A 44,891-nucleotide genomic window follows, 5' to 3' on the forward strand; every position below is an offset into this window, starting at 1 on the left:
TCACTGACGGGTGTCCCACTCCGTCTATGTCACTGACGGGTGTCCCACTCCGTCTATGTCACTGACGGGTGTCCCACCAGGTGCGGGCGACTTCCGAGGCTGACGCCTTGCCGGTCCGGACCTGATCGATCATCGCAGCGAGGTCGGTGGTGGACAGTTCACCGGCAACGACGCTGAGCGCCTTGACAGCCGAATCTCCCAGTGCGCCCGTTCGGAAGAGTGGAACGACGTTCTGCGCAGCCAGAACGTGATTCGAATCAGCGAGCACTGTGACGGCATCGGACTGCGCCAGCGCTGACAGCGTCGTGGTTCCGAATACCTGTGCACCGGGTACGTCCGCCGGTGTTGCCTGTTCGACACCGGCGAAGACACACTCGGCGCCCTCGGCCAACTGTTCTACCGCCCCGTCCTCGACGAATCTCACAGAGACGAGCGACGTCGCCGCGGCACACGAAGGGGCAAAGGCTTCTATCGTCTTCGCTCCCAACGACTGTGCGAATGCGGTGTCGAGTGCAACGACCGCACGGTCTTCGGCCATCGCATAGTCGGACACCGAAAGACCCTCCGGCAGAGAGCGACTCAAGGCTTCGAAGACGTCGTCGGCCTTGCGGGCCGGGGATGACGGGTCGTAGTGATCGAGCAGCGCGCCGGTGAACTCGGGTACCAACGTGACTCGGGCTGCGTCCAGGGCCTCTAGTGATTGGTTTCTGCCACCACCCACCGATTCGACGCGAGCCGACAGACCGGAGGAGGAGAGCACCGTCGAATACACCTCGGCCAACACCGAACTCTCCACCGATGCGTCCGCGGCCACCACGATCTGGTCGCGAGACTCCACTTCGGCGCTCTCTACCACCGAATCACCGTTTGCGCATCCGCTGAGAATCTGCAGGACCATCAGTGCTGCAACAACAGTCGAATACTTCGTGCGTGTGCTCTTCACCGAAATCCTCACATCCAATCCCATGGATCGAAAACCGTGCCATGTCGGTACCTATCGTTACACTTGTCGGGCGATGCGCGGTAACCAGTCTTGACGCAGCCACTCGGTGGCGGCGCCGTCGAAGCCACTTGGGTGGCTTCTCCACAAGGGATGGTTACCGACGCCCGAAACACGGGACGCCCGAAAAACCGGAAGGACGCTCATGCGCACCTCACGCTTTCGTTCCAACCGTTGGCTCGTAGCCGCGGCAACTGTCGTCTCGCTCACTGCGCTCACAGCGTGCGGTAGCAGTGACGGTGACTCCAACAGCGATCCCAACGCGGTCGTCGTCGGCTCCGCCAACTTCACCGAATCCGAGACGATCGCCAACATCTACGCCGAAGCACTGCGTGTCAACGGGTTCGATGTCTCCACGTCGTTCAACGTCGGCAGCCGTGAGGCGTACATTCCGGCGCTCGAGGACGGGTCCATCAGCGTCATTCCGGATTACACGGGAAACCTCCTGCAGTACTTGGATCCCGACAGCACAGCCACCAGCTCCGCTGACGTCCTCGCTGCCCTTCCCGCAGCCCTCGGGTCGGAATTGGCGATTGCGACGCCCGCGTCCGCCGAGGACAAGGACGCCGTCGTCGTCACCAAGGAAACCGCGGACAAGTGGAATCTGAAGACGATCGCGGATCTGGCTCCGCACTCCGCCGAGGTCAAGTTCGGTGCTCCGGCCGAGTTCCAGGAACGCCCAGCCGGATTGCCCGGTTTGAAGTCCAACTACGGTCTCGACATCTCGTCTGCCAACTTCGTCCCGATCGCCGACGGCGGTGGACCGGCAACCGTGAAGGCGCTCTCGTCCGGCGACATCACCGCAGCAAACATCTTCACGACGTCGGCCTCCATCCCGGCAAACAACTTCGTGGTTCTCGAAGACCCGAAGAACAATTTCCCGGCCCAGAACGTGGTGCCGGTACTGCGTGCGTCGAAGTCTTCCGACAAGTTGAAGTCGGTCCTCGATGCGGTGTCCGCCAAGCTCACCACCGAAGAATTGTTGGCACTCAACGTCCAGGTGTCCGGCGACACCAAGACGGAGCCGGCAGCGGCGGCCAAGGCGTGGGTGACGGCGCAGGGCCTCGACAAGCCGGTCTCGTAGTCACGTGATCACCTTCGAGGGTGTCACCAAGCAGTATCCGGACGGCACTACCGCCGTCGACCGTCTCGATCTCACCATCGAGGCCGAGTCGTTCACGGTGTTCGTGGGGCCGTCCGGGTGCGGTAAGACGACGTCGATGCGCATGATCAACCGGATGATCACACCGACGTCGGGCAAGATCTTCGTCGATGGCCGGGACATCGCCCAGACCGACGCGGTGAAACTCCGTCTCGGTATCGGGTACGTCATCCAGAATGCCGGCCTGCTTCCGCACCGCACCGTGATCGACAACGTCGCAACGGTTCCGGTGCTGCGCGGCGAGTCCCGCCGCGCCGCACGGAAAGCCGCGTTGAGTGTGCTCGAACGAGTCGGTCTGGACATCTCACTTGCCACTCGCTATCCCGGGCAACTCTCGGGTGGCCAGCAGCAACGTGTGGGAGTTGCCCGTGCTTTGGCAGCCGATCCGCCGATCCTGTTGATGGACGAGCCCTTCAGCGCCGTCGATCCCGTGGTGCGTGAGGATTTGCAGACCGAAATGCTCCGTCTGCAAAGCGAACTGAAGAAGACGATCGTCTTCGTCACCCACGACATCGACGAAGCAGTCAAACTCGGTGATCACATTGCCGTCTTCGGTCCCGGTGGGCGTCTTCAGCAGGTGGCGGCGCCTCGCGACGTGTTGGCCGCTCCGGCAACGGATTTTGTCGCCGGATTTGTCGGACGCGATCGCGGCTATCGGGGATTGTCGTTCCGCGCTGCCGACGAGGTTCCTCTTCACCCGGTCCGTACGGCCGTCGAGAACGAATTGAAGGCTCTGCGTCTCGAATTGGGCGAATGGGTTCTCGTGGTCACGGACAGTGGAAGCCCCCAGGGATGGATCGACGTGACCGGCGTCGAAGGCCTGCGCTCGGGACGCACCCTTGCTCAGTCGACGTCGGCCGGTGGTTCGCTGTTCTCCCCCGGCGGCGATCTCCGCCAAGCACTCGACGCGGCAATCTCGTCGCCTTCCGGTATCGGCGTTGCCGTCGACGGCGAGGGTTCGGTCGTCGGCGGGATCCTCGGTTCCGAAGTCGTTGCGAAATTGGCAGATCAGCGTCGACGCGAGGACGAGGAACGCAACCGAGTCGCCTTCACCGAGGGATTCGGGGCGTAGCGGCATGCGCTGGCTCATCGACAATTTCTCGACGGTTGTGGACTACTCGAAGACCCATCTGTATCTGGCGCTGTTGCCCTTGCTGATCGGCCTCCTGATTGCCGTGCCGGTAGGAACAGCGATCCGCAACGTCCGGTGGCTGCGCCGAATCACGTTGACCCTGGCGAGCATCGCGTTCACGATTCCGTCGCTCGCGCTGTTCGTCACGATCCCCCAGTTGTTCGGTCTCAAGACCCTTGATCCGCTCAACGTCGTGATCGCACTCAGCGTGTACGCGACGGCACTGCTCATCCGAGCTGTACCCGAAGCACTCGACTCGGTGCCGGACAACGTCATCGACGCCTCTACCGCCGTCGGGTTCACGCCACTACGACGCGCCCTGACTGTCGAGTTGCCGTTGGCGCTGCCGGTGATGATCGCGAACATCAGAGTTATTGCCGTTACCAATATTTCGCTGGTTTCGGTCGGATCACTGATCGGAATCGGTGGGCTGGGAGTTCTGTTCAAACAGGGCTACGACCGTGACTACCCGGATCAGATCGTTGCCGGCATCATCGCGATCGTCGTGCTGGCGCTCGCACTCGATCTGATCCTGTATCTGATCGGCCGATTCCTGACCCCGTGGACCAGGACGTCGAGCTCGTCGAAGGTTCCTGCCGTCCTGTCAGCCGAGGGGGAACCCGTATGAGCATCTTCACCGGAGCCTGGGACTTCATCGTCGATCCCGACAACTGGAGTGGCGACACCGGAATCGGCACCCGCATTCTCCAGCACCTGTGGTACAGCGTTCTGGCCGTGGCACTTTCGGCCGTGATCGCGGTGCCTGTCGGATTGCTCATCGGCCATCTGCGCCGCGGTGAGATCGTGGTCGTCAGTCTGGTCAACGCGCTGCGGTCACTGCCCACACTCGGCCTGCTGACCTTCCTCGTTCTGCTCATGGGACTCGGAGTCATGCCGCCGATTCTCGCGCTGGTGATCCTCGGCATTCCTCCGCTCCTCGCCGGCACCTACGCCGGAATCGCCAGCGTCGACCGTGGCGTCGTCGAGGCCGCGCGAGCGATGGGTATGACCGAACTCCAGGTACTCTTCCGCGTCGAGATTCCCAATGCACTCCCGCTGATTCTCGGCGGACTGCGTAACGCGACGCTGCAGGTGATAGCCACAGCGACCGTTGCCGCCTACGTCAACCTCGGCGGCCTCGGCCGGTACATCTTCGACGGTCTCGCGCTCTACAAGTACGACCGCGTGGTCGTCGGCGCAATCCTGGTCGCGGTTGTGGCTCTTGTCGTCGACGGTTTACTGGCACTGGTGGTCTGGGCTTCCGTTCCCGGTACCGGCAGGCTGCGCCGAACACCCGACCTCGCTCGTCTGTAGCTCGGTACCCACGAAAAAGCCCCGATCGGAACCTTGTGTGCGGGTTCCGACCGGGGCTTTCGTAGTCCCTCTTAGCTGGTCACGCCCTCAGCATGCGCTGCGGCCGCGACGGCTTCCGCTACTGCGGGTGCCACGCGAGGGTCGAGTGGGCTGGGGACGATTTTGTCCGCTGCCAACTCGTCGCCGACCACCGACAGGATTGCCTCGGCGGCAGCGAGCTTCATGCCTTCGGTGATGCGACGGGCGCCGGCGTCGAGCGCGCCCTTGAACACCCCAGGGAAGGCGAGAACATTGTTGATCTGGTTCGGGAAATCACTGCGACCCGTAGCCACGATCGCCGCGTACTTCGACGCGGTTTCGGGGTGAATCTCCGGGTCCGGATTGGAGAGTGCGAACACGATCGACTCGGGAGCCATCGAAGCGATGAGCTCCTCGGGGATCTTGCCCGCCGAGACACCGAGGAAGACGTCCGCACCTTCGAGTGCCTCGATGGCACCACCGTGCAGGTCGCGCGGATTGGTGCGGGCCGCGAGTTCTGCCTTCACCTCGTTGAGGTCGCTGCGCTCACCCGAGATGATGCCCTTCGAGTCCAGCACGATGACGTCGGCGATTCCCGCAGCGAGCAGGATGTTCGCGCAGGCAACACCAGCAGCACCGGCGCCGGAGATGACGACCTTGAGTGCGGTGATGTCGCGGCTCTGGACCTTCACTGCGCCCTTGAGTGCCGCCAGGACCACGATCGCGGTTCCGTGCTGATCGTCGTGCATGACAGGGCAGTCGAGAGCTTCGATGACGCGCTTCTCGATCTCGAAGCAACGCGGCGCCGAGATGTCCTCGAGGTTGACCGCGCCGAAGCTCGGACGCAGACGGATGAGCGTCTCGACGATCTCGTCGGGATCCTTGGTGTCGAGAACCAGCGGAATGGAGTTCAGTCCGGCGAAGTTCTTGAACAGTGCCGACTTGCCCTCCATGACGGGCAGCGAGGCGCGCGGGCCGATGTCGCCGAGTCCGAGAACCGCGGTGCCGTCACTGACCACGACAACGAGTCGGTTGGTCCAGGTGTATCGGTCGGCGAGGGTTTCGTCTGCAGCGATGGCGCGGCTCACCTGAGCAACACCCGGCGTGTAGGCGATCGAGAGGGCGCGCTGCGTATCGAGCGGCGCGGTGGTCTCGACCGAGAGCTTGCCACCGACGTGAGCGGCAAAGATTTCTTCGTCGGTCAGCTCGACCTTGGGTACGTTGATGGCTTCAGTCACGAGGGACACGATGACACTCCTGATTAGTCCAGCCTCATTCGGGGCTGGGTTACTGGGAAGTAATCCTCCGGACCGGTGCAAAATTTACGTTCACAACGGTCAGAGATCATTTCTTCCGCGAACGACTACTGAGAAGAAGAGCATTCGGCGTGCGCGAGAAAGTGGGCCGCAATACATCCGAAGCGTCATGGTGTGGGGCGGGTGAGCCCTGGCGTATCCATGCAATCTAGGTTCCGGGAGAAATTCTGACGAAACCTGCACTTCGGGGCCGGGCTGTGGCGCCGCCTCGAAGTAACTCCAGTTTGCCACCAGAGTCGGATCACAATCAAATCCTCCAAGCGGTCGGATTCCTCACCACACTCGAAACCCAGCCGTCATCCCCACCCAGTCATCCCCACCCAGTCATCCCCGCCGTGTCATCCCCACCACTGCGTCACCAACAACAGCCCCGCCACCACGAGCACGACCACCGATCCGGCAACCGCCGCGATACCCCGCCTGCGGTCACACCAGATCTGCGCGGCGAGAGCAACCACCGAGGCCGCAATGTGCGCAGTGATCGATGTCGTTCCCGGCCCCGGGAATCCGCGGTTTCCGCCCAGATATGCCGAACCGATGATCACGAGTGTCAAGACCACGATCCCGGCCGCCACGGTGCCGCTCAGGGCACGTAGAGCGCGGACCAGTAGCCATTGACGATTGTCGGCGGGATACTGGCCGTAGTCGTCTTCGTACTGATAGTCCTGATAATCCTGATACTGGTATTCGTCCTCGTACCTGTCGTTCCGGTCGTGCCGGTCGTCGTATGTCATCTCTTACGCTCCCGCGACGAATCCGCGGACTGATTCCGCAATGAGTTGAACCGCGATAGCGGCGAGCAGAAGACCCGCGATGCGTGCCAGCAGGCTGATGCCGCCCTCGCCCAGTATCCGGATCAGTGCCGTCGAGAACCGCAGGACCACGAACAGCACGAGGTGGATGGACAAAATCGCCAACGCGATCGCCAGGTACGACCCCGATTCACCGTCGGCTTGGGCGACAAAGACGATGACGGCCGCAATCGCGCCGGGACCGGCCATCATCGGCGTCCCCAGGGGAACGAGCGCGACGTTGACGTCGTCGGCTCCCTGCGGCCGGTTGGAGGCCTTGCCGGTCAGCAGTTCGAGTGCGATGAGAAGCAGCAGCAGACCGCCTGCGCCCTGCAACGCTGGTATGCCGATGTGGAGGTAGTTGAGAATCGCCTGACCGCCGATGGCAAAGACCGAGATGACCGCAAGCGAGACGGCCGGGGCCTGCCATGCCGCCCGATTGCGATCTTCACGGCTCTTGCGGCCGACCAGTGACAAGAACACCGGGATGACTCCGGGTGGATCCATGATCACGAACAGCGTGATGAACACGGTGAGGTAAAGCGTCGTGTCGAGCATCAGCGCCCCAATACCTCCACGCCGGTGGCGGCAGAGACGAGTTTGTCGAACTCGGCCTCGTCCGTGAGCTCGTCTCCGAGTCCGATCGTCTTGTTCTCGCCGTGGTAGTCCGAGGATCCGGTGACTGCCAGTCCGAGGTCGCCGGCCAGGCGCCGCAAGACGTCGCGATCGTCGCTGCGATGGTCCGGGTGATCGACTTCGAGACCCCCGAGACCCAGCGCCGCCAGATCACGGATGTGGTCGAGTGCAAGCAGCCCGCCGCGCGAACGCGCCCGTCCGTGCGCAAGGACGGTCACTCCCCCGGCCGCTGCCACCAGCTCGACGGCGTACTCGAGCGGAGTGTCGTACTTGGGCACGTCGTATCGCCCGCGACTGGACAACAGGTCGGAGAAGGCTTCGCTGATACTCGACACCACGCCAGCTCGCATCAGGGCCGCTGCGACGTGCGGGCGTCCGACAGACGGACCGGCGTCGGCGAGGATCTGATCGGGATCGACGGGCAATCCGTCGCGCGCCATCATCGTCGTCATCACCCGGATGCGTTCGACGCGTTCGGCGCGCAGTCGCTCACGTTCTTTGGCGAATTCGGGGTGCGTCGGATCGAACAGATACGCCAGCAGATGAACAGCCACGGGCCAACCGCGCTCACCTCGACCTTCGCACGACATCTCCATCCCACGAACCAGGGCGACGCCGGCTGGTAAGGCATGCGCGGCCTCGGCCCAGCCTGAAGTCGTGTCGTGATCGGTGATGGCGACTACGTCGAGTCCGGCGTCGGCTGCGGCACGCATGAGGGCAGCCGGGGTATCGGTGCCGTCCGATGCGTTGGAGTGGGTGTGAAGGTCTATTCGCACTGTTCCAGTGTGTCAGCAATCGGCAACTTCATCGCGCTCCGGTGGGCGAGCCGGAAGCTGACGTACGATTACGCCGCAGCGGCAGCGCAATTCGATAAAGTCTCGCTGCAGTGCCGTTCCACTGCATCACTGGTTCCACTGCAATACAGACCGCGAAGGAGCGAGCGTGCCAACCATGCCGTCACTGCCGAATTGGTCGAACGGCAAATCGACGCAAGCTGATGCGCCCAAGATCCCCGTTCCTGCTGCACGCGCGATCGTCGACTGCGCGGTCTACGTGGACGGCGTGCGTTTGCCGGGCAAGTACACGCATCGCGCCGCGTTGGCCGAGGTTCGTAGTCGCGACAACGCCTTCGTGTGGGTAGGAATGCATGCACCCGACGAAGGTCAGATGCAAGACGTCGCAGCAACTTTCGGACTGCACGAGCTGATGGTCGAAGATGCCGTCCATGCACACGAGCGTCCGAAACTCGAACGCTACGACGACGTCATGTTCCTGGTGCTGCGCACGGTTGTCTACGTACCGCACGAGTCGGTGGCGACGGCGAGCGAGATCGTCGAAACCGGTGAGATCATGGTGTTTGTCGGTCCTGACTTCGTGGTGACCGTCCGCCACGGGGATCACTCCGAGCTGGCGAGCGTGCGCAAGTCACTCGAGCAGAACCCCGAGCGCCTCACCATGGGCCCGTTCGCGGTGTTGCACGCGATTACCGACCACGTCGTCGACACCTATCTCTCCGTCATTCAGCTGGTCGAACAGGACGTCGACAGCATGGAAGAGCTGGTATTCAATCCGCGAAACACCGTTGCCGTCGAGCATATCTACCTGCTCAAACGTGAAATCGTGGAACTACGACGCTCGGTCACTCCACTCGGATTGCCACTGCTCCAACTCACCCAACCCGCGGGCGGCCTCGTCCCGAAGGAGATCCGCCGGTACTTTCGTGACGTCCGAGATCACCACACGATCGTGTCCGAACGCATCTCGGAATACGACGAGGTGTTGAGTTCTCTGGTCGATGCAGCACTCGCGAAGATCGCGGTGCAACAGAACACCGACATGCGCAAGATCTCCGCGTGGGTCGCCATCGCCGCCGTGCCGACCGGCGTCGCAGGTATCTACGGGATGAACTTCGAGAACATGCCGGAACTCGGATACAAATACGGCTATCAGTCCATTCTGTTTCTCATCGCCTCGGTGTGCGTCGGCTTGTTCTTTCTCTTCCGTCGCAACAACTGGCTGTGAACAACTCCTTCTGACTCCCTGTACTTGCCACCGTCGCAGGCGGACAATGGATATGGGTACGCATTTTCATTCCGTTCCCGAAATCCATTTTGCGACAAGCAAATTCAGATCCAAGGAGAAGTGGAGGGACAACCATGCCTACAGTCGAGCAATCCGTAGAGATCGCGTTGCCACCCAAGGACGTCTGGGAGTACATCGCCGTCGCCGAGAACTGGCCCAAGTGGGAAAACTCGATGGTCGAATGCACACAGATCACCGAGGGCCCGATGGGCGTTGGAAGCCGCTGGCACGGCGTCTCGAGAATCTTGGGCAAGCGTCTCGAGTGGACATCCGAATTCACCGAGTACGACCCACCGAGATCGTCGAAATCGACGTCCGTCGAGAGTCCGGTCAGCTTCTCGCAGACCATGACCTGCGAAGAAGTCGGTGACGGCACTCGGGTCACCTACCGACTCGACAGCGAAAGCGGACTAGGAGGCGTATTCGGCAAGATGGCCGACCCGATCGTCACGAAAGCATTTTCACGGACGGTTCGGGTAAGTCTCGAGAACCTGGCAGACATACTCGTGCACGCCGAATGATCTGACGGACAAAGCGCCAGAGCAGCCGGAACCACAGGGGCAGCCGGAACCTTAGAGCGAGGCGGCGGAACGGTGCGGATCGCGGATGTCGATCCCCGCCTCGGTCCACGCTTCCCTCAGTGCCTCCGCGCCGCGCAGGCGCACCCAGGCGGCTTCGGTACCGGTCAGGGGGACCACACCGAGGAAGCGCACCGGATCGAACGGCTCCGGCAGCGTCAGATCGGCGATCCCGCTGTCACCGAGAAGCACCGCCGTGAACGCAGTGTCCTTCCACAGCGGCTCACCCAGGTCCAACAGTGCGTCTTCGAGCAGCACGACCCCTTCGACGGACGGCGCCGCAGCCAGCACCGCGAGCGTCCTGGCCACACCTGACGCAACACCCGTGCCACCGCGCAGGGTGAGCACCAACTCGGCGCGAGGACCGCGTGTGGGGTCTGCGACCAGTTCGTTGGGGTCACCCATCGGATGACGTGAGCACCCCAGCGTGGCGTAGCGAACCAGGCCGTCGGGCGACTCGAAACGCAGCACGTCCAGCGGTTCGACACCGAGGAACGTCACCGAGGCCGCGGTGGGGTCCGGCCCCTCGATACTGCTGACGAGATGGGCCCGGACGGAAGATACGACGCTGTCTGACACTCGTCCATCTAAACACCGTGCCCGCGAGGTTCGCAGCGCAGATACCTCGCGGTGGCGGTAGCGTCGTCGAAATGGTCTCCGTTCTCGCTGTCAGCGACGAGACCGTCGAATTCCTGTGGAGCAGTCAGGTTCGTTCACTCGGAGTCGACGTGATCGTCGGCGCCGGCGATCTGCCGTTTGCGTATCTGGAGTACCTGTCGGATCAACTGAATGCGCCCTGCGTGTTCGTTCCTGGGAACCACGACGCCGATCTTTCCGGATATTCGAACAAGAGATCGGGTTGGATGCGGGCCGGGATGCCGGCGCAGTGGCCAGGGCCGACCGGGGCGGTCAACGCCGACGGACGCATCGTGACCGTCTCCGGTCTGCGGATCGCCGGCCTCGGCGGTTCCATCCGATACAACTCGGGTCCCAATCAGTGGTCCGAGCGCCAGCAGAGCCGACGCGTCCGCTCACTCACCTGGCGAAACGCCTGGCAATCGCGGCTTCCCGGCGGTCGGGCGGGCGTCGATGTGCTGCTCACACACAGCCCCGCCCGCGGTGTCGGCGACGCCGAGGATCGGCCACATCGTGGGTTCGAATGCTTCACCCGCTTGATCCGCACCCTCGATCCGACAGTCATGATCCACGGACACATCCACCCGCACGGGCGAACACCTCTCGATCTGGAGGTAGGCCGGACTATCGTGCTCAATACCGTCGGCTTCACGCTGATGGAAATTTCCCCAGGTAAACCGCCGACGATCGTGAGGCGCCGACATGGCTCGTGACACCGGATTTCCCACAGCCGACGCGGAAAACGACTTCGCTCGTCAGCGTCGACGTGCCGACGTTGCACGTCTGGTCAGTTGGCTACGACGCGAACCGAACGACGTCAACGCGATCCTGCCGTTCGACGAAGTTGTCGCAGCTCTCGGTAAGGTCGGCGAGAAGTCTCTGGGCCTGCAGGTCGTCACCATCGAATCGATAGTCGGAAGTGTCGACCGCACAGGTGATTTCGACAGGTACTTCCGTCCGACGTCCACTCACTCGCGTGCTCGTTGGGAGCGACTTGCGGTGGCGCAACGACGCGGCGAATCGGTGCCACCTGTCCAGTTGTATCGCGTCGGCTCCATGCACTTCGTGATCGACGGACACCACCGAGTGTCCATTGCGTGTGCGATGCACCAGAAAACCATCGACGCGTACGTCACCGAAATCATCACGCGTATCTCACCGGAAGGCATCACTCAGCGCGCCGATCTGCTCATCAAGGACCATCGCCGACTCTTCCTCACCCGCGTTCCGCTACAGGGTTCACAACGCGAAGCCGTCCAGGTCACCGACCCGTGGGAGTACGCCGAACTCAGTGAGTGTGTGGAGGCCTGGGGTTTTCGCCTCATGCAGGAGAAGGGCGAGTTCCTCGGGCGAGACACCGTGGCCCGCCGCTGGTTCGGTGAGGAGTTTCTCCCCGTCGTGCGAATGCTGCGGGGCGCCGACATGTTGCCCGAGCACACCGACGCCGAAGCATACTTGTGGATCGCCCGGGAGCGGTACCGACTGGTGCGGCGTCACATGTGGAATGACGAGATCGTAGCCGAACTACGCGATCGGGCACCACGAAAGCACAAGCCCGCTACGTAGCTACAGCGAACCGCATCTCTCGGGTCGGGATCTTCGGGTGCATGAACTTCAGCAACGAACGCGCTTCTTTCTCGATGGACGCGAGCGCGGTCTTCGGTTGCTGCGCAAACAGAGTCGCGCTCAACTCGACCGTCTCCTTGGCCGGCGTCACCGTCGCGAATCCCACCACCTTTCCGCGCACCAGGATGGCGGGCTTGATGATGCCGTTGATGGTGAAGACACGAGTTCGGTACTGCTCGTCCATGATTCGCGAGCGGTCGGCGTGCGAGAGCAGGATGTTGTCGAACGGAGCAAGGATTCTGACCGGCGGTGTTCCGGAGGTCGGTCGTGGCGCGTCCGGTAGATCGAATACCTCGGTCCCATTCTCGTTGACAAAGGTGATCAAGCCGGGACGTAGCCTCTCGAAGACCTCGGCGAGTCTCGTAAGCCCTGACCACGCTTGCGCATCTTTCACACTCGCGGGCCCGAACGCAGCCAGATAGCGCAGCACCATCGCGTCGGGATCTGGAGTTGAACTCACTTCTGTGCCCAGCCAATTCTCCAAGGTCGTCAGTGCCGGTGCTCCGGATCGTCCCCACAGACCTCGCGGTGGGACCTGGACCATCGGCAGAAGTCCTCGAACGCCGTGCGCCAGACCCTCGGCCGCGTGGCCGGGAAAGCGCTCTGCCAGTATCGGTCTCAGCTGCATCTGCGTGAGCGGCCCGTCCGCTACCAATTCGCGTCCCGCCTGCGCCAGCGCGTCGAGATCCAACCCGGTGAGCGCCGCACGCTGAGTGCTGTTGGTGTGGAGATCGCGTTCCATGATCGTCTGAACCGTGGCCCGGAAGGGACCCGCATCGGCGGCCGAGAGAGCAAAGACCGTGCCCCGCATGGCAACCAGCCGCACCACCTGGCGCTTCTCGACAAGAGTGGAGAGGTCTTCTGCCGCGAAGTTCTTCAGCCGCGCCCACAGCGCCAGGTAGGGCGGATTCGGCGCCTGGGCCTGGAGTCCTGCCAAGTGCTCGATGGCATCCAACGCGCTGACCTCGGCCCGCCGAAGCAGGAACTGCCTCGCCAGAGTCGCAAGGTTGAGCTCACGATCGGTGATCAGCGTCATCGACAACTCCTCAGCGATCGTGGTCAGTGGCAGGGGCAGGGGCAGGGGCAGGGGCAGGGGCAGGGGCGATCTGGAACGGTATCTCGACTCGCGCGAGGGTTCCGGACTCTTCACCCGGTCCGACCGAGAACGAGCCACCCGCGGCAACAACCCGCAGTTCGTGCGAGAGCAACCCTATGTGGCCGGCCGCCCGCCGTTCGGCAATCCGATCGGCGCTGATCCCCCTGCCGTCGTCCGAGACCACCAGCACCGCACGGTAATCCAGTCGTGCGAGCTCGATCCGAACATTGTGCGCGCCGGCATGTTTGACGACGTTGCCCAACAGTTCTCGGGCGGCGCCGAACAGGACGTCGTCCGCGGACGTGCGCAGATCATCGTTCCAGCCCGAAGTGTCGACGTCGACCACCACTCCGCCGCGTCCCTGCGCCGATCGGGCGAGGTCCCCGATTGCGCTGGCAAGGCCCACGTGAACTAGGACAGTGGGATGCAACTCCGAGACGGAAGATCTCAGCAGCGCTGTCGCTTCACCGAGCGCTTTCGCGGCTCGCGCCAAGGCGACAGGCTCCGCGCTGTCTGCCAATTCGTCGAGATCCATCCGCGCCGCGAGTACGTACTGGAGCGCCCCGTCGTGCAGTTGCTCGGACAGTTCTGTGCGCTCACGCTGTTCGAGCCCCATGAGCTCGGCCAGAAGGCTCGTGCGATGCCCGACGAGTTGTCCGATGGTCAGCACTCGTGATCTCTGAATCCGAGTCAATCCGACGGCGCCGGCTCCCACTCCGACCAAGGCCATGGTGCTCAACAGAATCGATGGCCACGGCTCGGAGTTCGAAGTCATCGTTGCCCAACTGGAAGCAAAAAATACACCGATCGTGCAGGCAACAACGCCGACACATACATCGGTCCGCAGTTGTGTACACGCCAGGACCGGAATGACGAAGAGTCCGTTGCTCAAGATGTCGGCGGTCCAACTCTGCTCGGCGGCGAGACCGGTCAGCAATGTCAGAGTTGCGAGCACGGCGAGGTCGACGAACAAGCCGAGCCAGATCATCGTCACCGGGCCGGTGCCCCCCTTGCGGATCCACAGCGCCACGGCTGCCGACCAGAGGGCATACGCGCCCAGAATCGCGAAACACCATCCCGCGTCGTTCATCGGCGGGACGAAGATCAGTGTCAGGGCGATGAACAGCACCAGAGCGCCGCGCACCGTCAGCTGCAGGTACGCACCGCGGTAGGCGTGTTCGCGCAATATCCGTTCGAGGTCCGGGCTGCCGGGCAGGTGCTCGGTTCGTACCGAGGATCCGTTCATCTGTCCTCCTGTGCCGCCCATCCCAGTTCCCTGTGAATGAGCTTCGCACACGAGATTTCACAATCAACCCGCAATACCGTGAATGGCACAGCATTCACCGAACCTCGACACCACGCAGGAGTGCTCATGATCTCGACCCGAGCAAGCAAGCGCCGCATCGCCACTCGATTTGCCCTCGCCGGCGCCCTGGCAGCTGCACCGATCGCCGTGGTGGCCGGGACAGCACAAGCCGCCCCGGCCTCCACCCATCACGAGCAATTCGGCCGTTTGATCCCCCTGCCCGAGCCGGCCGACGTCGCACCCGGCCCCGAACAAGTACCGCTCCCTTGGGTCGCGACGTATTCGGTCACCTGGCCCGGATAGAGATTCACAGCAGCAGATTGGCTCCCGTACCGCCGTCGAACACTGCGATCTTGGCGGGATCGAACCACAGATCGATCGACCTGCCCTGAGCCACCGCGGACTCGGACGAGAGCCTGGCGACCAGTTGGCCGCCACCAGCGACGGCCGTTCCCGAATCTGCGGCGAGTTCCTCTAGTTCACGAGAATTGACGGCAGGACCACCGGCAAGGAAATACGCGTACTTGTCCGAACCCATCGACTCCAACACGTCGACGTCGACGGTGAAGGTCCCGCCGTGCGGCTTCTGCGCTGCATCGACCAGCGCCACGTCCTCGAAATGCTCCGGCCTGATTCCGACCACCACGTCCTTACCCGAGCCGCTGCCCGAGATCTTCGACTGCGCCGCCGCGGGCAGGCGAACATCGCCGATCGGCGTGCTGACTCCGTCGGCTGTCAACTGTCCGGGGAAGAAGTTCATGGACGGGGACCCGATGAATCCCGCCACGAACAGATTGTTCGGACGATCGTAAAGCTCCTGCGGCGCACCGATCTGTTGCACGATTCCGCCGCGCAGCACGACCACCCGATCGCCGAGTGTCATCGCCTCGGTCTGGTCATGGGTCACGTAAATCGTTGTCGTACCGAGCCGCTGCTGCAGACGGGCGATCTCCGTCCTCATCTGCACGCGCAGTTTGGCGTCCAGGTTCGATAGCGGCTCGTCCATGAGAAACGCCTTGGGGCTGCGCACGATGGCGCGTCCCATCGCGACACGCTGACGCTGACCACCTGACAGGTTCGCCGGTTTGCGATCGAGATGCTGGGTGAGGTCGAGCACCCGCGCCGCGTCGTCGACCTTGGCGTTGATCTCGTCCTTGGACATCTTCGCCAATGTCAACGGAAACGCGATGTTCTGGCGCACCGTCATATGCGGATACAGCGCATACGACTGGAACACCATCGCGATGTCGCGGTCCTTGGGGGCGCGTTCGTTGACACGCTCACCAGCAATCCTCAGCTCACCGGTCGAAATGTCTTCCAGCCCGGCAATCATGTTGAGGGTCGTGGATTTTCCACAACCGGACGGGCCCACAAGAATGATGAATTCTCCGTCGGCGATAGTGATGTCAACATCACTGACCGCCTTGGCTCCGTCCGGGTACAGCTTGGTCACCTTGTCCAGCACGATCTCGGCCACAGGCTTATCCCTTCACTGCGCCGGAAGTAAGCCCGGCCACGATACGACGTTGGAAGAACAGAACAAAGATGATGATCGGAATGGTGATGACCATGGCGGCCGCGGCGATGGACCCGGTGGGCTCCTCGAATTGTGAAGCGCCGGTGAAGTTCGCGATGGCCGCCGGGGCGGTGATGGAACGTTCGGTCGACGTCAGCGAAATCGCGAACAACAGGTCGTTCCAGCAGAAGATGAACACCAGGATCCCCGCGGTGACGATGCCGGGCGCGGCCAGTGGAGCCACCACCTTCCGGAACGCCTGACCCGGCGTCGCGCCGTCCATCTGCGCCGCCTTCTCGAGTTCCCAAGGAATCTCTTTGAAGAACGCCGAGAGCGTGTAGATCGCCAACGGCAACGCAAAGGTGATGTACGGCAAGATGAGTCCAGCCCAGGTGTCGAAGAGTCCGAGCCGTCGTTCGATGTCGAACAGCGGGCTCACCAACGAAATCTGCGGGAACATCGCGATCAGCAGCGCAACGCCCACCAGCAGCTTCTTGCCCGGGAAATCCAGGCGGGCAATGGCGTACGCCGCCATCGTTCCGATCACCACGGCGATGACCGTCGAGATGAGTCCGATGCCGATGGAGTTGATCAGTGCACTGGTGAAGGCGCTGGTGTCGAAGATTCCTCGGTAGTTGTCCAGGGTCCACTTCTCCGGAATGAACTTGCCGTCCTTGATGGTTCCGGCAGGTTTGAAGGACAGGCTGGCAATCCACAGGACGGGAACCAACGCGTACAGCAAGACCAGAAGGTTGACGACGGACCAGCTGATCTTGAGTCTGGGAGTCACGGTCATGTCAGCGTCCTTCCGTATCGGATCCGGGAGCCGAGGCACCGAAGAGTTTGATGAAGACGAACGCGATCAGAGCCACACACACGAAGATCAGCACACTGATCGCCGATCCGATGCCCAGGTTGAATGCCTTGAACAGGTTGTCGTACCCCAGGATCGACACCGAGCCGGTATCGTTCGCCCCCTTTGTCAGCACGTAGATGTTGTCGAAGATACGGAAGGCATCGAGTGTGCGGAACAGCAGCGCGACGAGGATGGCGGGTTTCATCAGCGGAAGGATGATGCGCACCAAGCGAGTCCACGCACCGGCGCCGTCGACCTGAGCCGCCTTGAGGAGGTCGTCCGGAACCAAAGCCAACCCGGCGAGCAGGAGCAGCGCCATGAACGGCGTCGTCTTCCACACCTCGGCAAGAACGATGATCGCGAGCGACGGGATCTGGTCGGTGAGTGGCGCACTGCCGTCGGGCAGGAGGTTGGCGAGGTAGCCGGTTCCGGGCGTCCACGCGTAGTACCAGCTGTACGCCGCAGCGACGGTGACGATGCCGTACGGGATGAGCACCACAGTGCGGACGAGGCCTTTACCCACGATCGTCCGGTGCATCACCAGCGCGATGGTCAGGCCTAGGACGAACTCGATGATGACCGAGATGACGGTGATCGACGTCGTCACGGCAAACGCCTGCCACCAGTAGCCGTCGGTAAGCACCGATACGTAATTGTCGAACCACACGAACTTTCGTTGATCCGGGAAGCGCAGGTCGTAGCGCTGCAAACTCAACCACACGGCGTAGACCACCGGATACGCGGTCACTGCGATCATGAGTATCGCGGCCGGCGCCACCAACCACAGGCCGAGTCGACGCTCCGCCGCCTTTCCGTCCGACATCTTCGACTTCTTGGAGTGCTTCGGCTCCGGCGAGGGGTCGGCGACTGCCGTTGCAGCTCCGGAGTTTTCGCTGTCGATCGTCACGGAATCAGCCCCTCCGAATTGACTGCCTTGCGTACCTGCTCGGCCAGATCGTTCACGGTCGATTCCGGATCGATGTTTCCCACAGGGTTGAGCGTGGCAGTGATGAGTGTCGAAATACTCTGATAGGCAGGAGAAACCGGCCGGACCGACGCGGTGTCCAGGCTCTCGCGAACCTCACGCCATGCCGGGTACGCCTCCTGGAACGCCGGGTCGTCGTACAGGCTCTCGAGCGTCGGCGGGACGCCACCGGCGACGGCGTTGTTGCGCTGATTCTCCTCGTTACGCAGGCATGTGAGCGCTTCGAAAGCGAGGTCCGGATGCTGACTGGTCTTGGCCACCGCGACGTTGAAGCCGCCGATCGTGACCTCCGCCGGTTTGCCCTCGATCACCGAAGGATAAGGAGCGGCAAGGAAATTCCGTTCACCGTTCACCGTCAGCACCGTATTTCCGGTGTTCTGGCTGGTGACATTGCCCTTGTCGTCGATATACGGAAGATCGCCCTTCTCGGCGTTCTCCATGATGCCGGGAAGCACGAACGGCCAATTGACTTGGAAGGCGGACTTACCGCTCTCCATGCCCAGGCGCGACGACGCTTCGTCCCCCTGCGAAATCGAGGGATCCGCCCCCTTCGCGGTGGCCACGCGCTTCATGACGGTCAGCGCCTGCTGGGCAGCATCACCGTCGGCGACCGTCACCGTGGTCCCGTCCGGCCCCACCACCGATCCGCCCGCACTGGCGAGAAGCGTGTTGAACCAGACCATCAATCCTTCGTACTGCTTGCCCTGCACGCCGATCCAGCTGGGTCGTCCATCCGCAGCCAGACCTTCGGAGATGTCGATCATCTGATCCCAGGTTTGGGGCGGCTGGCCGTCCGGCATCAAATCCTTTCGATACCAGAGCAATTGGGTGTTGGTGTTCAGCGGCGCCGCGTAGAGCTGGTCCTGCCATTTCGCCGACTCCAGCGGGCCCTCGAGAGTCCCGTCGCTCACCTCGGCCGCGACGTCAGCGGGTAGCGGCAATGCCCAACCGGCTTCGGCGAATTCGGCAGTCCACACCACGTCGAGCGTCATCAGATCGAGTGACTTGTCATTGCCGGTCAGACGCCGGGCCAACTGAAGTCGCTGGTCGTCAGCGCCCTTGGGCAGAGTTTTCTGCTCGACCCGGTATGCACCGTTCGAAGCCACCGAACAATTGGCGGCTGCCTCCGCATACTGCTCGGCGCCGTCGGCGGCGGTGTAGAAGGACAGCACCACGCCGTCGTCATTGTCTGATCCACACGCGCTGAGCAAGGGCGCCAACAACAACGTTGCCGCGCCGAGCAGGCCCACCCTGTATCTCTTGTTCTGCACAGCCGTCCTCCTCGGGCGGCGAGACGGCGCAGTCGTTACGGCTGGCCGACGCACCGCACATCGGCACTTTTGCCGGAGAAGGGACCTATTTCCTTGTCCGGCAAACGGTCACGGGAAAGTGAGTATTACCTCGCCCGCGTGTACATAAAGTAACCGAGATCACACAAGTTGGCAGCCCGAGCAAGAATGTCAGATGGCGAGCTTGGCAAGAAGGTCGCGTGCCGACTCCGCCGTCTTGGGCTCACACAGTACGTCGTAGCGTCCGGCGACCAACTGCATCGTGGAGGCGAAGTCCCGCTGCCCACGCGTCGCGGCGTACGGGATGGTCGTCGAGATGACGCCGAAGATGATGCCGCCCACGATGCCCGCGATCAGCGGGGCGAGGAATCCACCGGTGACGATTCCGAGCACCAGGCCGAAGAACACACCGAGCCAAGCACCGGAGACGATGCCGCCACCGATCACCTTGGCCCACGTCAACCGACCGAGGACTCGCTCGACCTGCATCAGGTTCACGCCGACGATCGTGACGTCCTGAACCGGAAATTCTTGATCGGAGAGGTAATCGACTGCGCGCTGCGCCTCGGCGTAGGTGGGGTACGACCCGATGGGCCATCCCGAAGGCGGTGTCGGCAACGCTCCACGGCGCGACCCATTCGACGATTGACCGAGCGGATTGGACATGGCTGGCTGCGCTCCTCTTTTCGGGCACGTCATCCACGCGGATGACGCAAAGTACATCTACCCCTATTGTGCCCTTTACAGACCTGATTCGTTCGGCTATGCGAGCGTCAGGCGTGTTCGGGTGGCGTGAATTCCGATGTGCGCGTCATCCCCGCGGCACGCCCCTTGGCCGAAATCACCAGTGCCATCTTGCGACTCGCCTCGTCGATCATCTCGTCGCCGAGCATGACGGCACCCCGCCCTCCCCCGGCGGCCGAGGTGTGGAATGCGTACGCGTCCAGGATGAGTTCCGCACGGTCGTAATCGGATTGGCGCGGACTGAACACCTCGTTGGCCGCCTCGATCTGTGTGGGATGCAGTACCCATTTACCGTCGAAGCCGAGCGCTGCCGTTCGCGCCGCCGAACGAGTGAAGGCCTCGACGTCGCGGATCTGCAGGTACGGCCCGTCGATCGCCTGGACTCCGTGTGCCCGTGCGGCCATCAAGATGGTCATCAGAATGTGGTGATAAGCATCACCGCGGTCGTAGCCGTCCGGTTGCTCGCCGACGACCAGAGTTCGCATGTTCAGGCTCGCCATGAAATCGGCCGGACCGAACACGAGCGCTTCGACACGAGGGCTCGCGGTGGCGATCGCGTCGATGTTGGTCAATCCGATCGCGTTCTCGATCTGCGGTTCGATTCCGATTCTGCCGACCTCGAGACCATTGGCTTTCTCCACCTGCGTCAACAACAAATCGAGCGCCTGCACGTGACTCGCGTCGGGAACCTTAGGCAGCAGAATGGCGTCGAGATGGGCTCCGGCGCGGCCCACTACCTCCACGACGTCGGCATACGTCCATTCAGTGGTCCAGTCGTTGACCCGGACGACCTTGACCTGTTTGCCCCACCCGTCCTCGGCCAACGCGTCGCCGATCGACTCGCGAGCAACCTGCTTCGCCAGCGGCGCCACTGCGTCTTCGAGGTCGAGGAAGATCTCGTCGGCAGGCAATCCCTTCGCCTTGTCGATCATCTTCCGACTGCTGCCGGGAACTGCCAATACCGATCGACGGGAACGGTTGCGTGAAGTCATGTGCGGACTGCCCTTCTCGATTTTCGGTGGCGCCGTTGCAGATTTTGACGCTGGACGAATTAGCCTTGCAATCATGGCAGCAGCAGGCAAGGTATTTGCAGCCAGGCTTGCCGGCCTGGTTGTACTCGGCCCGGACGGCGAATCGATAGGTCGTGTGCGCGACGTCGTCATCACGGTCCGCATCGGACGCCAGCAACCGCGAGTTCTCGGCCTGGTGATCGAAATGTTCACGCGCAAACGCATTTTCGTCCCCATGTTGCGAGTAACGGCTATCGAGCCGAGTGCGGTCACCCTGACCACGGGCAACGTCAGTCTGCGGCGCTTCAACCAGCGTCCGGGCGAGGTTCTCGCTCTGGCGCAGGTACTCGATTCGCATGTGCGCGTGGACGACCCGGAACTCGAAGAGCTTCACGGCGCCGACACAATAGTCGTCGACCTCGGGATCGAATCGACGCGAACCCGCGACTGGGTCGTCTCGAAGGTCGCAGTTCGCGGCCATCGAGGACGCCTCGGTCGACGCGCGGCGATTCACGTCGTCGACTGGCAGCACGTCGCCGGCCTCACCCAGAGCGACCTCTCGCTCCCCGGCCAGGGCGTCGCTCACCTTCTTCTGCAGTACGAAGGGATGCGACCCGCCGACGTGGCCAACGCCATGCGCGAACTGCCGGAGAAGCGCCGCCACGAACTGGCCGTGGCACTCGACGACGAACGCCTCGCCGACGTCGTCCAGGAACTGCCTGCGGACGATCAGACCGATTTGCTGATGCACCTGGAAGTCGAACGTGCCGCCGATCTACTCGAGGCAATGGATCCCGACGACGCCGCCGACCTGCTGGGCGAGCTGCCCGAGACCGAAGCCGAATCATTACTGCAGTTGATGGACCCGCAGGATTCCGAGCCTGTTCGACGCCTGCTCGAACATTCCCCGGATACCGCCGGCGGTCTGATGACGCCTGAACCGGTGGTACTGACGGCCTCGACGACCGTCGCCGAGGCTCTTGCCCGCGCCCGCAACTACGACGTCACCCCGGCCCTGTCGAGCATGGTCTTCGTCGTGCGTCCGCCGACCGCGACTCCGACCGGACGTTATCTCGGCTGCGTCCACTTGCAGAAACTTCTGCGCGAGCCTCCCGCCAGCCTGGTGGGAGGACTGCTCGACACCGACATGCCCCGGTTGGCCCCCGACGACTCGCTGGCGTCGGTCACCCGATATTTCGCGACCTACAACTTGGTGTGCGGGCCGGTCGTGGACGACGAGAACCACCTGATCGGGGCCGTGACGGTCGACGACGTGCTCGATCACCTCCTGCCGGAAGACTGGCGTGAGGATTACTCCGACGACGAGGAACTACTCCGATGAGCGAACGGGCGTCGAGCACGACCGCACGGCAACGACTGGAAACGCCTCGCGGAAGCCGCCGGTTCAATCTCGATTTCGACGTCGAAGCTGTCGGACGCGTCAGCGAACGCATCGCCCGCTTCCTCGGAACCGGGCGATATCTCGCAATCCAGACGATCATCGTGATCGTCTGGATCCTGATCAACGTCTTCGCGGTGGCTCTGCAGTGGGACCCGTACCCGTTCATCCTGCTCAACCTGGCCTTCTCCACCCAGGCCGCCTACGCGGCGCCGCTGATCCTCCTGGCACAGAACCGTCAGGAGAATCGCGACCGGGTCTCGCTCGAGGAGGATCGCTCGCGCGCCGAGCAAACCAAGGCGGATACCGAATTCCTTGCCCGTGAACTCGCAGCTCTGCGCATCGCCGTCGGCGAGGTTGCCACCCGTGATTACCTGCGACGGGAACTCGAAGAGATCAAGTCGATCCTTGCTGCCGACGGCGAGCCTTCCCCGAAGAAGAAGCACCGTGACTCGAATACTGCGAAACAAAGTCACAACTAGCTGAGCGTTCGCTGAGTTTTGCTGCACGCACCGTGACCGATATGTAACGTAAGTCACAGCAATATGGATATCACGGTGGGTACTCCGGAGCGGGAGTGCCAGCAAAGGGGAATCGTGCGAGTACGCGGAATGATTGCAGCATCCACACTGGTGGGGGGACTGCTCGTCGTAACAGGTCCAGCGGCCCTCACTGCCGGAAGTGCACCGACCGGAGGGTCACAGGTTCCCATCGCGCTGGCGGGCGCCGCCTCGATTGCGCAGCCGGACTCTGTCGACTTCCTCCCGACGCCCCGCACGGTCCGAACGCAAAGATCTGCCCCGCCCAGCGATACGGTCGCCGGCGCCCCGACAGCGCCTAACGCCGCGGCTGTCGTCCTCACTTCTCTGGGTATCCCCGAGATCGTCCTGAACGCGTACCGCTCCGCGGAGCTGGTGATGATGACCGAGGCGCCGGGATGCGGCATCCCTTGGCATCTTCTGGCCGGCATCGGCCGCATCGAATCCGGTCACGCCAACGGCGGCAAGACGACATCGGTGGGAACAACGGTGACCCCGATCCTCGGCCCCGTCCTCGACGGACGGCTGGCAGGCAACGAAGTCATTCGAGACACCGACAAGGGCGCGATCGACAGCGACCCCACTCACGACCGCGCCGTCGGACCGATGCAGTTCATTCCGGCCACCTGGGCCGGATATGCCAGCGACGGTAACGGGGACGGAATCAAGGACCCCAACAACGTCTTCGATGCGGCACTGTCGGCAGCGAAGTACCTCTGCAGCGGCGGACTCAACCTGCGCGATGTCGCCCAGGAGACCAAAGCTGTTCTGCGATACAACAACTCGGCCGCGTACGCGGCAAACGTGATCATGTGGTCGACGGCCTACAAGAACGGCGTCATTCCTTCCGGTCAGCTGCCGTACACCTCGGGCATCAACACCGGCAGCTCGGCGATCAACGCCGCCGCCTCTGCAGATTCCGCCGCTTCGGCCGTACTCGCCGCTGCTGCGGCTACCGATCCGGCGGCCGGCGACAAGGAATCAGCGTCGACGTCGGCAACCCCGACCACCACTCCCCTCTTCCCGGGCCTGCCGGACATGCCTGCGCTCTCACCCGAGATCCAGGCACTGATCCCGCCGGGCGTAGTGCCGAACAGCCCGACTCCCGGACCCGACGCCGCCCGGAACGCAGCTCCCGGTCCGATCATCCCGCTCCCCGTCCTGACCTCACGGGGTCTCGTCTGGCCGATTCTGACGGCCGAGGGATGGCGCTGGCCCGACGATATGTGCGTGATCCTTCCGGACCCCGCAGCCCTCGATGCCTTGCAGGACGGCATCCTTCTGCCGTGCACTGTCCCAGGCATGGCTGTGGCCGCCACGGCACCCTCAACCGCCGATGCCGCGCCCGCGGAATCCTCGCCGCCCGCCGCCTCCTCGCCGGAGCCTGCACCGGCACCGGCTCCCGCACCGGAGCCCGCTCCGGCCCCTGCGCCGGCATTCGTGCCGTTCTTCCCGGGCCTGCCCGGCATGCCCGCTCTGTAACCAAAAAATCACGAAAGAACAGTGCATATGCCCCAAACTGCCCTTCTAGATCACGGTTGAATAACGGAAACGCAACAAATCAGGTAGCCTCGACTCCGTCAGTTGAACGGAAAACCTCCTCACGGAGGTTCAGGAGGCATACACAGTGGGTCGGCACAGCAAGAAGACAGATTCGCACATCCGTCGAAATTCGGTCATCGCGCTCACCGGACTCATCCCTATCGGACTCGTCACCGCAGCCAACACGGCCGGCGCCGCTCCCAAGGTCCCGTTCTTCAACACCAGCTCCGCCGAGACGGTCGACGCTGCGCAGGCCACGCAGGAACCGCAGGCGCAGATCCTGCCCGCTGTCGAAGCTATCGCCGAGCCCGCTCCCGCCGCAGCGCCGGAGCCCGCGCCGTTGGCTCCCGTGCAAGCGACTCCCCCGCTCCCCGCCTCCATGGCCGAGGGCGCACTCGGAATCCCGAGCGTTAGCGTCGCCGCGTACCAGAACGCCGAGCGGATCCTCGCCGTCGAAAAGCCCAACTGCAACATGCACTGGACGCTCCTCGCCGGTATCGGTCGCGTCGAATCCGGTCACGCCAACGACGGTAAGGACGCCGACGCGAACGGCAACCTCTACAAGCCCGTGATCGGTCTGCCGCTCAACGGCAGCCTGCCCGGTCAGGCCGTCATCATGGACACCGACGGCGGCGCCCTCGACGGCGACACCGTCTACGACCGTGCAGTCGGCCCGATGCAGTTCATCCCGTCCACCTGGAACCAGTACGCCGGCGACGGCAACGGTGACGGAATCGCCGACCCGCAGAACCTCTTCGACTCCGCACTGACCACCGGCAAGTACCTGTGCGACGGCGGACTGAACATGCAGGACGTCACCCAGGTCGCGTCCGCGATCCACCGCTACAACAACTCCGCGGCCTACGTCGCCAACGTTCTGGCCTGGTCGCTCGGGTACTCGACCGGCATCGTCCCCGCCGCATCGGACCTGCCGCGCATCCACTGACCTACCTGGACTTACCATGGAGTCATGTCTGTACTGACCGAGTCCGACGTTCGCTCAGCGCTCGCGCGAGTTCTGGACCCAGAGATCCGCAAACCCATCACCGAACTGGGGATGGTCAAGGGGATCACTCTCTCCAGTGACAACAGCGTCGACATCGGCATCTATCTCACGACCGCCGGTTGCCCGATGCGCACCGAGATCACCGAACGCGTCACCAAGGCCGTCGCCGATGTCGCCGGAGTCGGCGCGATCCGCGTCGAACTCGACGTCATGGACGATGCTCAACGAACCGAGCTCCGCAAGTCGCTTCGCGGCGATTCCGCCGAGCCGGTCATCCCCTTCGCCCAGCCGGGTTCACTCACCCGCGTCTACGCCGTTGCCTCCGGCAAGGGTGGCGTCGGAAAGTCCAGTGTGACAGTCAATCTCGCGGCGGCCATGGCCGCGCGCGGACTGTCCGTGGGTGTGCTCGACGCGGATATCTACGGCCACTCGATCCCACGCATGCTCGGCACCGACGCCAAGCCGACTCAGGTCGAGCGCATGATCATGCCGCCCGTCGCCCACGACGTGAAGATGATCTCCATCGCGCAGTTCACCCAGGGCAACACTCCCGTCGTCTGGCGCGGACCGATGCTGCACCGGGCGCTCCAGCAATTCCTCGCCGACGTGTTCTGGGGCGATCTGGACGTGCTGCTGCTCGATCTGCCGCCCGGCACCGGTGACATCGCCATCTCAGTGGCTCAGCTCATCCCGAGCGCAGAGATCCTGGTCGTCACCACACCGCAGCAGGCTGCCGCAGAGGTCGCCGAGCGCGCGGGCGCCATCGCCCTGCAGACCCGTCAACGTGTGGCGGGCGTTGTCGAGAACATGTCGTGGCTCGAACTTCCCGACGGCACTCGTATGGACATCTTCGGTGAAGGCGGCGGGCAGACGGTCTCCGATCGCCTCACGAAGGCCGTCGGCGCCAAGGTTCCGCTTCTCGGACAGATCCCGCTGGATCCGTCCGTCCGTGAGGCAGGCGACGCCGGGACACCGATCGTCCTCAGCGCCCCCGACTCACCCGCCGCCATCGCACTCAAGGACATCGCCGACAAGTTGGCCGTCCGTCAGCGCGGGCTGGCCGGAATGTCGCTCGGTATCAACACGGTTCGCAACCTCTAGAACCCCTCATACGAAAGGGCGCCTGTCACCGATCGGTGGCAGGCGCCCTTTCGTCTGTCGAATCTAGGTTGCGTCGAAGTCCACGGGAGGACGTTCGCCGGCAGTGAGTGGCTTGTCCTTCGACAGCGTCTTCGGTTCCTGCACGCCACTCTGCGGCTTCTTGTCGAAGTTGCCCGTGAAGATGGAGTCGTCACCGTCGAGGAGGTGCTGGGTGATCACAGCGCGCGGCGTCATTCCGCGCAGCTTGTTCAGATCTGCGAGTGGTTTACGCAGATCCTCGAAGTCGGTGCCCAGTTCTTCCTTGAGCTGATTGGAAGCGCCCGAAGCATATTCGCGCACCTGCCTCAGGGATTTCGTGACCCAGGAGACCGCACCAGGAAGCCGCTCAGGTCCCAAGATGACCAGAGCCGCTACGAGGAGGATCATGAACTCGCCCCAACCGATGTTGCCAAACACAGGGTCAGCCTACTGTGTGCTTGCTCGGTGCGCGCACGTCCGGATCAACCTCACAGGAAGATCGCAGAGCCCGATCAGTCCGACACCGGCGTGACCGAAATGTCGACCTGCCGTCCGTCGCGGATCAACTGAACGTTGACAGGCTGATCGACGGTCGTCGCGTTGACCGCAACCACCAGTTCGTCAGCGCTTGTCACCGGCCGGTCACCGACCTTGACGATGACGTCACCCTCGACGATCCCCGCACGTTGAGCGGGGCTGCCGTCGCGGACGTTGGCCACGGCAGCGCCGCTGGTCGCGTCGTTGACTGCGGTGCGGGCATTCACGCCGATGTCGGGGTGATGGACCTTGCCGTCGCGGATGATGGTCTGCGCCACCTCGGTGACCGTGTCGATCGGGATCGCGAAGCCGAGCCCGACCGAACCACCGGACTCACTGAGCATTGCCGTGTTGATACCGATGACGCGGGCTTCGTCGTCGACGAGCGCACCACCGGAGTTGCCGTGATTGATCGCCGCGTCGGTCTGGACGGCGTCGATGACGGCGTTGGTGTCGGTGCCTTCACCCGACAACCGCAGAGGCCGATTCAGCGCACTGACGATTCCGCGAGTGACGGTTTTGCTCAACCCAAGTGGTGAGCCGACGGCGACAACGTCGTCGCCCACCTGAACATCCTCGGATTTTCCGAGCTGAGCGACCGTCAGATTGTTGGCCGACACCTTGAGCACCGCGAGGTCTGTCTTGACGTCACGGCCGACGATCTGGGCGTCGGTCTTGGTTCCGTCGGAGAAGATCACCTGGATCTTCGCGTCCTGCGCGGGTGGAACGGCAGAGGAGATCACGTGGTTGTTGGTGACGATGTAGCCCTTGTCCGAGATGACCACGCCGGATCCGGTACTTCCCTGGTCGCCGACGGCAACCTGAATCGACACCACGGAAGGCAGCACCGCGTCGGCGACCTTCGCCACCTGCGACTCCGGTTGTTCACCGCCGCCGGATTGGACGAGGGTGACGCGTGAGCTGGTGAGTGAACTGCGATCGGCAGTGATGACCGTGGCTAACAAGCCGCCGACGAGCGCGATGACGAGTGCCATCCCTGCGAGTGCGGCCAGCGCCGAGGGAGCGACCTTGCGACCGAACAACACCTCACGCACATCGAGCTTCTGGGCGGGCTGCAACTGCACCGGCGCCTCGGACTCTGCGGGATTGCCCAGAGAGACCGCGGATTCCGGATCACGCCACGGATCGCTCGGCGGCTCTTCTTCGGACGCGTTGTTCGCCGACGCCTCCGGATCGCGGCCGATCGACTCGGTGGCGTCTGCGGGTCGACCGAATGCTTCGGCCAGAACCGGGTCCGGAGCGCTGACCACGACGTCGGAGGACGGGGTCGATCGCGCGGCCACCGGAGTGAACGAGCCTTCGACTCCACTCGGCCGACCGAACACCTGGCGCGAGGCCGGATCGATCTGGGGTCGGTACACCGGGCGGGGGTCGAGTACCGGCGCATCTGCCGGTCTGTCCACCGAACCGTTTGCCGAAGAATCCGAACTCACTCCGGAGTGCCCCCTTTTTCCGTCAGTCACATCGTCCAGTATCACTGATCCGCGCCAGGAAGCAGGCGCGCGGCGTCATTTGCGCCAGCGACGGGACAACCTCTTGCTGATGGTGGAGAAGCCCGCGGGCTGATTACCGACAGAACTGTCGGCGTTCTCCGAATTGGGTCCGGTAGTCGGACTGTTGCACGAGGGAATCTGGCTGAGAAGTCCCACCAGGGACAACGGCATCGTCATCTCGCCGCTTCGACGCAGCGCACCACGCGCCTGCTGCTGAGCATCGACGGCTGCAGCGCACTCGGCGCAAATCGAGATATGATGGGAGGCCCTCAGGTAGGCCTGCATTCGGAGCTCTCCGTCGACGTAGGCAGCGATTGCCTCGCTGGCCAGATGTTCGGTCGAACCGAACTGGCGATGTGCCCGCGCCTCCGTCATTCGTCCCTCCAGGTGATTGACCACGTCCCGCTCTGCAGCTCGAACCCGACCGTCAGAAACCGACGAGTTCGGATTCGGCCGCGCGCTGCGCTGCCAGATGATCACGAATCGCCTGTCGCCCACGATGGATACGGCTACGAACCGTTCCGAGCTTCACCCCCAGTGTGGCACCGATTTCCTCGTACGACAGACCTTCGATGTCACAGAGCACAACAGCGGCACGAAATTCAGGTGCAAGTGAGTCCAGTGCGGCCTGCAGACCTGCGTCGAGGCGCGCGTCGTGGTAGATCTGCTCGGGGTCGGGACCGGGTGAGGGAACGCGGTCGTAGTCCTCGGGCAGCGCTTCCATACGGATGCGGTTGCGTCGGCGAACCATGTCGAGGAACAGGTTTGTGGTGATGCGGTGCAACCAGCCCTCGAACGTTCCGGGCTGATAATCGGAGAGCGAGCGGAACACCCGGATGAAGGTGTCCTGAGTCAAGTCCTCGGCGTCCTGGGCATCGCCTGACAGTCGGTAGGCCAGGCGGTACACCCGGTCACCGTGCTGACGCACGAGTTCGTCCCAAGACGGCATGGAGGACTTCTCACCAGTTGCATCGAACACAGCTGTGCCGATCAATTCGGAATCCACAGCCGATTCCGTCGTCAAAACTTCCGACTCTCGAGGGCGAGGCTCGTCGTTGACCTGGTAAATAAGTTGATCCTCCTGCTCGGGATCGCGTAGTTCGATCACCGCGTTGTCCGAATCACGTGATGCGCGATAATCGGGAGAACCAGCCGATGCTGTGATTTGTTCCCGATCACCGAGCTGCGAAAGACCAACTTGGTAAAAATCGATACCGCCGTGCGATCTTCGATCCGGCGATGTATACACCTTTTCTCATCGCGGTGTGCACGCCATATGAGGAGCCTGAGGGATTCCTGAGAATCCTGGTGACTGCGCGCCTTGCAGCGACAATCCGAACCGCCCGATAACCTCATGAGCGTGACCCACGCCGAACAGATACTCCGCCACGTCGAGGACGTAGTTTCCGAGGACGAGATTTTGACCGCGGCGCGAGATCGAGCGCTGGATCTCGGAGCCCATCCGGTGACGCCCGCTGTCGGCGCGACGCTCGCCATGTTCGCGAGAATGCTCGACGCGAAGACAGCCGTCGAGGTGGGCACCGGAGCCGGCGTGAGCAGCCTGTGGCTTTTGCACGGCATGCGCGACGACGGCGTCCTGACCACGATCGACAGCGAACCCGAACACCAGCGGGCGGCCAAGCTGACCTTCCGCGAAAGTGGAATCGCTCCGGCACGCACTCGCCTGATCAACGGACGCGCTCTCGACGTCCTTCCCCGTCTCGCCGACGGCGGCTACGACCTGGTGTTCGTCGACTGCGCCGCGATCGACCATCCGCACTACGTCCGCGAAGGTGTCCGCCTGCTGCGCTCCGGCGGTGTCATCGTTCTGCACAACGCCCTCGCCGACGGCCGTGTTGCCGACAGCTCCGCTCGCGATGCGACGACTGTTGCGGTCCGGGAAGCAGCGAAGGCCGTGACCGAGGACGAGCGACTCATTCGAGTGCTCCTCCCCCTCGGCGACGGCCTCCTCTGCGCGAGCAAGCTCTAGATCCAGACGCCTTTCCCGATGGCGACGACGCCACCCTGACTGATGGCGAACCGTTCGCGGTCACGTTCGAGGTCGACGCCGATGATTTCGCCGTCACCGACCACGACGTTCTTGTCGAGAATCGCGCGCCGTACGACGGCGCCCTTGCCGATGCGCACGCCCGGCATCAGCACGCTGCCCTCGACGGTCGCGCCGTCCTCGATCATCACGTTGGAGCTGAGTACCGAATTGCGGACCGTTGCCGCGGACAGGATCGACCCCGCACCGACCACCGATTCCTGGGCGAGTCCGCCCTTCACGAACTTGGCAGGTGCGAGGTTCTCGGTGGCGCCGCGGATGGGCCAGCGACGGTTGTAGAGATTGAAGATGGGATGCACGGACACGAGGTCCATGTGAGCGTCGTAGAAGGCGTCGAGGGTACCGACGTCTCGCCAGTAACCGCGGTCTCGATCGGTGGCGCCGGGAACGACGTTGTCCTTGAAGTCGTAGACCGACGCCTCACCCGCGGCGACCAAGGCGGGAATGATGTCGCCGCCCATGTCGTGGTCGGAGTCGGAGTTCTCCGAATCCGCGCGGATGGCGTCCACGAGCACCTTGGTGGTGAATACATAGTTACCCATGGACGCGAACGTCGAGTTGGGGTCGTCCGGTGTCCCGGGAGGATGGGCTGGCTTCTCGAGGAACTGGGTGATGCGTCCGGACTCGTCACTGTCGATGCAGCCGAAAGCAAAAGCCTCGCTTCGCGGTACGCGAATACCCGCGACCGTCACCCCTGCCCCGGATTCGATGTGGTGCTGCACCATCTGTTCCGGATCCATCCGGTACACGTGGTCGGCACCGAAAACAACGATGTACTCGGGGTCCTCGTCGTAAACGAGATTGAGCGACTGCAGGATTGCGTCGGCGCTGCCGGTGTACCAGCGCGGCCCGAGCCGCTGCTGGGCCGGGACCGGAGTAATGTACTCACCCGCGAAACCGGACAACCGCCACGTCTGCGAAATGTGGCGGTCGAGTGAATGTGACTTGTATTGCGTCAACACACAAATACGCAGATATCCCGCGTTGACAAGGTTGCTCAACACGAAGTCGATAAGTCGATATGCACCTCCGAAGGGCACTGCGGGCTTCGCTCTGTCCGCGGTCAGCGGATACAAGCGTTTGCCCTCGCCCCCGGCGAGCACGATTCCAAGCACATGCGGCTGGCTTCTCACACCGCTAACCTATCCGCACTGGTGAACTCCCGCTAGCGAAGCAGCCCGAGAGGTCCGATCGTGTCCCTCTCCGAACGGGCGGGGAAAGCGCGATCGGTAGCCGGATCGACCACGGGCGGTTAGGTTTAGCGCGTGCGAGTCGCGATGATGACCAAGGAATACCCGCCGGAGATCTACGGCGGCGCAGGAGTACACGTAACCGAGCTCGTCGCTCAGATGAAGCGGTTGTGCGAGGTCGACGTGCACTGCATGGGCGCCCCGCGCGAAGGCGCGTTCGTCCACTCTCCCGACCCCGCACTCGCCGGATCCAACCCCGCCTTGACTACGCTCTCCGCTGAACTGCGGATGGCGGACGCAGCGGCAGGCGTCGACATCGTCCACTCCCACACCTGGTACACCGGACTGGCCGGGCATCTCGCCTCGGCACTCTACGACGTACCGCACATCCTCACTGCCCACTCACTCGAGCCCAGACGCCCGTGGAAGGCCGAGCAGCTAGGTGGTGGCTATCGGATCTCGTCGTGGTCCGAACGCAACGCCGTCGAGCATGCAGACGCGATCATCGCCGTCAGTTCCGGAATGCGACTCGACGTCCTCGACGCGTATCCCGCTGTCGATCCGAGCCGCGTGCACGTGGTGCGCAACGGAATCGATACCGCGGTATGGCATCCCGGCGGATCTGCGACGCGAGCGCCGTCCGCGCTCGCGTCGATCGGCGTCGATCCAGCCGAACCCATCGTGGCCTTTGTCGGACGCATCACCAGGCAGAAGGGAGTTGGTCACCTCGTCGCGGCGGCACACCACTTCGACCCGGAGATTCAACTCGTGCTGTGTGCCGGCGCTCCCGATACACCGGAGATCGCCGCCGAGACGGAGAAGGCGGTGGCCGAACTGGCCAAGCATCGAGGCAACGTCTTCTGGGTGCGCGAAATGCTCCCGACCGAGCAGATTAGGGAAATACTCTCGGCAGCAACGGTATTCGTCTGCCCTTCGGTGTACGAGCCCCTCGGGATCGTCAATCTCGAGGCGATGGCATGCGAGACCGCCGTGGTCGCTTCCGATGTCGGCGGTATCCCCGAGGTGGTCGCCGACGGCGTCACCGGGCGACTCGTGCATTACAACGCCTACGAGCCGAACGCATTCGAGGAGTCACTCGCGGCCACCGTCAATGCCGTTGTCGCCGACCGAGAAGGCGCCGAAGCGATGGGTCGTGCGGGCAGAATCCGTGCGATCGACGAGTTCTCCTGGGCCGAAATCGCCAAACAGACGATCGAGGTCTACGCGGATGCCGTCACGAGACGCTGATCCAGGTCAGATTTTGCGGTAGGTCGAGATCGTCGCCGACGCGGTGACGGTGCTCGGCTGCGGCAGCTTCGCCACGGCGGCAGCAAGATCGGCGGGCGTCAGGTGTCTCGCCGACGGTCCCATACCCACCAGGTCGAGGATGTCCTGGTGTGACAACGGCATCGTGAACTCGACCTCGTCGCTGCTCACGCGGTCGAAGTAGCCGGCCATCGACGACTCGAGGCGTTCTACTTTGCGATCGTCGACCCGGACCATCGCAAGGATGTCGATCAGCTCGCGCAGATGCCTGTCGGTGGGCGTCAACACCACCAGAACGCCGTCATCGGCAAGAACACGATGAGACTGCGGACCGTTGCGCGGAGCGAACACACAGAGCACGTGAGACAACGCTCCGTCGCGAATCGGTAGTGGTTGCCAGACGTCTGCGACGATCGAGCCGATTCTTTCGTGGACCTTAGCAGCTCGCCGTGCCGCGAACTTGGACACGTCCAAGGCTATCGCGCGAGAATCGGGCAGCGAATCCACCACGTGAGCAAGGTATTGGCCTGTGCCTGCACCGATTTCGACGATCCGCGCAGGATCCAACCCAGCCGTAGTCGAGCAGGCCAGGGAGACGGCATCCATCAGTGGGTCGAAATGGCCAGCGCCGAGCAGTCGTGCACGCGCCGCGATCATCTCGGCACTGTCGCCGGTGAACTTCGTGGCTCCGCCGCTGATCAGGCTCACGTAACCCTGGCGAGCCACATCGAATCGATGTCCGCGGTCGCACTCGGCGGCGCCGTCCACCAACTCCAACTCGGCAGCGCACTGCGGGCAGGACAGAAGATCGATCACGGCGGAAAGCATTGATCCGTCCTTTCTACCTGCGGTGCGCACACACTTCAGGCCCCGTACCGAAACGGATACGGAGCCTGCGTGCAATCACGTGCTGTTGTTCGTACTGCTACAACCTGGACCCGACTAGCTGGTGACGTTCGTGAGTTCCACACCGAGCGCTGCAGCTTCATCCGGGGTCAGCTCGACGACGAGGCGTCCGCCACCCTCGAGTGGAACCCGCATGACGATTCCTCGTCCCTCTTTGGTTGCTTCGAGGGGACCGTCCCCGGTCCGGGGCTTCATGGCCGCCATCCTCTGCTCCCTCCAGATCTGCGCTGCATTGCTCTGCGCCTCGACTAACGGTGCGCCCCGCCAACAATCAGCGAGGCTCGTACCCTCCATTGTTCCCTATGGATGCGGGAACCGGGAATCTGAGTCACATTTAGGGGTGTTCAGTCGACCGTCACACCTGCGTCGGAACCCAACAATCAGCCACGTGATCATCGACCATTCCGGTGGCCTGCATGAGCGCATAAGCCGTGGTAGGACCCACAAACTTGAACCCACGGCGCTTAAGTTCCTTAGCCATGGCAGTCGACTCGGGAGTGACCGCCGGAACCTCTGCAATTGATGTCAGTCGTCTGGTGCGTCGAGGCGGCGAGAACGACCAGAGTAACGAATCGAGGTCCAGATCGGGTGAATTCACGAGCACTCGGGCGTTGGAAATCGTCGCTTCGATCTTCGCGCGATTGCGGACGATCGCGGCATCGGAGAGCAATCTCTCGACATCCGCAACTCCGTACGCTGCGACCTTGTCCGGATCGAACCCGTCGAAGGCTTCGCGGAACGCCTCGCGTTTGCGCAGAATCGTGATCCAAGAAAGCCCCGATTGGAATGCTTCGAGGGCGAGCCGCTCGAACAGTTCGTCGCGGCCGTGCAGCGGACGCCCCCACTCCTCGTCGTGATAGTCGCGGTACAGCGAGTCACCGGGCGTCTCGACCACCCAGCCGCACCGAACCAGTCCGTCTGCCATCAGCCCTGGGAATCCTTAGCTTCGGATTCGGTCTCAGGCGCCTCCTGCGATGCTTCGGCCTTGGCCGGAGCATCCGCCTTCACCAGAACCTCGGACTTCTCGTCACGGCCCAGTTGTGCACGCAGAGAATCGATTTCCATTCCGAGGCGATGCAGAGCCCAATCCACTTCGCTCGCCTTGTAACCCCTCAGCACCTGCTGAAAGCGCAGAGCGTCGACATCCGCTCCGGTGACGTCCTCAGCCGGGAGCACGGTCGCCGTCGTGCCCGGAGGCAGCGGCGGCAGCTCTTCCGAGCGCCCGAACACAGCGCTGGCGGCGAGAAAGAGCATCGCGCCGACCAGTGCCATGACAATCAGGTACAGGAGGATCGTCATCATGGACCGATACTCCCATACCCGTAGGTAAGCGGTCAGACCCCCGCGGTGCGCACTATCGAATTCATCGGCGGTCGATCGACCAGCGATACCTCCGTGGTCTCGGGCACGAAAGAATCGCCGTCGACCAAGAATTGGGTCAACCCGGCACCCGAATCCTCGATCCCGCACCGCCGGAGCATCGTTCCGATGATCTGCCGGCTCATCACGCCGAGGTCGGCGAGCGGCCGGTTGCGATGCTTGCGCACACCGAGATTGACCTGACCGATCGCCGCCAGCCCCAACGTGTCGTACGTGTCGAGCAGAAGGCCGATCTCGACGCCGTAGCCGGGGGCGAACGGAACAGCCGAGAGCAACTCACGGGTGCCGGCGTATTCACCGCCGAGCGGTTGCAGTACCGACGTGAGTTCGGGCCGCAGCGCAGCCAACATGGGCCGCGCAACCAATTCCGTGACTCGTCCGCCGCCGTTGGCGTCCTCCGTGCCGCTCACGCGCAGCGGACGGCGGTAGTAGCCCTTCACCAGATGGATGCCGTCAACGGTGAGCAGCGGCCCCAGCAGTTTGGGCACGAACGCCGGATCGGGATTGATGAGATCGGAGTCGACGAATGCGATCAGATCGCCGGTGGTCGCTGCCACCGAACGCCACAGCACCTCACCCTTGCCCGCCGTCGGCGGGATGGACGGGACTGCGCTCTCACGACTGATCACCCTCGCTCCGGCAGCGCGAGCACGCTCGGCGGTTCGGTCGGTCGAACCGGAATCGAGAACGATCAACTCGTCGACCAAGCCACCGAGCAACGGATGAATGGTGTCGACCACCGCGGCAACGGTGTCCTCTTCGTTGAGTGCGGGCAACACCACCGAGACGGTTCGGCCACCCTTCGCCCGTTCGAGTTCGGCGACCGTCCAACTCGGATGGTCCCAACTGTTGGCTTCTGCCCATACGCGGGTCGGGCCCGCACCGGTGATGCTCATGCCAGACCTCGAACCGTACGTACCGGGGCGCGGCGTCCTTGGATCGCGGCCACCATGTCGACTACTCGGCGGGTGGACGCCACCTCGTGAACACGGAACACCCGGGCGCCGCCCGCCGCGGCCATTGCTGTCGCTGCCAATGTTCCCTCCAACCTCTCGGAAAGCTCCACACCAAGAGTCTCCCCGATGAAGTCCTTATTGCTCAGCGCCATCAGCACTGGCCACCCGGTGTTTACAAGAACGTCCACTTTTCGCAACAACTCGAGCCCGTGGAAGGTGTTCTTGCCGAAGTCGTGGGTGGGATCGATCAGAATCGCGTCACGCGGAACACCGAGAGCCAGGGCGCGTTCTGCCGCCGACACCACCTCGGAGACCACATCTGCGACGACGTCGTCGTAGCGCACACGGTGCGGGCGGGTGCGCGGAACCGCGCCGCCCGTGTGCGAGCAGACGATGCCGGCGCCCGTCTCGGCGGCGACCACAACGAGTTCGGGATCCGCACCGGCCCACGTGTCGTTGATCAGGTCGGCGCCTTCGTCGCGTGCCAGCCGTGCGACGCCACTGCGCCAGGTGTCGACGCTGATGATCAACTCGGGGTACTTGGCCCTGATCGCGGCGACGAACGGAACCACTCGCCTGACTTCCTCGTCGGCGTCGACGAGGTCACCCGGTCCGGCTTTCACTCCCCCGATGTCCACCAGATCGGCGCCTTCGTCGACGGCACGATCGACGGCAGCCATCGCCGCCGAGTCCGAGAACGTCGCACCCTGGTCGTAGAAGGAATCGGGAGTGCGGTTGACGATCGCCATCACCAATGCGCGGTCGACCGCGACCGGACGCCCACACAGGGTGGGCGCCGGACCTGGCTGCGCGGTAGAACCGGAGAGTGAAGACATGCCACTCATACTGGCATGACGGAACTCGGTCTAGCCCTTGGGTACCGAGCCCGCCGCGACCTTTCCGACGTATTCGTCGTACGAGTCCACATAACCACCCTCGCGGCCCTCGAGAAGGTACAGAGTGTCGGCGCCGACGTCGTAACCCTCGTTGCGCAATTCCACCTTGCGCGACTTGAAAGTGCTGGTGTGTTCTAGTGAGTCGACGATGCGGATGAACAGCGGGACCGCGTAGTTGGGGAGCTTGCCGTAGAGGTGAGCCGCGACTTCGCTGCCCTCAAAACTCTGGCCGTCCCGTAGCTTCACCGCCGCCATGCCCGCGCGCCCGTCGGTGCCCGGAATCTCGACGCCGTAGACAACTGCTTCCTCGACGGCCGGGTGCGAACTCAGCGCGCCCTCGACCTCCGTGGTGGCGACGTTCTCACCCTTCCAGCGGAAGGTGTCACCGAGGCGGTCGACGAAGGCGACGTGGCCCCATCCCTGCTTGCGCACCAGGTCTCCGGTGTCGAACCAGGTGTCGTCGTCCTTGAATCCCCCGCGCACCAGTTTGCTGTTGCTCGCAGCTTCGTCTGTGTAACCGTCGAAAGGCGCCCGGTCCGTGATCTTGGACAGCAGGAGCCCGACCTGACCCGTGGAAACCTTGCGGAGTCGACCGTCGGCGGCGCGCAACGCTTTTCCGGTGTTCTCGTCGAACTCCACGACGGCGTGCGGCAACGGACAGATGCCTGCCGTCTTGTCCACGTTGAGTGCGTTGACGAACGCGATGTTGCATTCGCTGGCACCGTAGAACTCGGCGACGCGGGGAATGCCGAACCGCTGGGTGAATTCGGCCCAGATCTCCGGGCGCAGACCGTTACCCACCATGAGCCGAACAGCGTTGTCGCTGTCGGTCGGCTTGACCGGCTGATTGAGCAGATAGCGGCACAGTTCGCCGATGTACGTGAAGGCGGTCGCCTTGTTGACTGCGATATCGTCCCAGAACCGTGAGGCCGAGAACTGGCGTCCGATCGCGATGGTGGCACCGGACGCGAGCACCGAGGACAACGAGACCGTCAACGCGTTGTTGTGATATAGCGGCAAGCAGCAGTACAGAGTGTCCGAGCCGCGCAAGCGCACGCCCATCAACCCGAGTCCTGACATCGACTTCAACCAACGGAAGTGAGTCATCAAGCTCGCCTTGGGCATTCCGGTGGTGCCCGAGGTGAAGATGTAAAACGCCTTCTCTTTCGCCAGCACCTCGGCGGTAACCGCCGGGTTGGACGGATCAGCCGTCTTCGCCAGATCTTCGAGTTCGCTGACAAGAAGTTGAGCGGGCCCGGCAAATCCGGCAGGCAACGATTCGAGGGCTTCTTCGCACTCGTCGGCGACTACCAGGACGCGAGCGTCGAGCAGCGTAAGGCTGTGTGCCAGAACGTCGTCGCGCTGGTTGTAGTTCAGCATGCCCGCTGCCGCACCGAGTTTGACGGCAGCGAGTGCGATCAACAGGGCTTCGGGAGTGTTCTTGGCCAGCACTCCGACGACGTCTCCGCGGTCGACTCCTCGTCCGCGGAGGACGTCGGCGTAGCGGTTCACCAGTTCGTTGGCCTCGGCATAACTGGTCGCGTGCCCCTCGAACCGGATGAAGGGGCGCGACGGGTGCGCGTGCGCGGCCTTCTGGAAGATCAACCCGATCGATTCCTTGGCCGAAGGCTTGCGAGTGAGCCCGGCGGCCCCCCGCGCCAGGATCGGTACCTCGGTGATCATCGACGGCAGTTTTGCCGCCAGATCCAGCAGGCTTACGGTCGAACGGGCTTCCGAACTCATGGCTCCCCTAACACGTATCCGGCGCCCATTCGGCCGCTCAGTCTGCGGCCACCTTACTGCACGGTAATAAAGCTCGCCATGCCCCAGGTCAGGGTTTCACGCACGCGTCTGATCAGGATTTGACGCACGCGTCGAGCGCCGCCTCGACGTCCGTCCGCACCAACAGTGTGTCCAGCGCCTGACGCCCGACGAAGCCGGTCCCGTCGAGCTTGTTCAACCACTCGAGCAGGCCGGTGAAGTGCCCGACGGGATCGAGCATCACCACTGGTTTCTCGTGCATTCCGAGGTAGCCGGCGGTCCATGTCTCGAACAGCTCTTCCAGCGTCCCGATTCCGCCCGGCAGCGTGATGAACGCGTCGGCGTGATCTTCCATCAGCTTCTTGCGTTCGCGCATGGTGTCCGTGACGATCAGCTCGTCGGCATCGACGTCGGCAACTTCCTTGTGCACCAGGGCCTTCGGAATGACGCCGACGGTCCAAGCGCCCGCCGCGCGAGCGGACTCGGCGACAGCGCCCATCATCGAGACGTTGCCACCGCCCGAGACCAACTGCCATCCGCGGCGACCGATCGCGGTTCCCACCTCTGCCGCCAACGCCAGGAAAGACTCGTCCACCGGCCCCGACGCGCAGTAGACGCAGATCGAGTACTTCTTGTCGGAATCGGTCACCATTCTTCTTCTTTCCCCAGATCTGCGGCCTCGTCGACGCCCTTGTCTGCGTTGAGGACGATTCGTACTGCTTCTTCCACGCTGTCGGTGACGTGCAGCAGGTTCACGTCGCCTTCGGAAATCTTGCCGTCACGCTCGAGGGTGCCGCGAATCCAGTCGACGAGTCCGGACCAGTACTCGGTACCGAACAGGACGATCGGGAAGCGCGTGACTTTGTGGGTCTGCACCAGGGTGAGTGCTTCGAACAGCTCGTCGAGTGTTCCGAAGCCGCCTGGCAGGCAGATGAATGCCTGGGAATACTTCACGAACATCGTCTTGCGTGCGAAGAAGTACCGGAAGTTGATTCCGAGATCCACCCACTCGTTGAGCCCCTGTTCGAACGGCAACTCGATGCCGAGACCGATCGAATATCCGCCTGCTTCGCTGCAACCACGGTTGGCAGCTTCCATGACTCCCGGCCCACCACCGGTGATGACGGCGTACCCGGCTTCGGCCAAGGCCGTTCCCAGTTCACGGCCGGATTGGTACTCGGGATGATCGACCGTGGTGCGGGCCGAACCGAACACCGTGACCGCACGCGGGACCTCGGCGAGCGCTCCGAAACCTTCGACGAATTCGCTCTGGATACGCAACACACGCCACGGATCGGTGTGTACCCAATCCGTGGGTCCGCGCTTGTCGAGCAAACGCTGATCCGTCGTGGTCTTCTCGTCCTTGCGCTTGCGTCGAAGCTGAACGGGGCCGCGGTGCTTGATCGACGAGCTCTGCTTCTTCGAAGCCGAATTCTTCTCTGGTGCCATGCGGCAAGGCTAACGGTCAGGCCGACAGATACTTCCTCAGCACGGCCGCGACGTCGGTGATCTGCTGCACCGGAACGTGCTCGTCGCGCTTGTGCGCGAGGTTCGGATCACCCGGTCCGTAGTTCACGGCAGGAATGCCGAGCGCCGAGAACCTGGACACGTCGGTCCACCCGTACTTCGCACGGAACTGACCACCGGCCGCCTCGATCAGGGCGGCAGCGGACGGGTTCGCCAAGCCAGGCAACGCGCCGGGTGAGGAGTCCGTGACCTCGAATCCGAGGCCCAGACCGTCGAACACTTCGCGCACGTGTGCCTCAGCTTGCGCCTCGTTGCGATCGGGCGCGAATCGGAAGTTGACGTCCATCTCGGCTTCGTCCGGGACGACGTTTCCGGCGACACCGCCGGAAATCCGCACCGCCGACAAACCTTCGCGGTAGCCGCAACCGTCGATGTCGACCGAGCGCGGCTGGTAATTCGACAACCGCTCCAACGCTCCGCCGAACTTGTGAATGGCGTTGTCCCCCAGCCAGGACCTGGCCGAATGTGCGCGAATTCCCGAAGCCGTCAACCGAACCCGCATCGTTCCCTGGCACCCGGCCTCGATGAAACCGGCCGTCGGCTCACCGAGAATCGCGACGTCGGCCGTGAGCCACTCCGGGATCTCGCGTTCGATTCTTCCGAGTCCGTTGTACTTCGCGGCGATCTCTTCGCAGTCATAGAAGACGAGAGTCAGATCGTGGGCCAAGTTCTCGATGGTCGCGGCCAGGTGAAGAAACACCGCGTCGCCCGACTTCATATCGACGGTCCCACATCCGTGCAAGATGTCGCCTTCGCGTCGCGAAGGAACGTTGTCGGCGATCGGCACCGTGTCCAGATGTCCGGCGAGCATGACGCGGCTGGGCAAACCGAACGACGTACGCGCCAACACGGCGTTGCCGTTGCGGATGATCTCGAAGACCGAAGTCTGCTCACGCAGCGCATCCTCGACGGCCTGCGCAATGACGGATTCGTCGTGCGAGACGCTGGGGATGTCGACCAGGGCGGCCGTCAAGTCGATGGGGTCCGAAGCAAGATCGAGGATGCTCACACGCACCAGCCTAGGCCGGTGCACCCACCACCCAGTAATCTCTAGTCCCGTGAGCGCACAGGGAGCAACAGCAGTAGGTATCGCCAACGTGACCGCGGACGGAGCCGTCCTCGACACCTGGTTCCCGGCACCGGAGCTGGGAACATTCGACAAGACCGGTACCGAGAACGTCGAGGGAACAGACATTCCTTCCGATCTTGCACTGCTGGCAGGCACTGACGACGCTCGCGAGGTCTCGCAGGTCGTCGTTCGCACCACCATCGCCGATCTCTCCAAGGCACCGGTCGACGCCCATGACGTCTACCTGCGCCTCCACCTCCTCTCGCACCGTCTCGTCGCGCCCCACGGCGTCAACCTCGACGGCCAGTTCGGCCTGCTCAGCAACGTCGTGTGGACCAACTTCGGCCCGTGCGCCGTCGAGGGCTTCGAGCAGGTTCGCTCGCGTCTGCGAATCCGCGGAGTCGTCACCGTGTTCAGCGTCGACAAGTTCCCCCGCATGGTCGACTACGTCGTGCCGTCCGGAGTTCGCATCGGTGACGCCGACCGTGTCCGACTCGGCGCACACCTCGCCAGCGGAACGACCGTCATGCACGAGGGCTTCGTCAACTTCAACGCCGGCACCCTCGGCAACTCGATGGTCGAAGGCCGAATCTCCGCGGGCGTCGTCGTCGACGACGGATCCGATGTGGGCGGCGGCGCCTCGATCATGGGCACCCTCTCCGGCGGCGGCAAGGAAACCATCTCCCTCGGCAAGCGCTGCCTCCTCGGCGCCAACGCCGGCCTCGGCATTTCACTCGGCGACGACTGCGTCCTCGAAGCCGGCCTCTACGTCACCGCGGGCACGAAGGTCACCGGCCCGGACGGCACCGTCGTCAAGGCCAAGGAACTCAGCGGCAAGTCCAACCTTCTCTTCCGTCGTAACTCGGTCTCGGGTGCCGTCGAGGTCGTGCCGTGGAAGGGCACCGGCGTCGAACTGAACGCTGCTTTGCACGCCAACGACTGATGAGTAGCACCGACGTCTCCGACGGAACAACCACTGCTCTCGGCCACGGCCTCAAGGTCCGCCATCTGACGATGATGGGCCTGGGCTCGGCCATCGGCGCCGGCCTGTTCCTCGGAACCGGCGTCGGTATCGCCAAGGCCGGCCCGGCTGTCCTGATCTCCTACATCCTTGCGGGCGCCGTCGTGGTGTTCGTGATGCGCATGCTCGGTGAAATGGGCGCGGCGATTCCGGCCAGCGGTTCCTTCTCGCACTACGCGCGCTTGGGGATCGGCGAGTGGGCCGGCTTCGTGATGGGCTGGCTCTACTGGTTCATGCTCATCATGGTGCTGGGCGCCGAGATCACTGGAGCGTCGGCGATCGTGAACGACTGGGTGCCGTCGATCCCGCAATGGGTTGTCGCCCTCGTCTTCGTGGTGTTCTTCGCCGTCGTGAACCTGGCCAAGGTCAGCAACTTCGGCGAGTTCGAGTTCTGGTTCGCCGCAATCAAAGTCACCGTCATCATCGGCTTCCTGATCATCGGTGTCCTGCTGGTGTTCGGCCTCCTGCCTGATACCGACCCGGTCGGTACGAGCAATCTGTTCGGGCAGGGCGGCTTCATGCCCAACGGGTTGTCCGGCATTGCCGCAGGACTTCTCGTCGTGGCGTTCGCTTTCGGCGGGATCGAGATCGTCACCATCGCCGCAGCCGAATCCGAGAATCCGGAACGCTCCATCGCCGTCGCTGTCCGAAGCGTCGTGTGGCGCATCAGCGTCTTCTACATCGGCGCCATCTCGATCATGGTTCTGCTGCTGCCCTGGAACGACCCCGAACTCGAGAGCGGCCCGTTTGTGGCCGTCTTGAACAAGGCGAACATTCCGGGTGTTGCCGGGTTCATGGAACTCGTCGTAGTTGTGGCTTTGCTCTCCGCGTTCAACGCCAACATCTACGGCACCTCTCGTATGGCGTTCTCACTGTCGCGCCGCGGCGACGGGCCCGCTTTCATGGCGAAACTGTCGAGCACCGGAGTTCCGACGAATGCCGTTCTGCTGTCGGTGTTCTTCGGCTTCGTCAGCGTCCTGCTTAACTGGCTGCTCCCCGACGACCTGCTCGGCATCCTGCTCAACGCAGTCGGCGCCGCGCTGCTGGTCATCTGGATCTTCATCGTCGTCTCGCATCTGCGACTGCGTAAACAACTCGAAGCGTCGGGCAAGCTGACAGTTCGTATGTGGCTGTTCCCGTATCTGAGCTACGCGACACTCGCGATGCTCGGCGTGTTCGTCGTCCTCATGCTCTTCGACGCCGATGCACGTGCGCAGTTGATCTCGACCACCGTGTTGTTCCTCGTGATCGCGGCATTGGGTTTCCTGAACGCTCGCTGGCGTAAGCAGAATCAGCCCGCCTGATCTTCGCGCCTATGCATCTCGTCGGTTCACGACGAGGATGCTGAGACCGAAGACGACGAGCACGAAGAGGGCGAAGTAGATCAGGCTGCCCCAGGGTCCCCAGTGGAAGTCGACGCTACCGCCGGAACCGAGAAAGTTATTGGCGTTCATGAACGGCAGGAACGGCATGATCTTCTCGCCGATGCTGCCGAACAGGTTGAACAGATTCTCGATGAGCAAGGGCCACAACAGCAGTAGCGCGATCGCACCGGCAGACTGCCGCAGCAACGCTCCCACTCCTACAGCAAGAACTACGCAGAAGAACGCGTAGATCGGCGTTCCGTAGACGATCCGCCAGTTCTCGTCGCCGGACAGAGTGAGGAATCTTCCCGCGTCACCTGATGTCGCCTTCGTGAGAGCGAAGGCGCCGAACGACAGTACGAGAGTCAGTACAGCTCCGAACCCGCCGATGAGACCTGCTTTGGCGATCAGAACCGAGGCACGGTTCGGAACTGCCTGGAATGTCGTTCGGATTGTCCCGAAGCGATACTCGCTGGTGATCGCGAGGGCAGCCATGATCATCAGAACCAACACACCGAAGCCGGTGACTCCACTGAGCGCCCCCGACACGGTCGGCATCATTACACCGTCCGGTCTGTTGAGCGACGACTTGGCGCTCAGTCCGAAGACGGTGGCGAGCCCCAACCCGAGCACGATGATGATGACCGTGCACCACAGCGGGGACTTGGTCGTGGTGATCTTGATACGTTCAGCACTGAGAACAGCCATTACAGTGCACCTCCCATAGCCTGCTGTGTG

At 63.2% G+C, this 44,891-nt stretch carries 48 protein-coding genes; 18 read left to right on the plus strand and 30 right to left on the minus strand.

The window, feature by feature from the left end; genetic code table 11:
• Nucleotides 1-58 precede the first annotated feature (58 nt).
• Complete coding sequence (locus tag R4P65_RS28700) at nt 59-943, minus strand: ABC transporter substrate-binding protein (RefSeq protein WP_317829030.1); 885 nt, start codon at nt 941-943, stop codon at nt 59-61.
• Between the two features lie 202 nt (nt 944-1,145).
• Between R4P65_RS28700 and R4P65_RS28705 the strand changes: the two genes are divergently transcribed.
• From R4P65_RS28705 to R4P65_RS28720, 4 genes are read left to right on the plus strand one after another with little or no spacing between them, the layout of a single operon-like run.
• On the plus strand, nt 1,146-2,084 hold the full coding sequence (locus tag R4P65_RS28705) for an ABC transporter substrate-binding protein (RefSeq protein ID WP_317829031.1): 939 nt from the start codon (nt 1,146-1,148) through the stop codon (nt 2,082-2,084).
• A 4-nt stretch (nt 2,085-2,088) separates the two neighbouring features.
• Nucleotides 2,089-3,234: an ABC transporter ATP-binding protein gene (locus R4P65_RS28710; protein ID WP_317829032.1), complete on the plus strand. Its 1,146-nt coding sequence runs from the start codon at nt 2,089-2,091 to the stop codon at nt 3,232-3,234.
• Nucleotides 3,235-3,238: 4 nt separating this feature from the next.
• Complete coding sequence (locus tag R4P65_RS28715; protein WP_230817416.1) at nt 3,239-3,922, plus strand: ABC transporter permease; 684 nt, start codon at nt 3,239-3,241, stop codon at nt 3,920-3,922.
• Nucleotides 3,919-4,608 (plus strand): ABC transporter permease, encoded by a 690-nt coding sequence (locus R4P65_RS28720; RefSeq protein ID WP_230817415.1) that lies wholly within the window; start codon nt 3,919-3,921, stop codon nt 4,606-4,608. The genes R4P65_RS28715 and R4P65_RS28720 overlap by 4 nt, the downstream gene beginning before the upstream one ends.
• A gap of 71 nt (nt 4,609-4,679) precedes the next feature.
• Here the strand turns inward: R4P65_RS28720 and R4P65_RS28725 are convergent, their stop codons facing one another.
• The 4 genes from R4P65_RS28725 to R4P65_RS28740 form a co-directional block, all read right to left on the minus strand.
• Nucleotides 4,680-5,873, minus strand: coding sequence for an NADP-dependent malic enzyme (locus R4P65_RS28725; RefSeq protein ID WP_230817414.1), 1,194 nt, complete (start codon nt 5,871-5,873; stop codon nt 4,680-4,682).
• Nucleotides 5,874-6,280: 407 nt separating this feature from the next.
• A complete protein-coding gene (locus tag R4P65_RS28730; RefSeq protein WP_317829033.1) occupies nt 6,281-6,676 on the minus strand; it encodes a hypothetical protein in 396 nt (131 codons plus the stop codon).
• A gap of 3 nt (nt 6,677-6,679) precedes the next feature.
• Nucleotides 6,680-7,294 (minus strand): MarC family protein, encoded by a 615-nt coding sequence (locus tag R4P65_RS28735; protein WP_374228148.1) that lies wholly within the window; start codon nt 7,292-7,294, stop codon nt 6,680-6,682.
• Entirely contained in the window at nt 7,291-8,145 is an 855-nt protein-coding gene (locus R4P65_RS28740) for a PHP domain-containing protein (RefSeq protein ID WP_230817411.1), read from the minus strand. Before R4P65_RS28740 ends, R4P65_RS28735 begins: the two co-directional genes overlap by 4 nt.
• Before the next feature lie 175 nt (nt 8,146-8,320).
• Here R4P65_RS28740 and R4P65_RS28745 point away from each other — a divergent pair, with 175 nt between their 5' ends.
• Both R4P65_RS28745 and R4P65_RS28750 read left to right on the plus strand, forming a co-directional pair.
• Nucleotides 8,321-9,391: a magnesium and cobalt transport protein CorA gene (locus R4P65_RS28745; protein WP_317829051.1), complete on the plus strand. Its 1,071-nt coding sequence runs from the start codon at nt 8,321-8,323 to the stop codon at nt 9,389-9,391.
• A gap of 134 nt (nt 9,392-9,525) precedes the next feature.
• Nucleotides 9,526-9,972, plus strand: a complete 447-nt coding sequence (locus tag R4P65_RS28750; protein WP_317829034.1) for an SRPBCC family protein — start codon at nt 9,526-9,528, stop codon at nt 9,970-9,972.
• Nucleotides 9,973-10,023: 51 nt separating this feature from the next.
• On the opposite strand, the gene R4P65_RS28755 is transcribed toward R4P65_RS28750, so the two are convergent.
• Nucleotides 10,024-10,608 (minus strand): suppressor of fused domain protein, encoded by a 585-nt coding sequence (locus R4P65_RS28755; protein ID WP_230817409.1) that lies wholly within the window; start codon nt 10,606-10,608, stop codon nt 10,024-10,026.
• A gap of 71 nt (nt 10,609-10,679) precedes the next feature.
• Here R4P65_RS28755 and R4P65_RS28760 point away from each other — a divergent pair, with 71 nt between their 5' ends.
• Nucleotides 10,680-11,378: a metallophosphoesterase gene (locus R4P65_RS28760; protein ID WP_317829052.1), complete on the plus strand. Its 699-nt coding sequence runs from the start codon at nt 10,680-10,682 to the stop codon at nt 11,376-11,378.
• Nucleotides 11,368-12,231 carry a chromosome partitioning protein ParB gene (locus tag R4P65_RS28765; protein ID WP_317829035.1) on the plus strand — a complete coding sequence of 288 codons (864 nt, stop codon included), beginning with the start codon at nt 11,368-11,370 and terminating at the stop codon, nt 12,229-12,231. The genes R4P65_RS28760 and R4P65_RS28765 overlap by 11 nt, the downstream gene beginning before the upstream one ends.
• Here R4P65_RS28765 and R4P65_RS28770 read toward each other — a convergent pair.
• Nucleotides 12,224-13,327, minus strand: coding sequence for a winged helix DNA-binding domain-containing protein (locus tag R4P65_RS28770; RefSeq protein ID WP_317829036.1), 1,104 nt, complete (start codon nt 13,325-13,327; stop codon nt 12,224-12,226). The two genes, R4P65_RS28765 and R4P65_RS28770, sit on opposite strands and share 8 nt — an antisense overlap.
• Before the next feature lie 10 nt (nt 13,328-13,337).
• The gene (locus tag R4P65_RS28775) at nt 13,338-14,633 is read right to left on the minus strand and encodes a sensor histidine kinase (protein ID WP_317829037.1); all 1,296 of its coding nucleotides are present in this window, start codon (nt 14,631-14,633) and stop codon (nt 13,338-13,340) included.
• Between the two features lie 126 nt (nt 14,634-14,759).
• Between R4P65_RS28775 and R4P65_RS28780 the strand changes: the two genes are divergently transcribed.
• Nucleotides 14,760-14,996, plus strand: a complete 237-nt coding sequence (locus R4P65_RS28780) for a hypothetical protein (RefSeq protein WP_317829038.1) — start codon at nt 14,760-14,762, stop codon at nt 14,994-14,996.
• A 4-nt stretch (nt 14,997-15,000) separates the two neighbouring features.
• On the opposite strand, the gene R4P65_RS28785 is transcribed toward R4P65_RS28780, so the two are convergent.
• The 6 genes from R4P65_RS28785 to R4P65_RS28810 all read right to left on the minus strand — a co-directional run bounded on the left by R4P65_RS28785 (nt 15,001) and on the right by R4P65_RS28810 (nt 21,075).
• Nucleotides 15,001-16,170 carry a sn-glycerol-3-phosphate ABC transporter ATP-binding protein UgpC gene (locus R4P65_RS28785; RefSeq protein WP_317829039.1) on the minus strand — a complete coding sequence of 390 codons (1,170 nt, stop codon included), beginning with the start codon at nt 16,168-16,170 and terminating at the stop codon, nt 15,001-15,003.
• A 4-nt stretch (nt 16,171-16,174) separates the two neighbouring features.
• The gene (locus R4P65_RS28790) at nt 16,175-17,005 is read right to left on the minus strand and encodes a carbohydrate ABC transporter permease (RefSeq protein WP_019749348.1); all 831 of its coding nucleotides are present in this window, start codon (nt 17,003-17,005) and stop codon (nt 16,175-16,177) included.
• Nucleotide 17,006: 1 nt separating this feature from the next.
• Nucleotides 17,007-17,888 (minus strand): carbohydrate ABC transporter permease, encoded by an 882-nt coding sequence (locus tag R4P65_RS28795; protein ID WP_230817475.1) that lies wholly within the window; start codon nt 17,886-17,888, stop codon nt 17,007-17,009.
• Between the two features lie 80 nt (nt 17,889-17,968).
• Nucleotides 17,969-19,321, minus strand: coding sequence for an ABC transporter substrate-binding protein (locus tag R4P65_RS28800; RefSeq protein WP_317829040.1), 1,353 nt, complete (start codon nt 19,319-19,321; stop codon nt 17,969-17,971).
• A gap of 189 nt (nt 19,322-19,510) precedes the next feature.
• The gene (locus R4P65_RS28805; protein WP_003945065.1) at nt 19,511-20,005 is read right to left on the minus strand and encodes a general stress protein; all 495 of its coding nucleotides are present in this window, start codon (nt 20,003-20,005) and stop codon (nt 19,511-19,513) included.
• 107 nt (nt 20,006-20,112) lie between these two features.
• Entirely contained in the window at nt 20,113-21,075 is a 963-nt protein-coding gene (locus tag R4P65_RS28810) for a CoA ester lyase (protein ID WP_317829041.1), read from the minus strand.
• Nucleotides 21,076-21,148: 73 nt separating this feature from the next.
• On the opposite strand from R4P65_RS28810, the gene R4P65_RS28815 reads away from it, so the two are divergent.
• From R4P65_RS28815 to R4P65_RS28835, 5 genes are all read left to right on the plus strand, one after another.
• Nucleotides 21,149-22,435: a magnesium transporter MgtE N-terminal domain-containing protein gene (locus R4P65_RS28815; protein WP_230817403.1), complete on the plus strand. Its 1,287-nt coding sequence runs from the start codon at nt 21,149-21,151 to the stop codon at nt 22,433-22,435.
• On the plus strand, nt 22,432-22,974 hold the full coding sequence (locus tag R4P65_RS28820; protein ID WP_230817402.1) for a DUF1003 domain-containing protein: 543 nt from the start codon (nt 22,432-22,434) through the stop codon (nt 22,972-22,974). The genes R4P65_RS28815 and R4P65_RS28820 overlap by 4 nt, the downstream gene beginning before the upstream one ends.
• Nucleotides 22,975-23,049: 75 nt before the next feature.
• Nucleotides 23,050-24,513: a lytic transglycosylase domain-containing protein gene (locus R4P65_RS28825; RefSeq protein WP_317829042.1), complete on the plus strand. Its 1,464-nt coding sequence runs from the start codon at nt 23,050-23,052 to the stop codon at nt 24,511-24,513.
• A 145-nt stretch (nt 24,514-24,658) separates the two neighbouring features.
• Nucleotides 24,659-25,519, plus strand: coding sequence for a lytic transglycosylase domain-containing protein (locus tag R4P65_RS28830; protein WP_230817400.1), 861 nt, complete (start codon nt 24,659-24,661; stop codon nt 25,517-25,519).
• A gap of 24 nt (nt 25,520-25,543) precedes the next feature.
• On the plus strand, nt 25,544-26,680 hold the full coding sequence (locus tag R4P65_RS28835; RefSeq protein ID WP_230817399.1) for an Mrp/NBP35 family ATP-binding protein: 1,137 nt from the start codon (nt 25,544-25,546) through the stop codon (nt 26,678-26,680).
• A 63-nt stretch (nt 26,681-26,743) separates the two neighbouring features.
• Here R4P65_RS28835 and tatB read toward each other — a convergent pair whose 3' ends face one another.
• The 4 genes from tatB to sigE all read right to left on the minus strand — a co-directional run bounded on the left by tatB (nt 26,744) and on the right by sigE (nt 29,773).
• Complete coding sequence (gene tatB, locus R4P65_RS28840; RefSeq protein ID WP_003945177.1) at nt 26,744-27,136, minus strand: Sec-independent protein translocase protein TatB; 393 nt, start codon at nt 27,134-27,136, stop codon at nt 26,744-26,746.
• 74 nt (nt 27,137-27,210) lie between these two features.
• A complete protein-coding gene (locus tag R4P65_RS28845) occupies nt 27,211-28,689 on the minus strand; it encodes a S1C family serine protease (RefSeq protein WP_317829043.1) in 1,479 nt (492 codons plus the stop codon).
• 75 nt (nt 28,690-28,764) lie between these two features.
• Nucleotides 28,765-29,124: a hypothetical protein gene (locus R4P65_RS28850; RefSeq protein WP_003945180.1), complete on the minus strand. Its 360-nt coding sequence runs from the start codon at nt 29,122-29,124 to the stop codon at nt 28,765-28,767.
• Nucleotides 29,125-29,176: 52 nt separating this feature from the next.
• Complete coding sequence (sigE, locus tag R4P65_RS28855; RefSeq protein WP_029255812.1) at nt 29,177-29,773, minus strand: RNA polymerase sigma factor SigE; 597 nt, start codon at nt 29,771-29,773, stop codon at nt 29,177-29,179.
• 330 nt (nt 29,774-30,103) lie between these two features.
• Between sigE and R4P65_RS28860 the strand changes: the two genes are divergently transcribed.
• Nucleotides 30,104-30,739, plus strand: a complete 636-nt coding sequence (locus R4P65_RS28860; RefSeq protein WP_007736091.1) for an O-methyltransferase — start codon at nt 30,104-30,106, stop codon at nt 30,737-30,739.
• On the opposite strand, the gene glgC is transcribed toward R4P65_RS28860, so the two are convergent.
• Nucleotides 30,736-31,950 (minus strand): glucose-1-phosphate adenylyltransferase, encoded by a 1,215-nt coding sequence (glgC, locus tag R4P65_RS28865; RefSeq protein WP_230817397.1) that lies wholly within the window; start codon nt 31,948-31,950, stop codon nt 30,736-30,738. The genes R4P65_RS28860 and glgC overlap by 4 nt on opposite strands.
• Nucleotides 31,951-32,082: 132 nt before the next feature.
• Here glgC and glgA point away from each other — a divergent pair, with 132 nt between their 5' ends.
• Complete coding sequence (glgA, locus tag R4P65_RS28870; protein WP_317829044.1) at nt 32,083-33,255, plus strand: glycogen synthase; 1,173 nt, start codon at nt 32,083-32,085, stop codon at nt 33,253-33,255.
• 6 nt (nt 33,256-33,261) lie between these two features.
• Here the strand turns inward: glgA and R4P65_RS28875 are convergent, their stop codons facing one another.
• From R4P65_RS28875 to dapE, 10 genes are all read right to left on the minus strand, one after another.
• Nucleotides 33,262-34,101 (minus strand): putative RNA methyltransferase, encoded by an 840-nt coding sequence (locus tag R4P65_RS28875; protein WP_317829045.1) that lies wholly within the window; start codon nt 34,099-34,101, stop codon nt 33,262-33,264.
• A 114-nt stretch (nt 34,102-34,215) separates the two neighbouring features.
• The gene (locus R4P65_RS28880) at nt 34,216-34,383 is read right to left on the minus strand and encodes a DUF3117 domain-containing protein (RefSeq protein WP_003945169.1); all 168 of its coding nucleotides are present in this window, start codon (nt 34,381-34,383) and stop codon (nt 34,216-34,218) included.
• Between the two features lie 151 nt (nt 34,384-34,534).
• Nucleotides 34,535-35,104, minus strand: a complete 570-nt coding sequence (locus tag R4P65_RS28885) for a DNA-3-methyladenine glycosylase I (RefSeq protein WP_317829046.1) — start codon at nt 35,102-35,104, stop codon at nt 34,535-34,537.
• Nucleotides 35,104-35,481: a DivIVA domain-containing protein gene (locus R4P65_RS28890; RefSeq protein ID WP_317829047.1), complete on the minus strand. Its 378-nt coding sequence runs from the start codon at nt 35,479-35,481 to the stop codon at nt 35,104-35,106. Before R4P65_RS28890 ends, R4P65_RS28885 begins: the two co-directional genes overlap by 1 nt.
• A gap of 32 nt (nt 35,482-35,513) precedes the next feature.
• Nucleotides 35,514-36,455: a glucosyl-3-phosphoglycerate synthase gene (locus R4P65_RS28895; protein WP_317829048.1), complete on the minus strand. Its 942-nt coding sequence runs from the start codon at nt 36,453-36,455 to the stop codon at nt 35,514-35,516.
• On the minus strand, nt 36,452-37,351 hold the full coding sequence (gene folP / locus R4P65_RS28900) for a dihydropteroate synthase (RefSeq protein WP_230817391.1): 900 nt from the start codon (nt 37,349-37,351) through the stop codon (nt 36,452-36,454). Before folP ends, R4P65_RS28895 begins: the two co-directional genes overlap by 4 nt.
• A gap of 30 nt (nt 37,352-37,381) precedes the next feature.
• Nucleotides 37,382-39,154 (minus strand): long-chain-acyl-CoA synthetase, encoded by a 1,773-nt coding sequence (locus R4P65_RS28905; protein ID WP_230817390.1) that lies wholly within the window; start codon nt 39,152-39,154, stop codon nt 37,382-37,384.
• Nucleotides 39,155-39,266: 112 nt separating this feature from the next.
• On the minus strand, nt 39,267-39,824 hold the full coding sequence (locus R4P65_RS28910; RefSeq protein ID WP_003945191.1) for a TIGR00730 family Rossman fold protein: 558 nt from the start codon (nt 39,822-39,824) through the stop codon (nt 39,267-39,269).
• Nucleotides 39,818-40,621 carry a TIGR00730 family Rossman fold protein gene (locus R4P65_RS28915; RefSeq protein ID WP_230817389.1) on the minus strand — a complete coding sequence of 268 codons (804 nt, stop codon included), beginning with the start codon at nt 40,619-40,621 and terminating at the stop codon, nt 39,818-39,820. The genes R4P65_RS28910 and R4P65_RS28915 overlap by 7 nt, the downstream gene beginning before the upstream one ends.
• A 16-nt stretch (nt 40,622-40,637) precedes the next feature.
• Nucleotides 40,638-41,708 (minus strand): succinyl-diaminopimelate desuccinylase, encoded by a 1,071-nt coding sequence (dapE, locus tag R4P65_RS28920; protein ID WP_317829049.1) that lies wholly within the window; start codon nt 41,706-41,708, stop codon nt 40,638-40,640.
• A gap of 49 nt (nt 41,709-41,757) precedes the next feature.
• Here dapE and dapD point away from each other — a divergent pair, with 49 nt between their 5' ends.
• Nucleotides 41,758-42,711, plus strand: a complete 954-nt coding sequence (gene dapD / locus R4P65_RS28925) for a 2,3,4,5-tetrahydropyridine-2,6-dicarboxylate N-succinyltransferase (RefSeq protein ID WP_230817387.1) — start codon at nt 41,758-41,760, stop codon at nt 42,709-42,711.
• Nucleotides 42,711-44,093: an amino acid permease gene (locus tag R4P65_RS28930; RefSeq protein ID WP_230817386.1), complete on the plus strand. Its 1,383-nt coding sequence runs from the start codon at nt 42,711-42,713 to the stop codon at nt 44,091-44,093. The genes dapD and R4P65_RS28930 overlap by 1 nt, the downstream gene beginning before the upstream one ends.
• 9 nt (nt 44,094-44,102) lie before the next feature.
• Here the strand turns inward: R4P65_RS28930 and R4P65_RS28935 are convergent, their stop codons facing one another.
• Complete coding sequence (locus tag R4P65_RS28935; RefSeq protein ID WP_200314907.1) at nt 44,103-44,861, minus strand: ABC transporter permease; 759 nt, start codon at nt 44,859-44,861, stop codon at nt 44,103-44,105.
• Between the last annotated feature and the right edge of the window lie 30 nt (nt 44,862-44,891).

Source organism: Rhodococcus sp. IEGM 1318, assembly GCF_033142465.1.
GTDB lineage: Bacteria > Actinomycetota > Actinomycetes > Mycobacteriales > Mycobacteriaceae > Rhodococcus_F > Rhodococcus_F qingshengii_B.

Coding starts and splice junctions, on each gene's coding strand:
- R4P65_RS28905 (WP_230817390.1), bottom strand. CDS start 39,154: ATGAGTTCGGAAGCCCGTTCGACCGTAAGCCTGCTGGATCTGGCGGCA.
- R4P65_RS28705 (WP_317829031.1), top strand. CDS start 1,146: ATGCGCACCTCACGCTTTCGTTCCAACCGTTGGCTCGTAGCCGCGGCA.
- R4P65_RS28930 (WP_230817386.1), top strand. CDS start 42,711: ATGAGTAGCACCGACGTCTCCGACGGAACAACCACTGCTCTCGGCCAC.
- R4P65_RS28890 (WP_317829047.1), bottom strand. CDS start 35,481: ATGATGACGATCCTCCTGTACCTGATTGTCATGGCACTGGTCGGCGCG.
- R4P65_RS28880 (WP_003945169.1), bottom strand. CDS start 34,383: ATGGCGGCCATGAAGCCCCGGACCGGGGACGGTCCCCTCGAAGCAACC.
- R4P65_RS28895 (WP_317829048.1), bottom strand. CDS start 36,455: ATGAGCATCACCGGTGCGGGCCCGACCCGCGTATGGGCAGAAGCCAAC.
- R4P65_RS28770 (WP_317829036.1), bottom strand. CDS start 13,327: ATGACGCTGATCACCGATCGTGAGCTCAACCTTGCGACTCTGGCGAGG.
- R4P65_RS28780 (WP_317829038.1), top strand. CDS start 14,760: ATGATCTCGACCCGAGCAAGCAAGCGCCGCATCGCCACTCGATTTGCC.
- R4P65_RS28775 (WP_317829037.1), bottom strand. CDS start 14,633: ATGAACGGATCCTCGGTACGAACCGAGCACCTGCCCGGCAGCCCGGAC.
- folP (WP_230817391.1), bottom strand. CDS start 37,351: ATGTCTTCACTCTCCGGTTCTACCGCGCAGCCAGGTCCGGCGCCCACC.
- R4P65_RS28765 (WP_317829035.1), top strand. CDS start 11,368: ATGGCTCGTGACACCGGATTTCCCACAGCCGACGCGGAAAACGACTTC.
- R4P65_RS28745 (WP_317829051.1), top strand. CDS start 8,321: ATGCCGTCACTGCCGAATTGGTCGAACGGCAAATCGACGCAAGCTGAT.
- R4P65_RS28910 (WP_003945191.1), bottom strand. CDS start 39,824: ATGGTGACCGATTCCGACAAGAAGTACTCGATCTGCGTCTACTGCGCG.
- R4P65_RS28720 (WP_230817415.1), top strand. CDS start 3,919: ATGAGCATCTTCACCGGAGCCTGGGACTTCATCGTCGATCCCGACAAC.
- R4P65_RS28730 (WP_317829033.1), bottom strand. CDS start 6,676: ATGACATACGACGACCGGCACGACCGGAACGACAGGTACGAGGACGAA.
- R4P65_RS28790 (WP_019749348.1), bottom strand. CDS start 17,005: ATGACCGTGACTCCCAGACTCAAGATCAGCTGGTCCGTCGTCAACCTT.
- R4P65_RS28795 (WP_230817475.1), bottom strand. CDS start 17,888: ATGTCGGACGGAAAGGCGGCGGAGCGTCGACTCGGCCTGTGGTTGGTG.
- R4P65_RS28915 (WP_230817389.1), bottom strand. CDS start 40,621: ATGGCACCAGAGAAGAATTCGGCTTCGAAGAAGCAGAGCTCGTCGATC.
- R4P65_RS28810 (WP_317829041.1), bottom strand. CDS start 21,075: ATGACTTCACGCAACCGTTCCCGTCGATCGGTATTGGCAGTTCCCGGC.
- R4P65_RS28860 (WP_007736091.1), top strand. CDS start 30,104: ATGAGCGTGACCCACGCCGAACAGATACTCCGCCACGTCGAGGACGTA.
- R4P65_RS28835 (WP_230817399.1), top strand. CDS start 25,544: ATGTCTGTACTGACCGAGTCCGACGTTCGCTCAGCGCTCGCGCGAGTT.
- R4P65_RS28815 (WP_230817403.1), top strand. CDS start 21,149: ATGGCAGCAGCAGGCAAGGTATTTGCAGCCAGGCTTGCCGGCCTGGTT.
- R4P65_RS28875 (WP_317829045.1), bottom strand. CDS start 34,101: ATGCTTTCCGCCGTGATCGATCTTCTGTCCTGCCCGCAGTGCGCTGCC.
- R4P65_RS28750 (WP_317829034.1), top strand. CDS start 9,526: ATGCCTACAGTCGAGCAATCCGTAGAGATCGCGTTGCCACCCAAGGAC.
- R4P65_RS28850 (WP_003945180.1), bottom strand. CDS start 29,124: ATGACGGAGGCGCGGGCACATCGCCAGTTCGGTTCGACCGAACATCTG.
- R4P65_RS28935 (WP_200314907.1), bottom strand. CDS start 44,861: ATGGCTGTTCTCAGTGCTGAACGTATCAAGATCACCACGACCAAGTCC.
- R4P65_RS28715 (WP_230817416.1), top strand. CDS start 3,239: ATGCGCTGGCTCATCGACAATTTCTCGACGGTTGTGGACTACTCGAAG.
- R4P65_RS28820 (WP_230817402.1), top strand. CDS start 22,432: ATGAGCGAACGGGCGTCGAGCACGACCGCACGGCAACGACTGGAAACG.
- R4P65_RS28805 (WP_003945065.1), bottom strand. CDS start 20,005: ATGTCCAATCCGCTCGGTCAATCGTCGAATGGGTCGCGCCGTGGAGCG.
- R4P65_RS28885 (WP_317829046.1), bottom strand. CDS start 35,104: ATGGCAGACGGACTGGTTCGGTGCGGCTGGGTGGTCGAGACGCCCGGT.
- R4P65_RS28760 (WP_317829052.1), top strand. CDS start 10,680: ATGGTCTCCGTTCTCGCTGTCAGCGACGAGACCGTCGAATTCCTGTGG.